This window comes from Empedobacter sp. UBA3239 (genome assembly GCF_002362875.1).
Classification (GTDB): domain Bacteria; phylum Bacteroidota; class Bacteroidia; order Flavobacteriales; family Weeksellaceae; genus Empedobacter; species Empedobacter falsenii_B.
On record NZ_DEVJ01000056.1, the window covers coordinates 1 to 41001 of the forward strand.

Genomic DNA, 41001 nt, shown 5'->3' on the forward strand with positions numbered 1-41001 from the left:
GCAACGGATAGCCCGACCGAAGGGAACGCTATAATAATACGCATTTGAATGAAGAATTTTTATATATTTAGGTTTTAAAGTAAACAGGATATGAAACCATTTAATGTGCGTGTATATGCGTTATTGGAACACAAGGGAAAGGTATTGGTGATTCACGAGCCGTTCCAGGGAGAGTTAATTTATAAGTTTCCTGGCGGTGGATTGGAGTTTGGTGAAGGAACAAAAGATTGTATAAGGAGAGAGATAAAAGAGGAATTGAATTTGAAAGTAGAAGTTCATGAACATTTTTATACACAAGATTTTTTTGTGTTGAATGCTTTTGATCCGACAGAACAGGTTTTATTGATTTATTATAAAGCGACAATTACAGAGAAAGCATTGGATAAATTGAAAGTTTTGGATGCAGATATCAACGAATTGTTATGGTTATCCAAAGAAGAATTGAATGTAGAGAAATTTACGTTAGACGCAGATAAAGTGGTAATTGATTTGTATAAAAAAGAAAACTTCGAATCTTAAGACTCGAAGTTTATTATTTTTTGATCATCAAAATACTGTATAACGGCGTATTTCATTAACAAGGTTTGTTCATTTGTTTTGAGAGGTGGTAAATCTTCCAACAACTCAAAATGTGGCCAACCATCTGGATCTAATCCATCGAAACGATAAAAACCAAAAGGTTCTAACACGCGACAAACTGCAATGTGTAATAAATTGAGTTTATCATCTTTTTTGAATCGTTTTTTTCCTTGTCCTAATTCTTGAACACCGATCAAAAAAAGAATCGTATCTAAATCTGGTCTTTCACCGTCTGTGAAATTTTGTTGAAAGAATTCTTCAATCAGTTTCCACTTGTTGGTGTTTGATGATGATTCTTCTGTAATTTTTGATATATCCATTTAGAATTTACGTCCTTTGTGACGCATATGTGGGTTTTGTAATTGCGAATTACTTACGTTGAAACGTTTCATTTGATCATTCATCATTTTGATTTGATCTGTAAACATTCCTTTCGAATCGTTTTTCTTCGCTTCTTTAATGTAACCTTCCGCTTCTTTCTTTTTACCTTTTGACATTGCAGCTCCAGCCAAAGATAAATTAGCCATTGCTCTGTCATGATCAAACGATAAACCGTAGTTTAAGGCTTCTTTCATATATTTTTCTGAAACCCCTACATTGTCCTGCGCTTCAGTAATTCCCATCATGTAGTGGTAATATCCCATTTGTTTAGGAATTAATTCTGATGATGGATTTTTGATCTTTTGTAACCATTTTTTCGCTTTTGCCATATCCTCTTTACGTAAAAACCAGAAAGCTAACAAGATGTTTTCGTTTCTGAAATAGAATAAAATTGGAAATACAGTGACTAATAACGAAACAAATCCCCAACCGTATTCGCGAATGGTAAACAAAAAGATTGCTAAAACGATTAATACAGCGGCGATTACTAATTTAATGTATTTGTTCATCGATTATAAATATGATTTGATATTATCTGCAATTTCGATCATTTTCTCGGCAGATAATTGAAGTTTTGGATTTGAGAAATTGATATCTTGCATTGTATTTAGAGGAACCAAATGCACATGTACATGTGGTACCTCTAAACCAACAACAGCTACGCCAACGCGTAAACAAGGTATTGCTTTTTCTATAGCTTGTGCAATTTCGTAAGAAAAGTCCATTAAACCTAAATAGGTTTCTTTGTCTAAATCGAAGATTTTATCGACTTCTTTTTTCGGGATAACCAATACATGACCTTCTACCAAAGGAAAAGCGTCCAAAATAGCGATGTACTTATCGTTTTCGGCAATTTTGTATGATGGTATTTCTCCGTTTATAATTTTAGTGAAAATGCTTGCCATATGTTTTTAATTTTTGAAATCTTAGTCCAAAGATATTTCTAAAATTTCAAAATTTAAAGTCATTCCGTTAGGTAATGTAATTTCTGCAACTTCTCCAAGTGATTTTCCTAACAATCCTTTTGCGATTGGAGTATTCACAGAGATACGCATTTTAGCTAAATCAGCTTCAGATTCAGGTACCAAAGTGTACACTAATTCTTGTCCGTTCGCTGTATTTTTTATTTTAACTTTTGATAATATTGATACTTTAGAATGGTCTAATTTAGATTCATCAATTACGCGTGCATATGCTACAACTTCTTTCAATTTAGCAATTTGCATCTCTAACATTCCTTGAGCCTCTTTTGCAGCATCATATTCTGCATTTTCAGATAAATCTCCTTTATCACGCGCATCAGCAATTTGTTGCGAAATTTTTGGACGCTCAAAAGTTTCTAACTGATGAAGCTCTTCACGCAACTTTTCTAATCCCTCTTTCGTTACATATTGTATATTTGCCATAACAACAATGTTTAATTTTTTATTAAATAGATCTTATAAAATAAATAATCCTACACATATGTAATACTATGCGCAGGACTATTTAGTTATTGTACTACAAAGATAATAAAAAAAATACAGCAAATTAAAAATGAAACAATTTATTAAAACGATTCTAAATAAGGTTATTTTGGTTTGTGTTTTTGCTGGCTTATTTCAAGGCTGCAATTCAGATGATGGTACAGTAAGTTGTGTGCCAAATACAATTGTGAATGTATCAATCAATATCAATTTACCATTATATTCTAATCTTAATAATCCAGGAGGATGGGTATATGTTGAAGGAGCAACAGCAGGTTCTAGAGGTTTGATTGTGGTACGTACAGCTTCTAGTTTCAAAGCTTACGATCGCAATGCGCCGCATATTTGTCCTGGTGCAGAAACCACTCTGTATGTAAAGAATGACATCAGTATTGTGTGTGATGCAGATAATTCTGAATGGATTTTATTGACAGGACAACCTACAAAAGTAGCGAATAGAGCGCCAAGAACATACCAAGTGTATGTAAATGCAAATGGAACCCTTACAATAACAAATTAAATTTTTTATCTAAAGTTTTTTTAATTCACTCAAAAAATAATAATCTTTGCAGGCATCGAAATTATACTTCTTTATTATGCATGCATAAGTTTTTCGAATTGTTTTTGAATTAAATTATTTTTAAAAAAAGATAATTTCGTTGTAAAGATTACTCAAATCCATTATTTTTGGTAAATCAAAATTTTATCAATTAAAAAATATTAATAATGAGCATTATTTCGCATATCCATGCAAGACAAATTTTAGATTCTCGTGGTAACCCAACTGTAGAAGTAGACGTGTATACAGAATCAGGTGTTTTAGGTCGTGCAGCTGTTCCATCAGGAGCATCTACAGGAGAGTATGAAGCAGTAGAATTACGTGATGGTGGAGACTTGTACTTAGGTAAAGGAGTTTTGAAAGCTATCGAGAATGTAAATGAAGTGATTGCTCCAGAATTAATTGGTTTTTCTGTTTTTGAACAAAATTTAATCGATCAAGTAATGATTGATTTAGACGGAACTGAAAACAAAGCTAAATTGGGTGCTAATGCAATTTTGGGTGTTTCTTTGGCGGTTGCAAAAGCTGCAGCAGAAGAATTAGGTTTATCATTGTTTAGATACATCGGTGGAGTTAATGCAAACACATTACCAGTTCCAATGATGAATATCGTAAATGGAGGTTCTCACTCTGATGCGCCTATTGCGTTCCAAGAATTCATGATTATGCCAGTTCAGGCAGCATCTTTTTCTGACGCTTTACGCAAAGGAACAGAAGTTTTTCATGCATTAAAGAAAATTTTACACGACCGTGGTTTATCTACAGCAGTAGGTGACGAAGGTGGATTTGCACCAACTTTTGATGGTACAGAAGATGCTTTAGATACTGTAATTTCTGCAATAGAAAAAGCAGGTTACAAAGCAGGTGAAGAAATTATGATTGCACTAGATTGTGCATCATCAGAATTCTATCACGATGGAAAATATGACTATACAAAATTCGAAGGAGAGAAAGGAGCTATCCGTACTTCTGCAGAGCAAGCAGCTTATTTAGCAGAATTGACAGAGAAATATCCAATTATTTCGATTGAAGATGGTATGGATGAAAACGATTGGGAAGGTTGGAAAATCTTAACAGATAAAATCGGTAAACGTGTTCAGATTGTTGGAGATGATTTACTGGTAACGAATGTAACTAAATTAGAAAAAGCAATTGATGCTGAAACAGCAAATTCTATCTTAGTAAAATTCAATCAAATTGGTACGTTAACAGAAACGATCAAAGCAGTACAAATGGCACAAAATGCACGTTATACAGCAGTTATGTCTCATCGTTCTGGAGAAACAGAAGATGCTACAATTGCAGATTTAGCTGTTGCTTTGAACACAGGACAAATCAAAACTGGTTCTGCTTCTCGCTCTGATCGTATGGCGAAATACAACCAACTATTACGTATTGAAGAGATTCTTGGAGAAACTGCAATTTTTCCAGGGCTTAAGGCTTTTAAAGTTAAGCGATAAAATAATTTGAGACTGACATTTATCAGTCTCAAATTAATAAAAAAAGTGTAAATTACGCAATAAATAATATAAACTATAAAATGTCAGATAAGGTAATATTAAATTACAACGGAAATGAGTTGGAGCTACCTGTTACAACTGGTACAATGGATGAAAAATCTATTGATATTTCCAAGTTAAGAAGTGCTACTGGATTAATCACAATGGATCCAGGTTACAAAAATACAGGGGCATGCGAATCTAAAATTACTTTTTTAGATGGTGAAGAAGGTAAGTTGATGTACCGTGGATATCCTATTGAACAATTAGCAGAGAAATCTTCTTTCGTAGAAGTAATGTATTTGTTAATCAAAGGAGAATTACCTACACAAGCTGAATTAGATAAATTTATCGCTGATATTAATGAGTATAACTATGTGTCAGAAGATTTAATCAAAATCTTAGATGCATTCCCAAGTTCTGCTCACCCAATGGGAGTATTAACATCTTTAACAGCTGCTTTATCAGCATTCAACCCAAAAGTTGTTGATGTTACTTCTCCAGATGATATGTACAAAGCGGCAGTTACTTTATTAGGTAAATTCCCAGTATTAGCGTCTTGGACACAAAGAAAAATTAAAGGATTACCAGTTAACTACTCTAACGACAAATTATCTTATGTAGAAAACTTTTATCAATTATTATTCAAAAAACCAGGTCAAGAATTAGACTTAGATCCAGTTATTATTGATGCAATTGACAAATTATTAATCTTACACGCAGATCACGAGCAAAACTGTTCTACATCAAGTGTACGTTTAGTAGGTTCTTCTCATGCAGGTTTATTTGCTTCTATCTCTGGAGGTATTTCTGCATTATGGGGACCGTTACACGGAGGTGCTAACCAAGCAGTATTAGAAATGTTAGAAGCAATCAAAAATGATGGTGGAGATGTTGAAAAATACTTAGCTAAAGCAAAAGATAAAAACGATCCATTCCGTTTAATGGGATTTGGACACCGTGTTTATAAAAACTTTGACCCTCGTGCGAAAATCATCAAAGTATCTGCGGATAACGTTTTAGAGAAATTAGGAATCAATGATCCTATTTTAGATATTGCGAAAAAATTAGAGCAAGCTGCTTTAGAAGACGAGTATTTCAAATCAAGAAACTTATATCCAAACGTAGATTTCTATTCAGGAATTATCTACAAAGCGTTAGATATCCCAACTGAAATGTTTACAGTTATGTTTGCTGTTGGACGTCTACCAGGATGGATTGCACAGTGGATGGAAATGCGCGAAACAAATCAACCAATTGGTCGCCCTCGTCAATTATACACAGGAGCACCATTACGTGATTACGTTGAAATTGAAAACAGATAAGAATTTTCTTATTTATCATATAATCCGAAAATCAAACTTTGATTTTCGGATTTTTTTTAACAATTAATTTTTAGAGATTGTTTGTTTAAAATATGTTAAAACCTTATTTTTAAGTAAATTAAATTTTGTAACCATGAAATTTGAGAAAATACATAATAAAGGTCAAGCGCAAATCTTTGAAAACAAATACCTCGAAATGTTGACAAAAGGTCATCCCGCAGTTATTTGGGGAATGTACATTCCTCTACTTTCCTATTGTATTTATTATGGTATTTATAGCTACGACTTATCTACAATAACAGTTATTTCAATTTTTTTTGGTGCGATGCTATTTTGGACCTTGTTCGAATATTTTGCGCATCGTTATCTTTTTCATTGGACAGCCGAACAACCAAGTCTAAAACGAATTGTTTACATTTTTCACGGAAATCATCATCATTATCCACGCGATAAACAACGTTTGTTTATGCCTCCAGTTCCAAGTATTCTTTTGGCATCAATCATTTTCTTGATTCAATATTTAATTTTAGGGAAATATGCCTTTGCTTTCTTTCCTGGTTTTATGATTGGCTATTTATTGTATGCATCTATGCATTATTTGATTCATGCTATTGCACCACCTTTCAAGTTTATGAAACCACTTTGGCGTAATCATCATTTGCATCATTATAAAGACGAAGAATTAGGTTTTGGCGTTTCCAATACGTTTTGGGATCGTATTTTCGGAACAATGTTCGACCTAAAGAATGAAAAAGAAGACAAAGAAAAAGTAAAAGAATTGATGTTTGAGAAGAAAAGTTAATTTTTCGTATCTTCCGTCAAATTAATCACACATATAAAAATGAAAAAATATACTTTACTTGCAATTGGATTACTTGCTTTCAATCAAGCAAACGCGCAATATTCAAAAGAAAATCAAAAGAAATATGTCGAAGAATTAGCTTCTGATGCTATGAAAGGTCGAAAATTTGGAACAACAGAAAATCGTTTGGCTGCTGAATTGATTGCAAAAAAGTTCAAAGAAAATAATCTAAAACCATGTGTTGGTGATTCGTATTTAATCGAATTTGAATACAATGGGAAAACAGGACAAAATGTTTGCGGAATCAAAGAAGGTAAATCGACTGATATTTATGCTGTAGGTGCACATTTTGATCATGTTGGAACAAGTGATAAAAGCGAAGATAAAATTTTCAATGGAGCTGATGACAATGCAAGTGGAACATCGGCTGTAATGGCGTTGTCTGATTATTTTAAAAATAAGAAAGTGAAGCAAACCATGATGTTTATGGCTTTTGATGCTGAAGAAATTGGATTAATTGGTTCTAAAATGTTGGTTGAAAATCCGGATTTCCAAAAATATTTACAGCAAATGAAAGTGATGTTGAATTTAGAAATGATTGGAACGGTATCTGCTTTTGGCGAAGGTAAAGTGTATATGACAGGAAGTGATCGTTCGGATTTGATGGAGATTATGAATAAAAATTCTTGCAAAACGTTTAACGTAGAGCACGATCCTTATTTACAACAGCAATTGTTTTTCCGTTCAGATAATGTAAACTTTGTCAATCATAAGGTGGTTTCTCACTCACTTTCATCGGTCAATATGGAAAATCAAAATCATTATCATCAAGTTAATGATGAAATTTCGGTGATTAATTTTAAAAATCTTTCAACAATCACAAAAGGAATTGGACGTAGCTTAAATAAAATGATGAAGAAAAATATTCAACCAAAATATAACAACTAATGGATAAAGCAATTAATATTGTTAGTATTGCAGTTATTGTAATTTTATTGTTAGCGTTTTTATCAGAAAAATTTTTCCCAATAAGAGGTCTTGAATTGTTTTATGAGAAAAAATTTTATCTCGCAATTATCTATTTAATTTTAAGAGTTTCCAGAATTTATATTCTTAGAAAATCAAAATAAATTTTTAAATCCGTTCCAATTTCAGAACGGATTTTTTAGTACCTTTTATTTACTTAAAATAAATGTATGGAAGGTTATTTAGAAATTGTTTTGCGCTGTATTTCGGTGTATTTTTTTATGTTAATTGCACTTAGAATTTTTGGTAAACAGCAATTATCCCAATTAAATACGGCCGATGTAATCTTAATTTTATTAATTAGTAACGCTGTACAAAATGCAATGGTTGGTTCAGATTCGAGTTTGCAAGGTGGATTGATAGCAGCTTTTGTATTGTTTCTTTTAAATTTTATTGTCAAAAGAATAATGTTGAAAAATAAATTTTTAGGAAACTTAATTGAACAAAAATCTGAAATTTTAATCCGTAATGGAAAAGCTGATTTTATGATGTTGAGCAAATTGGGAATTAATTCGGAAGAATTGAACGAAGCAATGCGCGAACATGGTGTAGAACATATTAAAGATGTGAAATTGGCGATGATGGAGATTGATGGAAATATCTCAATAGTGACAACGGATAAAAATCAATTTAAGGAAACGCATTATAAACGCAAGCATAATCACAAAAATTTGCAAGGAACTAATTAACAGAATATGGAAAATAATTTAGTAAACGGGATTATCAAACAATTCCAGTATTATAAACATTTGGGTGAAAAAACATTTTCGCAATTAACGGATGAAGAATTGTTTTGGCAATACAATGAAAACTCAAATAGCATTGCGATTATCGTGAATCATCTTTCAGGAAATATGTTGTCGCGTTGGACTGATTTTTTGACAACAGATGGAGAAAAAGAGTGGCGAAATCGTGATGAAGAATTTGAAGATACAATCAAAACAAAAGCTTTTAGAGAAATGGGAGAAAGGGTGGAAATGTTTGTTTGATGCTTTAGCACAAATAAAAACCGATGAAGATTTACAGCAAATTATTTATATCCGAAATGAAGAACATACAGTAATAGAAGCCATTAATCGTCAATTGACGCATTATCCGTATCATGTTGGTCAAACTATTTTTATAGGAAAATTAATAAAAGACATAGACTGGAATTCACTTTCGATTCCAAAAAATAAATCAGCAGATTATAATCAAACAAAATTTTCTTCTGATAAAAAAACTCAACATTTTACTGATGAGTTTTTGAAAGATAAAAATTAAGTTATTTTATTAAAAAATTATTGTACTGTCATCATCTAATTTTTTATTTGAAATAGTAAAGTAATCCATTTGTTTAAAATCTAAATCTTGGATATTAATTGTATTATTTAACGTTATTTTTTTGTTAGTTAATCTATATAAATCATAAGCAAGAGGGAACTCTGCCCATTCTTTTGTGTATTGATAACCGTCAATTATTTTATTCGTTTTTTTATCAATTTTTAATATTTATAAATCATGGAAGATTTTTATTTCTCCTGTGTACGAAAGACCATCGTATGTTTTAATGAAATTGTAAACAGCATACTCACCTTTTGTAGGAGTAAAAATATCTTCTATAGTAGTAAATTTTTCATCATAGTTTTTACAATCTAAAAATTGAATAAAACATTCAAATAAATCGTAATTAATATTAGAATAATCAGATTTAGTTATTAAAACATAATTGTTTTTTGTTTGAGAAAATCCTATTGATGATAGAATGATAAGTATAAAACCTAAAATATATTTTGATTTATTCATTTAAAATATTTAATAATAAAAGCTCATTCGGAGCTTTTATTTTATGCTTGACTTTCGTCTTTTTGTAATAATAATTTATAAATTAATCCACCTACAATTGCGCCAGCGATTGGTGTAACCCAAAATAACCATAATTGTGTTAAAGGTTCGCCGCCTATAAAAATAGCTTGTGATGTAGAACGGGCAGGGTTTACGGATGTGTTAGTGATTGGAATAGAAATTAAGTGAATTAATGTTAAGGCTAATCCAATTGCAATTCCAGCAAATTTTCCGTTTGCAAATTTATCTGTAGCACCTAAAATAACAATTAAGAAGAAGGCTGTTAAGACATATTCAATTAGAAAAGCAGATAACATGCTATAACCATGTGGAGAAAAGGCTCCATATCCATTGGAAGCGAATGCACCAGCTTTGGTATTTTCAATTGCAAAATCTGAGTTTCCAGATGCGATTAAGTATAATACACCAGCTGCAGCAATTGCTCCGAGTACTTGTGAAATAATATAAGGAATAAGTTGTTTTCCATCAAATCGTCCTCCAGCAAATAATCCGAAAGAGACAGCAGGGTTGAAATGTCCTCCAGAAATATGACCAACTGCATAAGCCATTGTTAACACAGTAAGACCAAATGCTAATGCAACACCAGCGTAACCAATTCCTAATTCGGGAATACCAGCTGCAAAGATTGCACTACCACAACCTCCGAAAACTAACCAAAAAGTACCGAAAAACTCGGCAGCATAATTTTTCATAAATGTTTTAATATTAAAAGTTTAGTTAGAATGAATTTTAAAAAAAATTAAGAAATACAAACATTTTAAACATTTAAATTATTTCAATAAAAAAATCGCTCCGATTTCTCAGAGCGATTTGTATTTATAATATATTCTTTCTAGAATAATTAATCCATATAGGCTTCGATAGGAGCACATGTACAAATTAAGTTACGATCTCCGTAAGCATCATCAATACGAGAAACAGATGCAAAGAATTTACGCTCGCGAACCCATTCTGCTGGATATGCAGCTTTAGAACGAGAGTAAGGATATTCCCACTCGTCTGCTGTAATCAAGTGAATTGGGTGAGGCGCGTTGTGTAATACATTGTTGTCAACTGGATAATCTCCGTTTGCAACTTCGTCGATTTCTTGACGAATAGAAATTAATGCATCACAAAAACGATCTAATTCTGCTTTGTTTTCTGATTCTGTAGGCTCTACCATCAACGTTCCAGCAACTGGGAAAGATACTGTTGGTGCGTGGAATCCGTAATCAATCAAACGTTTTGCAATATCAGTAACTTCGATACCTGTTTTTTTGAATGGACGACAATCTAAGATAAATTCGTGTGCCACTACATTGTTTCCATTTGTATATAAAATGTCAAAATGTTTCTCTAAACGAGTTTTCATGTAATTAGCATTTAAAATTGCACCTTGTGTCGCTTTCAATAAACCTTCTGCTCCTAACATTAAAATGTAAGAGTAAGAAATTGGTAAAATGAACGCAGAACCATAAGGAGCTGCAGCAAATGTATTTGTCGCTTCTTTTCCTCCAGTTTCGATTAATGGAGAAGATCCTAAGAAAGGAGCTAAGTGTGCTTTAACACAAATTGGTCCTACACCAGGTCCTCCACCTCCGTGAGGAATAGCGAATGTTTTGTGTAAGTTTAAGTGACAAACGTCTGCACCAATATTTCCTGGAGAAGTTAATCCAACTTGTGCATTCATATTTGCACCGTCCATATAAACTTGACCTCCGTATGCGTGAATCATTTCAGTAACTTCTTCGATATTGCTATCAAAAGCGCCATAAGTTGATGGATAAGTAATCATCAATGCAGCTAAGTTATCTTTATGTTTTTCACATTTTTCTTTCAAGTCAACTAAATCTGTTTCACCAGATTCTAAGTTTTTCACAACAACAACTTGCATTCCAGCCATTGCAGCAGAAGCAGGGTTAGTTCCGTGAGCAGATTGTGGAATCAACACTACATTTCTGTGTCCTTCTCCTTTTGCCTCAAAGTAAGAACGAATAACCATTAAACCTGCATATTCTCCTTGTGCACCAGAATTTGGTTGTAAAGAAGTTGCATCAAAACCTGTAATTACAGCTAAATAATCTTCTAAGTTTTTGATTAATGTTTGGTAACCTTCTACTTGATCTTTTGGAGTGAAAGGGTGAACATTCCCCATTCTTTCCCAAGACATATGCAATAATTCTGTTGCAGCATTCAATTTCATTGTACAAGAACCTAATGCAATCATCGATTGGTTAAGCGCTAAATCTTTACGTTCTAAACGTTTGATGTAACGCATTAATTCTGTTTCTGTATGATATAAATTGAAGTTTTCGTGTGTTAAGAAATCAGAAGTTCTGATTAAATCTTGAGGTAAATAAGAATCATCTACTTCAAATTCGAAACCGTCTTCTGTGTTTTTAATTGTTGCAAAAACACTTAAAATTTCAAAAATATCTTCTTCAGAAGTCATTTCATCAATTGTGATTGAAATTTTTCCGTTTTCGAATCCATTTACATTAATTTCTTCTTCTGCAAAAATCTTCACAATTTCGTCAGAGTTTTCAACCTCAATTTGAATTGTATCGAAGAAATTTGTATTCACTAATTTAAATCCTAAATGCTCTAAACCTCCGTGTAAAACAGCTGCTTTAGTATGGATTTGATCAGCGATATATTGTAAACCATCTTTACCGTGATAAACCGCGTAGAAAGAAGCCATAACTGCTAACAATACTTGTGCAGTACAAATGTTAGAAGTTGCTTTTTCACGTTTGATATGTTGTTCACGCGTTTGTAAAGCCATACGCAATGCATAATTTCCTAAACGATCTTGAGAAACTCCAATAATACGTCCTGGAATTACACGCTTATATTCTTCTGTACAAGATAAGAAAGCTGCGTGTGGTCCACCGTATCCCATTGGAACACCAAAACGTTGAGAAGTACCAATTGCGATATCAGCTCCCCATTCACCTGGAGGTGTTAATAATGTTAAAGCTAATAAATCTGTTGCAACAGCAACTTTTACGTTAACAGCATTTGCTTTTTCTACAAATGATTTATAATTATTGATTTGTCCTCCTTTTCCGATGTATTGTACAATCGCTCCGAAGAATTCTTCTGTTAATTCAGTTGTTTCAAAGTTTCCAACAACTAATTCAATTCCTAAACCGTGTGCTTTCGTTTCTAAAACTGCTACAGATTGAGGGAATAAGTTGTCTGCTACAAAAAATTTGTTGACATTGTTTTTCTTTTGATCACGAGAACGAGATTCAAATAACATGTGCATTGCTTCACCACATGCAGTACCTTCGTCTAATAAAGAGGCATTTGCGATAGGTAAACCTGTTAAATCAGAAATAACAGTTTGGAAATTTAATAAAGCTTCTAAACGTCCTTGCGCAATTTCCGCTTGGTATGGTGTATAAGCTGTGTACCAACCAGCATTTTCTAATATATTACGTTGAATTGGTGCTGGTAAAATTGTACCATAATATCCATATCCAAGATAATTTTTTACTTTTTTATTTTTTGAAGCGATTTCAGCTAAATGATTAATAGCTTCAAATTCTGATAAAGCTTCTGGTAGATCCAAAGCATTTTTCAATCGAATGTTCTGAGGAACTGTTGCCTCAATTAAAGAATCAATAGAATCTTTCCCAATAACAGAAAGCATTTCAGCTGCTTGCTGCGCATTGTTTCCAATATGTCTAATGGAAAAATCGTTTGTGTTCATTGTGTTTGCGCTATGTTTATTTTCGCGTAAAAATACGTTTTTTTATCTTAAAATAAAAGTGAACAACAATCTTAAAAATTAATTGAATGAATTGATTAGAATTTTATTTTTTTAGAAATAAATGTGAATAAAAACTTTCTTTTTTTTCAAAAAATAGTAATATTGGCAATAGAATTGAGATAAATAATTCGGTAGAATTTCTTAAATTTATTCTACGTTTAAAAAAATCTATGAAAACAAACGATTTTATGGAACTTAATGAAAATACTTCTGAAGTCAAAAAAGAGAAAAAATTTCCATTCTTAAAGAAATTGGAAATAATGATGGAAGAGGCGAAATTAGAGGATGCGAAAAAATCTAAAATGAAACGTGTTCATAAAAAAGGTAATTCGCAAATCGCTAAAAAAATGGGGGAAGAAGCCGTAGAAATGGTGATTGCTTCGGAACAAGATAACGACGAAAACTTTTTGGAAGAATCGGCAGATGTTTTCTTTTATTACCTTATGGCTTTACATGCGCGTGGCTTTGAATTAAAAGATGTTTTGGAGATTTTAAAGAAAAGGCACAAAAAATAATTAACACCTTATATTGATATGCAAAAGGGCGGAACGTCGATGAAATTAATAATTGCCGCAGCAATTGTTATTTTTTCTGTTATAAAATATTTTTCTTCTTCGGAAGTCAATGAAATTACAGGCGAAAAGCAATATATTTCATTAACCAAAGATGACGAAATTGCGATGGGAATTAATTCGGCTCCGCAAATGGCTCAAGAGTTTGGTGGACTATCTCGCAATGCCCAATACCAAGAACTTGTAAAACGAGTAGGCGCGAAAGTGGTCAATACTAGTGATGCGCATAAAACGAATTATCCATTTCAGTTTTATGTGTTAGCAGATAATCGAACTGTAAATGCTTTTGCATTGCCTGGTGGCCCAATTTTTATTACCGAAGCTTTGTTGACGCGTTTGCAAAACGAAGATCAATTGGCTGGAGTTTTGGGACACGAAGTTGGTCACGTTATTGCGCGTCATAGTGCAGAACAAATGTCGAAACAAGAACTTTCGCAAGGAATTGCAGGAGCGGCAGGTGTTGCAGCTGGAGACGCAAATTCGGCTTATTATGCGCAAGTTGTGGCAAATATGGTGAACATGAAATATGGTCGTGATGATGAATTGGAGTCTGATGATTTGGGCGTTCGATTTATGATTCAAGCAGGATATAATCCAGAAGCATTGATTGGTGTAATGGATATTTTGGAAGAAGCTTCGGGAGGAAGCCAAGTTCCAGAGTTTCAGAGTACGCATCCATCACCATCTAATCGTCGCGAAAAAATAAAAGCTGCAATTGAGAAATACAGAAGTCAGTAGAAATATATATGGTTTTAACTTATAGAGAAGCATCATTATCTGATGTTGAAAATCTTCGTACTCTTGGGATAGATTCTTATCAACAATTCGAACATGTTTTAAACCCTTTGAATTGGAATAAGATGTACTCTTTTTTAAGTGCATAACAATCGTATAGAGATTTACTTTCCAAATCTACTTGTTTTGTTTGCGAATTCGATAATCAGATTATTGGTATGGCTTTTTTAGTTTCGAAAGGAAATCCTACCGAAATATTCGAAAAAGATTGGACTTAATTGAGAATGGTTGGAGTCCATCCTAATTTTTTAGGAAAAGGAATAGGTAGAGAATTAATAAAAATTTGTATTTTATTTGCAAAAGAATCAGATGAAAAAATTATCGCACTTCATACATCAGAATTTATGAATTCAGCTCGACATCTTTATGAAGATTTAGGGTTTGTAATGAACAAAGAACAAAACCAATTTTTGATAAAAAATACTGGATTTATTTGTTAAAGCTTTAAAATTTAATCTAAAAACTTCGCCTTCAATTCTGGACTAGGTAGCCAGCAACTTTCTTGTTTTCCAAACCAACGATAACGATTCTTCGCAATAAAACTATAAACCACATCGCGCAAAGGCTTTGGAACAATCATAAAAATAGTCAACAACGAAGTTATTCCGTCCAAATATTTCGAAATTTTAAGTGCGGCAGATGATTTGGTATAAAATTTATCATCTTCAATAAAAACGATAGAATCAAATTTTGTCGCATCCAGATTATTTTCTTTCAAGAAATTTTGTCCAAAATCAGATTGTAAAGAAGCAAAACGAAATTGATTTTTTTTGTCATGTTCTATCACAAACTGAACAGATTGATTGCATAAATTGCAAATTCCATCAAACAAAATAATTTTCCTCGTTTTCATACAATAAATATACGCCAAAAGTAGCTAAACTCTAAAGGTTATTTTTAAATTAGCCAAAATTAACAATCAATCATGTTTAGCGAATATTTATTCCGAAAAGTTGATAATTCTCCACTTGTAATTTTCCGAATAATCTTTGGTTTATTAATTGTTGCAGAATGTTGGGGAGCCATTTTTACAGGTTGGGTACAAACAAATTTTGTTGAACCGCACATTACATTTTCGTTCATCGGATTCGAGTGGACAAATGTCTTCTTGGGACAAAATATGATTTATTTGTACGTGCTCATGGGAATTTTAGGCTGGTTTATCGTGTTTGGATTTGCTTACCGATTTTCGATTATAGTATTTTCTATTTTATGGTCGTTGACGTATTTCATGCAAAAAACAAGCTACAACAACCATTATTATCTGTTTATGCTAGTTTCGTGGATGATGACAATAATTCCTGCGCATCATTTCTTTTCGATTGATAGTTTGATTTTCCCGAAAATAAAACGTCTAACTATGCGCAATTGGGTGCCAACTTTATTCATTATTCAGTTATTGATTGTATACACTTTTGCTGCTTTCGCGAAGATTTATCCAGATTGGTTTAACGGTGTTTTTTTACAAATGAAATTTCACGAATATGGCGATTTATTAACAACAAAATATAATTTGATTGGATTAGGAAAAGTTGTAAGTAGTTTAGAGTTTGCACAGGTTTTTGCTTGGGGCGGATTCTTTTTCGATTTATTGATTATTCCTGCAATGTTGATGAATAGAACGCGCGGGATTGCTTTCAAATGTGCTGTAGCCTTTCATATTTTCAATTCAGCAGTTTTCGGGATTGGGATATTTCCTTTCTTTGCTTTGGCAATGTTAATATTCTTTTATGATCCAGTAAAAATTCAGGAAGTTATTTTTCCTAAAAAATCATTTATGATGGATCGTTCAGATGATGATAATTTATTGACAACTCGTCGTGTCATGTTCTCTTATTTGATGTTTTTCTACGTAGTTTGGCAAATATATTTACCTGTTCGCCATTACTTTATTCCCGGAAATGTTTTTTGGACAGAGGAAGGTCATCGCATGGCTTGGCGAATGATGTTGCGTAACAAAGCGGGTGAAGTTGTGGTATATGTTTCGAAACCAGATCCACAGAAAAAAGGTAAATTCTTGAAACAAGAGAAAGTAGATTTGACTAAATATCTAACCTTTAAACAAATGTCAAAAATGGCGGTTAGTCCAGATATGATGTGGCAATTTGCACGCTATGTAAAATATGATTATGCGAAAAATGGTGTGAATGATGTCAAAGTTTTTGTGGATGCAAAAGTTTCTGTCAATGGCAGCGATTATTATCAATTTACAAATGCAAATTACAATTTAGCTTACACAACTTGGAGTTATTTTGGACATCAAAAATGGATTCAGCCAACACCAAAAGAGTTGAATTTATCTTATTTTGAATAAATTTATGTAACTTTATAAGACAACAATCAAAGAAATACAATTATGAAATATACATTATTCGCAATAGCTTTTTCGGCTTTATTATTTTCTTGTGGTAATAAGGAAGATAATGGAGTAAGTGCTTACAAAGGTTTGGATAAGCAAAAGCAAGAACAAAAAGATTTGGATAGTATTGGAAAGGAAGCACAACAAACGTTTGATGATTTCAAATTGGCGTTATCGATGAAAGATACTACAACGACTAATTTTATTGTCAAACAAATGTATGATATTCCGAATGCGACACAAAAAGAACATATTTGGATTCGTGATGTATATTCGGATAACGATCAATTAAAAGGAATTGTAGACAACGTTCCGCAATACACAAAATTGGTGAAACACAATGATACAGTTGTGATTGATCCGACCAAATTATCGGATTGGATGTATTATAAAGGTGATAAAATGATTGGAGGATTTACAATAAAATATATGCGTAGTAAGATGACTGATGCGCAGAAAAAAGAGTTTGATAAACAATATAAAGTAAAATTTGAAGATTAGTTTCTGCTCAGAAAATAATAAAATCAAAAAGGCAATCTTTTGTTAGATTGCCTTTTTATTTTGAAATTATTTTCCTTAATCAATCAAAGACAATTGAATTTTACGTTTTTCTGTATCAATTCCAATTACGGTTACTTCAATTTGTTGACTTAAATGCACTTTTGAATTTACATCTGAAATAAATTCATTCGAAATTTTAGAAATATGAATTAAACCATTTTCTTTAATTCCTATATCTACAAAACAGCCAAAATTGGTAATATTATTAATAATTCCAGGAACTTTCATGCCCAATTGCAAATCTTCGAATTTCTTTAATCGTTGATCAAAACTAAAAACTTTGGCTGTAGAACGCGGATCTAAACCAGGTTTTTCGAGTTCCTTTTTAATATCTTCTAAAGTTGGTAAACCTACTTTTTCGGTAATATATTTGGTCAAATCAAGTTGATTAATCAATTCTTTATTCTGAATTAAATCTTTCAAATCAACTTTCAAATCTTTCGCCATTTTCTCTACAAGAGCATACGATTCTGGGTGAACAGCAGAATTATCTAACGGATTTTTTGCATTTGGAATTCGTAAAAAAGCAGAAGCTTGTAAGAATGCTTTTTCACCCAAACGAGGAACTTTTAGTAACTCTTTTCTCGAATTAAACGCACCATTTTCGCTTCGATATTCTACAATATTTTCAGCCATTTTTTCACCAATTCCTGCAACATAATTTAGTAAATGTTTGCTTGCTGTGTTCAGATTTACACCAACTTTGTTTACACAGAAAGAAACAACATCATCCAACTCATTTTTCAATAAAGTTTGATCGACATCATGTTGATACTGACCAACTCCAATCGATTTTGGCTCTATTTTTACTAATTCTGCCAAAGGATCTTGTAAACGGCGGCCTATAGAAACAGCGCCACGAACGGTAACATCTTTATCTGGAAATTCGTCGCGCGCAATTTTAGAAGCCGAATAAACCGAAGCACCAGCTTCATTTACAACAAAAACTTTTAGTGGACGATCAAATGCAATATTCTGAACCAAATATTCTGTCTCGCGAGAAGCTGTTCCATTTCCTATTGAAATTGCATCTACATTATAAGCATTGACAAGCGATTTTAATTTTTTGATAGCTTGAGTTTTTTCATTTTGTGGCGCATGAGGATAGATATTTTCGTTGTGTAACAAATCGCCTTGCTCATCTAAAACAACCACTTTGCATCCCGATTTGTAACCAGGATCTATTGCCAAAATTCTTTTTTCTCCCAAAGGTGGTGCTAATAGCAGTTGATTTAGATTTTTGGAAAAAACATTGATTGACGTTTCATCTGCTTTTTCTTTTGCCTCTTTCAATACTTCATTTGAAATTGAAGGAGCTAAAAGTCGTTTGTAGGCATGTTTTATAGCTTCTTCAATAACCCAAGAAACTTCTGGTTGAATAGATTTTATCAACGTATATTCCAAAAATTTGAAGGCTTCTTTTTTATCAATTGATACATTTACTTTTAAAAAACCTTCGTTCTCACCTCTTAAAATAGCCAATAAACGATGTGAAGCAATTTTTTTTAAAGGCTCTTCGTATTCAAAATAATTTGAATATTTAGTTGAATCTTCATCGTCTATTTTAGATTTGACCAATTTACTTTCAATAAAAGCAGATTTTCTGAAAATATCTCGTAATCGATGACGTACATACTCATTTTCATTGATCCATTCCGCAATAATATCTTGAACCCCCGAAAAAGCTTCTTCGATACTTGTCACATCTTCATTCAGATATTTTTTTGCTAAATCATCCAAATCAGGAATATTATTTTGTTTCATGATGATTTTCGCCAAAGGCTCTAAACCTTTTTCTTTCGCAATTGTCGCACGTGTTTTTTTCTTCTTTTTATAAGGAAGATATAAATCCTCTAATTGGACCAAATCAAAACTTTTCTGAATACGTTGTTGTAATTCATTATTCAATTGATTTTGTTCTTCTAATGTTTTTAAAATAAATTCTTTTCGAGAAACAATTTCATTGTATTGATTTTGAAGTTTTTTTATAGAAGAAATTTGAACCTCATCAAGATTTCCTGTGACCTCTTTTCTATATCTTGCAATAAAGGGTATGGTGTTGTCTTCATTCAAACAATTTACTGTATTGTTGATTGATTTTTCTGGAATAGAATTAAGATGTTGATGAATGTATTGAATCAAATTCATATTAAAAGTTTGGTTTTGCAAATTACTATTTTTCACAAACATAAAAAATAGCATATTTTATTTATACAGGTCGTATTAAATAGAATATTGGTTTTTTATTAATCTAATATTTAGAGTTTTTTATATCAGTCTTATTTCAAATAAAAAAATATAATTAAAATTTTCTAAAAAAATTTGTTTTTTATTAAATTATTTCTAAATTTGAAATCAGGTAGTAGAGAGTAAGATTGATTTTTTTTAATGTTAAATTTATACTTACTAGTGTAAGTTTTTTTAAAAATCAATTGGGTTTAAGCTGAGGAGCTTAAACCCGTTTTTTTTTATACAACTTTCTTATCTTTGAGCAAATATATCTACAAAATGGCTCGTATAAAATTAGATTTTTCAGACAAATTTTTATTTTCAACAATAATACCAGTACGCATAACTGATCTCAATTATGGAAATCATTTGGCAAACGATAAAGTATTGTCCATTATACATGAATCGCGAATTCAGTTTTTTCAACATTATGGCTATTCGGAATTAGATTTTGGAGGTGTAAGTGTGATTATGGGTGATGTTGCGATTGAGTATAAAAATCAAGCTTTTTATGGTGATGAATTGTTGATTGAGATTGGTGTGCAAGATTTTTCGCGTGTTAGTTTTGATGTAATCTATAAAATTTCTACAAAAGATAAATTAATTGCAAAAGCGAAAACAGGAATTGTGACCTTCGATTATCAGCAAAATAAAGTGGTTGAGGTTCCTCAAAAGATAAAAGATCTTTTTGAAGTTGTATAATCTTATAAATTAATTACGCTAATCATTTAAGTCTTTGTAAATTTGCACCGAGTTATGAAGATTTTACCATATAAAAATTTATTTGTCGGAATTACCGACACATTGCAACAAATTTTCTTCGAAGGAAAATATGCAGATAAAGAAGTTGAGCGAACATTGAAATCGAATAAGCAATGGGGAGCGCGCGATCGTGCTTTTATTGCCGAAACGGTTTACGATTTAGTTCGTTGGAAACGTTTGGTTGAAGGGGCAATGAGCCGTCCGCTTTCTCCTGATACAATTTGGGAGTTTGTTGGAACTTGGTTTGCTTTAGATCCAGAGCAAACGTTACCAAAATGGGAAGAATTTCAAAAAATCTATCCAAAAGAAGTCTTGAAAAGACATCACAATTCGTCTAAAAATATTGCGGTTGCAGAATCGTATCCAGATTGGATGTTCGAGTTAGGAGAGAAGTCGTTGGGAAATCGTTGGTTAGATGAAGTGCATGCAATGAACTCGCAAGCACCAACAGTTTTACGTGTGAATTCCTTGAAAACAGACCGTAAAACATTACAAAAAGCGTTGAAGGAGCGTAGAATAAAAACGAAAGTTTTATCGAAATATCAAGATGCTTTAGAGCTTGAAGAGAAAACAAATATTTTCCGTACAGATGAATTTCAGAATGGTTGGTTTGAAGTTCAAGACGCAGGATCGCAATTGATTGCGCCTTATTTACGTGTTCAGCCAGGAATGCGTGTGGTAGATGCTTGTGCTGGTGCCGGAGGAAAAACATTGCATTTAGCTGCTTTGATGGAAAACAAAGGGCAAATTATTGCAATGGATTTGTACGATTGGAAATTGAAAGAATTGAAACGTCGTGCAAAACGTAACAATGTTCAGAATGTACAAACAAAGGTGATTGAAGCAAAAACAATCAAGCGTATGGAGAATTCTGCTGATCGCTTATTGATTGATGCACCTTGTTCTGGAATGGGAGTTTTGAAACGTAATCCTGATGCAAAATGGAAATTAAGACCAGAATTTATTGACGAAATATTAGCAACACAAGAAAAAATATTAGCTGATTATTCTAAAATCATTAAAGTTGGTGGAATGATGGTTTATGCAACTTGTTCTATTTTACCACAAGAAAATGAGCAGCAAGTAGAAAAATTCTTGAAGAATAATCCAAATTATAAAATGGTTTCAGATAAAATGCATTATCCATCTCAAACTAATTATGATGGATTTTACATGGCTTTGATTGAAAGAATTTCTTAAGCTGTTAATTATTATAAGATACAAAAGACTAAGTGAAAGCTTGGTCTTTTTTTGTTACAATAATTATTTTATCCTAAATCTAACTCGTCTATTCTCAAAATTTTTCCAATCAATACAATTTGTGGCAGGATTACATTCTTTGTATTTCAAATCCGAAAAGCCTTTAGCGGAAATTGAAAATCGATTTTTATTTAGACCTTTTTCTACCAAATAATTCAACACAGCGTTTGCTCTTCGTTGTGATAAATCTATATTGTAAGATTCTGTTCCAACCGCATCTGTATGACCTTCGATAACAAAATGATGTGATGGATTTCGTTTCATAATTGCAACAACTTCATCCAATTTTGGATAATCAATAGCTCTGATTTCAGCTTTATCAAAATCAAATTCGACGGTTTCCATTAAATAATTTGAATAATCTTGAACATAATTTCCAATCTTTTTATCACTCAAATTATTTTCAGGACAGCCATTTCCAAAACGATTTCCTTTTATATACGGACATTCATCTTCGATATCCATCACGCCATCGCCATCTGTATCATAATCATTGTTGTAATTTTCTATATTTCCTTTCTGGATCAATAAATTATAAGGTGTTGAAATATTGAATTCAGTTCCAATTTTCTCAATTTCTTTTCGATATCGTCCATCTTTTTTGCACATTTCACCGCAACGTTCCTCATCTTTTAAGAGATAATCAATTTTTTGTTTTGCCCAATAAAACTTAATTGCTTCGGTAAATTCACTTGGATTTGGTTGTTTGATTTCAAAATTTTGAGTGAAATTTTGGTTCGATTGATTACCAATAATTTCTATTTTTTTTGGATAACGACGATTGCAATCGCGCGAAACAAAATTGACCGAATTTTGAGCTAAATACGTATTGAAATTCTTCGGAAACGTTTCGTTGAGGTTGATTTGGGATGATTGAACTTTAAGGTGATAAATAGAAGAATTCAAAACAGCTTGCTGAAATTGAGCTGTTTTTTGATTCAATTCTTTTGGTTCATTGACTGTAATCGGAAGCGTTCCTGTTGCTAAACTTATGAAATTCATCGCATGATAATCCAATTCTTTTCCAATTCCTAATGTTATAAATTGAGTATCTTTTGCATAATTTCGGAGTGAATTATAAACCGTTTCATTCAAATTTATCGCTCCATCAGAAATAATTGCGATGATTCTTTTATAGTTTTTATCAAAAGGATTTTTCTGAATTTGCTCTATTGCTTCATCCAATAATTTTTCGCCAGTTCCATTCAAATAATTAACTTTTTCTAAAGCTAAAGTGATGTTTTCTTTCGTTGGAAATTGAGAAGAATTAAAAATTAATTCATTTTTCGTAGAATAAACCAACATATTAAATTTATCTGTTTCGTTTAGATTTGGAAGAAGTTGATTCATCAATTTTTTGGTGGTTTCAATTGGTTGATTCATCATAGAACCAGAAGCATCCAAAACGAACAAAAATTCTCGCGGAGCATTGTATTTAGAAGGATTATTTGCAGGTTCAATTGTTCCTAAAATATAATCGCAACCATTTTCAGTAAACGTTTCAATTCCTGTTTGTAGTTCATTTTTTGTATAAGCATATTGAAGAGTTGGAATCTTTTTATCGAAATTTTTTGAAACATAATTTCGATCATTTTCCTTTGAAAATTTTAAATCAGAAACAATTTTTGAAATCGGAAAATTTCCCGAAAGATGAATATCTGAATTTATGTTTTTCGGGTAACCATTCAATTGATTGTTCCAACGATGAATTTGGGTAAAAGATTCTGTTCGTTTAACGATAAATTCTAAAAATGAAACTTGATAATTCAAACTATTTTCTTCAACAATTTTCGAAACTTTTAGCTGAATTTTTAGTGTAGCATGTGCAGGAATTTTTCCTAAATCTAATTGTAAAACTTGATTGTTTTGTTGATTTTTAAAAATAGTTGAAGCATCAATATTTTTTAACTCTTTTCGAATATCTACAATAGATTTGGATTGAATTTCGAAAACTTTATCATTTACAAAAGCTTTTAATTCGTACACATTTTGAGAAGCTTGATAAGGATAAATAAATTTAGCTAAAATATCTTCCGAAGAATTGTTCTGAAATGTAAAATTATGACTCAAATTACCCAATAAATGATGAAAATTATAGTCATTTTCGAGAGAAATTGCTTCTATTTTTTCAAAATCTTCTTCATTTTGAAGTTCCAAATACGGATAAATTTGCTGCGCACAACAAAATGTATTCAGTAGAATAAAAAAAATGGAAAAAAATAGATTTTTTGTGTTCAACGAATAGATTTTAAAAATTCAATGTAAAGATAATGAAAGAATTGATGTATTTTCTATCATCAGTTATAGTAAAGTTTAATGTATATTTAATAAATCGTCAAATCAGAAATAATTATTCAATCATATCTAAAAAAGATTGGTTTAATAATTGCATCGTTCAGATTTAACAAAAAAGTTAAGTAAATTTGCACTTTATTTTACATAAAAGATGAATTTTAATTTCACAGAAGTTGAAAGAGTAGAAAGTATTTCTGCAAAAGATTTTCAGAAATATTACGTTAAACCTCAAAAACCAGTTGTAGTAGAGCGAATTACAGAGGATTGGCCTGCGTACGAAAAGTGGAATTTTGAGTATATAAAACAAGTTGCAGGTGACAAGGTTGTCCCTTTATATAATAATGATCCGGTTGATTATACGAAGAAAGTAAATGAACCAGTTGCAAAGATGAAAATGTCTGAATATGTAGATTTGTTGCAAAGTGAACCGACAGATTTGCGTATATTTTTGTACAATTTGATGAGTCAAGTTCCGAAATTGCAACAAGATTATAAAATGCCAGATTTGGGTTTGAATCTTTTCAAATCGATGCCAATGTTATTTTTTGGAGGTGAAGGATCAAATGTTTTTATGCATTATGATATCGATTTAGCGAACATTTTGCATTTTCATTTTGCAGGAAAAAAACGTTGTATTATTGTTCCGCCAAAGGATTCGAAATACATGTACAAAATTCCGCATTCGGTAATTTGTCGAGAAGATATTGATTTTGATAATCCTGATTTTGATAAATGGCCAGCGCTGAAAAATATAAATCCGATGGTAGCAGACTTAAAACACGGAGAAATGCTTTATATGCCAGAAGGTTGGTGGCATTATATGAAATATTTGACGCCAGGTTTCTCGATGAGTTTGCGTTCGTTGGCACATAAACCAAAAAATTTGTCCGAAGCGATTTATAACATATTTTTGATGCGTACATACGATAATGTGATGCGAAAAATAAAAGGTAAAACTTGGATTGAAGAAAAAAATGAGCGCGCAATTTCACAAACAAATAAATTAATTGCGAAATAAAAATACAGTTTTTAGAAAATTTTTCTAAATGAAGGAATATCTTTCGAAAGATGTTCCTTTTTTTATTCTACTGTCCTAAAAACTTATAAATCAATAAATATTTGATTTTCATGTTTTAAAATTTCGATAGATATTTGCAGAATATTTTTCTGAATTTTTAGTAATATGATCATAAATAAAGGAAATTTTTGGGCTTTATTGCCTTTAATCATTTTCATACTTGTCTATTTTTCGGCATCTATTTATCTAAACGATTTTTACTCCGTTCCAGCATTGGTTGTTTTCATGTTGGCGCTCGTAATTGCATTTGTTCAATTCCCTAAGGTTTCATTTCATACGAAAGCCGAGGCTTTTTGTAAGAATGCGGGTGAAGAAACAATTATGTTGATGATTTTAATTTTTCTTCTCGCTGGAGCGTTTGGAAGTTTAGGATCTACAATTGGTGCTGTAGAATCAACAGTGAATTTATTTTTGAATTATCTTCCTTCTTCCTTTATTGTAGCAGGTTTCTTTTTGTTGTCTTGTTTTATTGCGACTGCTTTGGGAACATCGGTTGGAACAATTGTAACTGTTGCTCCGATTGCAGTGCAAATGGATAAAATGATCCCAGGTTCTATGCCAATTTTGTTAGGTGCAGTGGTTGGTGGAGCGATGTTTGGCGATAATTTATCATTTATTTCTGATACAACAATTGCTGCAACACGTACGCAAGAAGTGAGCATGAAATCTAAATTTAAAACTAATTTTCGAATAGTAGTTCCAGCAGCTATTGTTTCGACGATTATATATTTTTCACTTTCTCAACATTTTGACACAACCAATTTCCAAGGAAAACAGTTAGATTTTGACTTGATTTTAATCATACCTTATCTATTAGTTTTTGGACTAGCAATCTCTGGAATTAATGTGATTTGGGCTTTAATTGTAGGAATTCTTTCGTTTTTTGGAATTGGTTTGTTCTATTCTGGTGTTCCTTTACTAGACTTAGTATCTTCTATTAATGAAGGTTTTAAAGGAATGTTTGAGTTGAGTATTATTTGTTTAATTATTGGTGGAATTGTTGGAATTATTCGTTTAAATGGTGGATTAGATTTTATCATTTATCATTTAACCAAAAATATCAAAACAAAACGTCAAGCCGAGATGAGTATTGCGTCGCTTACAGCTTTGGCGAATGCTTGTTTGGCAAATAACACTATTACAATTTTAATTTGTGGTAAAATAGCAAAAGATATTTCTGATCATCACGATTTAGAAGGTAGACGTGTTGCAAGTATTTTGGATACTGTTTCGTGTTTTGTACAAGGAATCTTACCTTATGGTGCGCAAGTTTTGGCAGCTGTTGCTGCTGCAAATGCAATTTCAAGTGCAACAAAAGTTTCTTCTGTAGATGTTTTATCTAATTTATATTACCCGTTTTTAACTGGAATTTGTACCCTTATATTTATTTTATTTTTTCAGTCAAACTCATTCAAAAAATAGATTGATGTTGGATAGTCATTCGTCGAATATTATTTTATAACTTTGTAGACTGAAATTTTTTAAGATGAAAAGAGTTGTCGTAGGACTTTCTGGAGGAGTAGATTCAAGTGTTACAGCCTATTTGCTAAAAGAGCAAGGCTATGATGTGATCGGATTATTTATGCGTAATTGGAACGATGCATCGGTAACGTTGGAAGATGAATGCCCATGGATAGAAGATAGTGCAGACGCTTTGTTGGTAGCTAAAAAATTAGATATTCCTTTTCAGGTAATTGATATGTCTGATTCGTACAAAGAACGTATTGTAGATTATATGTTCAATGAATACGAGCAAGGAAGAACACCAAATCCTGATGTGTTATGTAACCGAGAAATTAAGTTCGATTTGTTTTTGAAAACAGCTTTAGAACTTGGAGCAGATTACGTTGCAACAGGACATTATGCACGAAAAACTTCTACAATTGATGAAAATGGAAAAGAGATTTTTCAATTGTTAAAAGGTAATGATAACAATAAAGATCAATCGTATTTCTTGTGTCAATTGTCGCAAGATCAATTAAGCAAAGCATTATTCCCAATTGGAGATATAGAAAAACCAGAAGTAAGAAGAATTGCGCAAGAGCAAGGCTTGGTTACAGCGAATAAGAAAGATTCGCAAGGTTTATGTTTTATTGGAAAAGTTAGTTTACCCGAATTTTTGCAACAACAATTAAAACCAAAAGAAGGTGTAATTGTAGAAATAGCCAAAGATTGGAACGGATATAAAAGAGAAATTCCAACTTTTGCAAATAAATATGAAGCATTAGATTTCGAAGCAAAAGGTTTCTCATATAAACAAGAAGACGGAGAAATTGTAGGTAAACATCAAGGTGCACATTATTTCACTCGCGGTCAACGAAAAGGATTGGGAGTTGGAGGAAAAGTAGAACCTTTGTTTATTATTGATACAGATGTAGAGACAAATGTTGTTTACACAGGTCAAGGTGCTGATCATCCTGGTTTGTTGAAGAAAGCATTGTTTATAAAAGAGGAAGAAGTACATTGGGTTCGCGAAGATTTAACTTTAAAAACAGACGAAACAATGGAAGTGATGGCGCGTATTCGTTACCGTCAACCTTTGCAAAAAGCAATTTTACACAAAGCTGAAAACGGAATGTATGTCGAGTTCGAAAATCCTCAATCTGCAATTACAGAAGGTCAATTCTGTGCGTGGTATGTTGATGACGAACTTTTAGGTTCTGGTGTTATTAATAATTAAAAATATAAACATCATTATTATATTGAACGCTCAAGATTTTCTTGAGCGTTTTTATGTTAATATCATTTTATTAAAAAACTTTCCCGTCTGCTTTTGGTTGCTTTGGTAATCCATCTTGAAATCTCATAGAAGCATGTGTTCCATCACAAAAAGGCTTATTAGAAGATTGTCCACAACGGCAAATTGTTTGTCGATTTCGCACTTCGTAATATTCGCCATTCGCACTTTTTAGCGGAATTCCTCCCCATAATGCATAAGGACCACTCAAATCATTCGCAACATCTTCAATAATTCCAACAGAAGCTGAGGTGTTATCATCTTCAATTGGTTGATTATTTTCATCCCAAACAATCAACCGTCCAGAAGGACAATGATGTGCCATTTCAACACTCAAATCAACAGAGTTTTGTGTAGAATCTTCAACTTGGTTCCAAATACGTTTTCCATTGTCACAAAATCGAGCAAAAGCACATAATTTTTCGTCATCAGTGAGCGAAACAACAGGTCCTTCTATAACTTCTGCAGTTAATAATTCGGGATTGAAAGTTGCTTTTTCAGTTAAATCCACACCATTTTCTGTTGCTTTTTTATGCGAACCATCACAATAAGGTTTGTGCTGGGATAATCCACAACGACAAATATAAGTTGCATCTTTTGCTTCAAATTCTTCTCCTTCTTGGTAATTGATAGAAATTCCTTGCTGATTTGGAACGATAAATTGCTGAACAATTTTAGGTTTTCCGTGCAAGATATAAGGTCCATTTTCTGTGACTTCTACATAGATACCATCTGTATTTTGAGTTGTCCCGATTTGAATATTTAACTTATTTTGATTATCCATAATTGTAGATTTTAGATTGAAATTATCTACAATTTAAAAAGTATTTTAGTTAGAATGATTTTAAATTTTTATTGATAATTCGTTAAAATTTAATAGATAAACCTTGTTGTTTTTACATAAGATTTAGAATGTTTTGATTAATTTTAATTAAAATAATTAGCATGTCGACAATTCAACTCAAACATACAGAAACCAAACATCACGATGCTTTGTTATACAATTTGCCAGAAGACCAAATTCCTTTTACAGCCTTGCCTATCGAGACTTTTGAGCGTTTGAAATTACGCACAGATGGACATGCAAAACCAATTACAATTTTGTTAGATGAAGTGCCAATTGGTTTTTTTGTGTTAGATTATGGTGACGATAAATTGGAGATGACGAATAATACGAATTCGTTGTTGTTGCGTTCTTTATCGATAAATCCAGAATTTCAAGGAAAGGGTTACGGAAAAATTTCGATGAATTTGATGGATGATTTTGTAAAAGATAATTTTCCTACAATTGATGAATTGGTTTTAGCGGTTAATTTCAACAATAAATCAGCATATGATTTGTATCTAAAAGTCGGTTATATAGATGACGGTTCTCAACGTGAATGGTTCAATGGAATGCAACATTTGTTGAAGAAGAAAATTTAATTGTTAAACTCTTTCTTTCTCCCAAGCGACAACTTGCACACCTTCTGAATAATGCACTAAATCTGGTCTCGAATGGATATTTAAATCTTGAAGTTGGTAATCAATCGTTAAAAAATCTAATTCAAGTTGATTGATTTTCCACGGTAAATGTTGAATTTCATAACGAAACAATTGATTGTGATCTTCCAAATACAAACAATATCGTTCAGTCAAAAATAAATCCAATTCAGTTTTGTGTTTTACTTGCATTCCAACATGGAAATCCGTTAATAAAGAGAAATTTCGTTTGGGATGATTGGCTTGATAAGAATTTTCGGTTCTGTTGATATTTGATTTTTCGTATGGTAAACCTGATAATGATTTAGCTAAAATTGCAGAAAATAATTTTCCAGCTTCAATCGATAAAAAATAAACGCCAGGTTTTTCGTCTTTTGTCACATAGGTTCTCAAATTAATTTCGTCAAAATCAGAAATAGGAGAGAATGCAGGAAAAAAGCGAGGTCGAATTTTTTCCATTGTAAAGGCGACAAGCGAAACCCAAGCAGAATCATTTATTTCATCAATTTCTAAATCTTTTGGAACTAATTCTCTCAAAATTTCTTTGTCAATTCTGTAATGAAAAAATAAAGCTTTGTTCCATTCTTGATAATATTTCCACGATTTTGAAGGATATTGCCAAGCACGATGATTTGTTTCGGCTAAAATTTGTTTGATTGTATATTTCACTTAAAACCTTGTTAAACCTATGGTTGAAGATACAAAATCTATTGTGAAATAAAGAAAATTGTAGTTACTTCGCATACCAATTTTTATCATATGAAAAACTTGTTTTATATCTTCGTGATTAGTTTTTTAACGTCATGTGCAGCAATACATAATGTGCCAACTTCTCAGAATCCAAATAATTTTATTCAACCGAATACAACAAGTTCTTTTGTGGATCAAAACGGGAATTTTTACCCAGATAATTGGTTGAAATCGTATGGTAAACCTCCTAAAAATGCAAGTCGTAGAGATTATTCGTTGATGAAAATTGCGACTGAAAGCAACTTTCAAAATCAATTAACTTCTTATGAAAGTTTGCGTTTGAAAAATATCGAAAAAAGAGTTAAAAATAAGAAACGTGTCATCATTTTTGTGCATGGAATTGACAATGATTATATGTTTAGCTTGAAAAATTACAACAAAGCCAAAACTTATATGAATATTAATTCTTCGAATGATGAGGTAATTAATTTTTATTGGGATGGATTGGTGAACGAAAGTCTTTTTGGAGCAGCAAAAGTTTGGGTAAGTGCAACGACAAATAGCCAAATGGCGGGCGTTTTTGGACTTCGTAGAATTTTGAATGTCATTCATAACAAAGATGTTTATTTGATTTCGCATAGTCGTGGCGCATCGGTTGTTTTGAGTTCACTTGTGAATCCTTCGTTACGCGAAAGTGAAATAAAACGTGCTGAAAATGCGCATCATGTGGATTTTACGAATGCAGAAACTTTGTTAGAAAATAACAATAAAATTTATAGTATTATGTTGGCGCCTGCAATTGGAAAAATTGATTTTACGTTGGATAATAATCAATTAAAAACGTTTACACCTCAATTAAAACGTATGCATATCACGATAAATGACACGGATTATGTATTAGGGAAAGGAAAGATTGGATTTTTATCTCGAAGTTTGATTGCGACAGATTTTGGTTACAAAAAAGATTTGTTTGATGAACTTTCTAAAAATTATACATTTTTAGAAGAAACTGATTTTTCCGGACAAGATTCGCACGAATTTAGAGAATATATCACTAATCCGAAGTTTATTACAATTCTGAAAGAATTCAAGTTAGCGAAATAAAGCGAAATGCGAACTTCGAATCTCGAAATGCGAGATTCGAAAATCATTTCTTAAACTCAATCACTTCTAAATTTTCAATTTTTCCTTTATTCAACTCAAATCGTAACATCGTACGAACTTTCTGAAAACCGTGTTTACCAACTGCGCCAGGATTCATATGAATTAAACCCAATTGTTTATCAGGCATCACTTTTAGTATATGTGAATGTCCACAAATAAATAATTTCGGAGGATTTTCTGTGATTTCTTTTCGTATTGCAGGATTATATTTTCCTGGATAACCGCCAATATGCGTAATCCAAATATCAACACCTTCCAACGTAAATCTGTTGTTGAGCGGGAATTCTGCGCGAGCTTTATTATCATCAATATTTCCATAAACAGCACGCAAAGGTTTTATTTCAGCCAATTTATCGGTTACAGAAATATCGCCAATATCTCCAGCATGCCAAATTTCGTCTGCTTGTTGTGCATATTCCAAAATTCTATCGTCGATATAAGAATGCGTGTCCGAAAGTAAAAGAATTTTCTTCAAAAGGTTGTATTTTTGTTGCTCAAATTTACAACAATTGCGATATTTTTTAGAATTAGCATACAACGGAAAAAATTATTTTGGTTATCAAATTCAACCCAATCAAATTTCGGTTCAAGAAGTTATTGAAGATAGATTGTCTAAAATCTTAAGAAAAGAAATTTCGATTGTCGGTGCAGGGCGTACAGACTCTGGTGTTCATGCGAAAAAGATGTTTATTCATTTTGATTATGAAGATGAATTATCGGTTGATTTAATCAAAAAATTAAATTCTTTTTTACCAAAAGACATCGCTGCTTATCGTTTATTTTTGATGGATGATGAAGCGCATGCGCGTTTTGATGCGACTTCGCGTTCGTACAATTATTTTATTTCGCCTTTCAAAGATCCTTTTGCGTTTGATAGTGCTTGGATTTTTAACCGAGAATTGGATATTGAAAAAATGAATGAAGCAGCAAAATTGTTAATTAAGCAAGGAGATTTCGGAAGTTTTGCTAAATTACATACCGATGTGAAAACAAATATTTGCGATGTAAGGGAGGCATTTTGGCGCAAAAATGAAAACGGACAATTGGTTTTTCAAATCACTGCTGATCGTTTTTTGCGAAATATGGTGCGCGCAATTGTTGGAACATTGGTTGAGGTTGGATTAGGAAGAATTTCTATCCACGATTTTGAAGAAATTATTGAACAAAAACAACGTTCTTCGGCAGGAGCTTCGGCGCCAGCGCAGGGTTTGTATTTGGTAGATGTTCAATATCCAAAAGAATTATTTAAAAATGAGTTCAAATAATGAGAATACATCGTTTGATTTTAATGGATTAAAACGTGTTTTGCAAATCGGAGCGCAAAGCAAAGTGATGTTTTGGTCGGTGGTTTTTGTAGCGGTTTTTAGTGCGTGTTTTTCTGTTTATCGTCCGTATTTAACGGGAAATATCATCGACGATTATATTCAGACAAAAGATTTACCAGGGCTTCAAATGCAAATCGTGAAACTATCTTTGGTGTTAGTTTTCGAAGGAATTTTGTCTTTTTTTATGGTTTATTTAGCGAATGTTGTTGCACAACGAGTTATCCGTTTATTACGCGTTCGTTTGTATAATCATTTGATCAAATTCAAGCTTGGTTACTTCGATAAAACGCCAAATGGAGTTTTGGTAACACGTTCAGTTTCTGATATTGAAACGATTGCTGAGGTTTTCAATGACGGAATTTTAGTGATGTTAGGCGATGTATTGAAAATCGTTTTCATCGTTTTTGTGATGTATTGGATGAACTGGGTTTTGGCAACGGTTGTGATTGTGATTCTTCCGTTGATGATGATTATTACACGATTGTTCCAAAAAGCATTGAAAAATGTTTACCAAGAAGAACGTACAATTGTGGCGAAATTAAATACGTTTGTGCAAGAACGATTAACAGGAATGAATATTATTCAGGTTTTTAATCGTCAGCAAGCAGAATACAATAAATTCGTTTCGATTAATAATGATTTAAAGAAAAATTATCTAAAAACAGTTTTCTATTTTTCATTAATGTTTCCTGTTGTCGATATTATTTCGGCTTTAGCAACGGGAAGTTTGATTTGGTTTGGAGGGCTTAGAACTGCTGTTTATGGAGATGTTTCTGTCGGAGATTTGATTGCTTTTACACAATATGTTACGTTGTTAACTGCGCCAATGCGTGCAATTGCAGAGCGTTTCAATACGATTCAGCGTGGGTTGGTAGGAGCGGATCGTGTGTTCAAAATTATTGATGATGATCAAACTTTGCCAGATAATGGAACAATAAAATTGGATCATGTAAAAGGTAAAATCGATTTTGAAAATGTGAAGTTTTCTTATGTTCCGAATAATTTGGTTTTGAAAGGAATTTCTTTTTCGACAAAACCAGGTGAAAAAATTGCAATTGTAGGTGCCACAGGTGCAGGAAAATCTACTATAATTAATTTATTGAGTCGTTTTTATGACATCGATTCTGGAACAATTAAAATAGACGATGTAAATATCCATGATATGGAATTGAAAAATTTACGTCAACACGTTGCGGTTGTTTTGCAGGATGTTTTCTTATTTAATACAACAATTTATGACAATATTGTTCTAGGAAATAAAGATATTTCGTTGGAAGAAGTTCAGAATGCGGCTAGAATAATAGGAATCGATCATTTTATTATGTCGTTACCAAAAGGTTATTATAGTGAAGTAAGCGAGCGGGGAGCTACCCTTTCTGTTGGGCAACGACAGTTGATATCCTTTCTGAGAGCATATATTTATAATCCACAAATTTTGGTATTAGACGAAGCAACATCATCGATTGATACCGAGTCGGAAGAATTGATTCAGAAAGCAACAGATAAGCTAACGCAAGGCAGAACTTCTATCATCATTGCGCATCGTTTAGCAACAATTCAGAACGCAGATAAAATTATTGTGATGGATAATGGAATGATTGTTGAGCAAGGTACACATAGCGAATTGTTGGATCAAAAAGGTTATTACGCCAATTTATATGAAGTCCAATTCTCGAAAGAAAATTAAAAATTTAACAGAAATAAATCGTTAGATTTGATTAACTTGAACAATCAATAATATTAACTTTAAAAATCTAATTAAAAATGAAAAAATTATTTTTAGCTGCTGCAGTATTAGGTGTAGTTTCTTTATCTTCTTGTAAATCTGAAAAAGAAAAAGTAGATGCAAAAGTAGAAAACACACAAGAAAATGTAGCAAATACAGTAGAAGAGCAAGTAGAAGCTGGTAAAGAGACAATGGATAAAGTTGCTGATGTAGCAAAAGATTTACCAACTTTCTCTGATCCAAAAATTACTGAATTTGTTGGAAAATACAACAAATGGGCTGCTGATATGAAATTAGCTGCAACTGCTGGTGATGCAAATAAATTAGCTGAATTAACAAAACAATCAGTAGATTTTCAAAAAGAATTACAAGGTTTTACTCAAACATTGAAACCAGAAGATGCTAAAAAATTACAAGATTGGACAGCTGAAATTCAGAAACAATTAAACAAATAATTAAATTTATATTTAATGATAAGCTCGAATTTATTCGAGCTTTTTTTATGGATTAAATTATGATTTAAGATATAGATTGATAATATAATAATGTATATCTTTATCACAAAAATTTATAGATATCAATTTTTATATATGACATTAGTACAATTACAATATGTGCTGGCAGTGGCTGAGCATAAGAACTTTACAATTGCTGCTGATAAATCCTTTGTAACTCAACCAACATTGAGTATGCAGATTCAGAAATTGGAAAAAGAATTGAATATTGACATTTTCGATAGAACATCGCATCCAATCAAAATCACTCAAATTGGAGAGAAAATTGTTGCGCAAGCAAAAACAATTTTAATGGAAGCTAACCGAATGAAACACTTGGTAAACGAAGAAAAAGGTTTGTTAGAAGGTGATTTCATTATTGGTGTTATTCCTACTGTTTTACCTTCTTTGGTACCATTATTTTATAAAACATTTCAGAAAAATAATCCGAAATCGAATCTTATTATCAAAGAATTGCAAACGGATAAAATTATAAAAGGAATAAAAGATGGTTCGTTGGATTTTGGTATTGTGGTTTCACCACTTTTCGAAGATCAAATTATCGAAAAACCTCTTTATTATGAACCATTGGTGGCTTATGTACCAAACGGGCATCGCTTATCTGACAAAGATAAAATCAATGAAGATGATCTAAACACTTCTGATTTATTAATCTTGCAAGAAGGACATTGTTTCAGAAATAATGTGTTGGCTTTATGTGATACTTCTAATCTGAAAAATCGTCCGATTAAGTTAGATTCAGGAAGTTTTGAAGCCTTAGTTAAATTAGCAAATGATGGATATGGAATGACCTTGTTGCCCGCTTTGGTTGCAGATGATTTGCCACAAGAGTATAAGAAATTTGTTAAAAACTTTGAGTCGCCAGTTCCAACACGTGAAGTTTCGTTAATTTTTCATCAATCTCAATTAAGAGATTCTTTCGAGAAAGAATTAATCAATACAATTCAAAGTATTTTGAGAGGAAAAATATTCTTAGAAAAAGATCAAAAGTTAGATTCGAATATGGTTTCTTTACCAAAAAAATAATAAAAAACGACTCAAAATTAAATTTTGAGTCGTTTTTTTATGTCTTTAAATTTCCTTTAAGGAACTATTGTTGTAAATAAATACGTAGCAAAAAGTGTTAATAAAACAATTCCTTGCTGAATATTTGTTCGACCAGAATTTAATGATAAATAAACAGTGAATAAGGATAATACTAATAAGATAGATGATTTTGCATCTATTCCTAATGTTACTTCTAGTCCTGTAAAATAACATACGATTGCTACAGCAGGAATTGTTAATCCAATTGATGCTAAAGCAGAGCCTAAAGCCAAGTTAAGGCTTGTTTGTAAACGGTCTTGTTTTGCGGCTTTATATGCGGCTAAACCTTCTGGTAATAAGATAACTACGGCAATTATAATTCCCACCAATGATTTTGGAGCACCTAAATCCATCACAATTGTTTCGATGGTTGGCGATAATTTTTTTGATAATAAAACAACTGCACACAAAGCAACTAATAATAAAACTAAACTCGAGATTGTAGTCAATAAATTTGGTTTTTCGACATGTAATTCTGATGTCACATTATCTTTGCTAGTTTGCGGTAAGAAATAATCGCGATGACGAATGGTTTGGACAGAAATAAATCCGCCATATAAAATAAGAGAAATAATTGCGACAAAGATTAACTGGGAAGAAGAGAATTCACCTCCTTTTTCTGATGTCAAAAAATTTGGTAAAACCAAGGTCAATATAGATATTGCAACTAAAGTAATTAAAGCAGTTGAAACACCTTGTTTGATAAAGTTCTGTTCTCTATAACGAACTCCTCCAGCCAATAAACAGATTCCGATAATTCCGGTAAGAATAATCATTACTGCAGCAAAAACGGTATCTCTTGCCAAAACAGAAGGGAAGCCGGTAGGTTCGGACATCATTAATGAAACAATTAGCGAAACTTCTATAACTGTAATAGCTAAAGCCAATATAATGGTTCCGAAAGGTTCTCCAACTTTATGCGCTACAACTTCTGCGTGATGTACAGCTGATAAAACAGCTGAAATTAAAATGATTCCTAAGACTCCAGAAAACCACATCTGATCTTTAAATCCTTCGGCTATTGTTAATGAAAAAATGGCAAGAATGGGACAGATAATTGTCCAGTAGGGTAAAGCTAAATTGAATTTTTTTGAAATAAAATTATCTACATGCATTAATTATAAGGTTTTGGATTTTTACAAATTTAATAAATAATATTGATAATTATTATGTGTAATTATCATGAATAGTAATAATTATAACGTTTAATAATCATAAATAGTAATAGTTATTTCAATAATTGAGTAAAAATAAACTTTTTAACTAATGATTATCATACCTCTACTATCAATAAACGATTAAATTTGCAAAATGTTAAACGTATCTGACGAAAAGTTAAAAAAATGGTTTAGCACATCATGTGTGTGGGAAACGATAAGTTGTACGCTCTTATTTTTGGTTGCAATGCCAATAAAATATCAATTCGGTTATGTTTTGCCAATGCCATTTGCTGGTTGTTTTCACGGTTTTTGGTTTACAGCTTATTTGATTTTACTTTTTAGAGTCAGAAGAATATATAAATGGGACGATGAAGATTTTATTATTTATGTGATGTACGCATTTATTCCGTTTGCAACTTTGGCGGTACATAAAGTAATAAAAGAGGATAAAAATAATAGATAAATAAAAAAAACGGTTTCTTTTTGAAACCGTTTTTTTATACTCATATATTTTACGCCATTTAGCTACAGTGTTTCGACTGATTTTAAACTTATCAGCAATAGATGTATTTTTTTGTTGAAGTTTTTAAAAGTTCTAAAACAGAATTCAAATCATAAGATTTAATTTTTTGGTAGGAGTTTTTTATCCAATTATGAATAGTGTTTTTAGGGATATTGTATTCATTAGAAATTTCTTTTTTTCTTCAGTGTATAAATTCTAAAAAAAATCATATTTCAACAACTTCGACCATTTTAATAAATCGTCTGTTTGTATACTTTTGCTTAAATATTGGGCATTAATTTCCTTTTCAGAATAAGTTTTGAAGAAGCCCTTGATACGGGATATATCAATTCCAAGTTCGTCGACTCTTTTTTTGATTAAAGAGCCTATGTGAATATCTTTCATAGGTTAGTAGGTTTTGAGTAATCGTAAATATAGGAAATTGAAATCAGTTTTCCTATTAATTATCTCAAAAATAGAATGATTTTATGTACAAAAAGATCGTTTCGTTATATAGAATTTATTTTATAAATTTATGCGACTAAATTAAGTATAATGATTATTCAACCAAGAACAAGAGGTTTTATTTGCATTACGACTCATCCTGAGGGAACTGCAAAAAATGTTCACAATCAAATTGAGTACGTAAAATCAAAAAATATTTCAGCCGAAGGACCAAAAAAAGTATTGGTAATTGGAGCTTCGACAGGTTTTGGTCTGTCATCTCGTATTACAGCTGCTTTCGGATATAATGCTGCAACAATAGGTGTTTTCTTTGAAAAACCTGCTGCGCCAAGAAAACCGGGGACTGCGGGTTGGTACAACACAGCTGCTTTTGAAAAAGAAGCACACGAAGCTGGTTTGTATGCAAAAAGTATTAATGGAGATGCTTTTTCTGATGAGATTAAACAACAAACGATTGATTTAATCAAACAAGATTTAGGTCAAGTAGATTTAGTAGTTTACAGTTTAGCTTCGCCTCGTCGTACACACCCAAAAACAGGTGTTGCGTATTCATCAGTTCTTAAACCAATTGGTGAACCATTTACAAATAAAACAGTAGATTTTCATACAGCAGAAGTTACAGATATTACAATTGATCCGATTGAATCTCAAGAAGAAATTGATAATACAATTGCTGTAATGGGAGGTGAGGATTGGAAATTTTGGATGGAAGATTTGAAAGCTGCTGGTGTTTTAGCTGAAGGAGTAAAAACTGTTGCTTATTCATACATAGGGCCAGAATTGACGCATAGAATCTACAAAGATGGATCGATTGGTATGGCTAAAAACGATTTAGAAAAAACGGTTCCTGTTATCAACGAATTATTAGCAGATTTAAATGGTGTTTCTTACGTTTCTGTAAACAAAGCTTTGGTAACACAGTCTAGTTCTGCGATTCCAGTTGTGCCATTATATATTTCGTTATTGTACAAAGTAATGAAAGCAAAAGGAATTCATGAAGGTACAATCGAGCAAATGCAACGTTTGTTTGCAGAGCGCTTGTATACTGCAAATGGAGAAGTTCCTTTGGATGAAAATGGACGTATTCGTATTGATGATTTGGAAATGCGTGAAGATGTACAAAAAGAAGTGGATGATTTGTGGAAAATTGTAACTTCTGAGAATATTAAAGAAATTTCTGATATCAAAGGTTATCATGATGAGTTCTTACAATTGTTTGGATTTAGTTTTGATGAAATCGATTATGATGCTGATACAAACGAATTGATTTCAGTTCCAAGTATTGCAGAATAAGAAGATCATTTCAATAATAAATACAAAACCTCGAAAATTATTTTCGAGGTTTTTTTTGTGTCAATAAAATAACTCAAAAATAATTTTATTCGTATTTGTTTGATTTAGTTTTATTAAAAATATGATTTAATTTTTATGAATAATTTAAAGTTGCGTTTTAATATTAATTTCTAATTATATTATTCTTAAATTTTAAGTTTTCTTTTAGAGATATATCCAAAAAATATGAAATTTATTTTTCGAATCTTAAAATATATCCGAAACACTTTACATTTCATCAAGTTTTAAACATGTATTTTTATGTCAATTTGGAAAATTGGATGTCCTAACTAAACTTCCAGTGTGAGAAAAGGTATAAAACTTCTCTTAAAATGATGAAAGGACAAAAAAATCATTACGAGGCCTCATTTAAATTACGAGCTGTAGAACTGAGTTACGAAAGAAGTAACGTTTCCGAATTAGCTAGAGAACTTGGAATAAAAGCGTCATTATTATACAAGTGGCGCAAAGAATATGCTGAATTTGGTACAGGAAGTTTTCCAGGTAAAGGAAATCTTAAACTCACTGCAGAGCAGGAAAAAATTCACGATTTAGAGCGAAAACTGAAGGATGCTGAACTTGAACGAGACATCCTAAAAAAAGCAATCAGCATTTTTTATTCATTGGTTTCTATTTTAAAATTAAAGTATTCATGAATCTTCGATTTCCAAGAGCGGTCGTTGAAATATCAATTCATCAAAAATCATGAAATTATTTATCCGATTGAAAAAATGTGTAAAGTTTTAAAAATCAGTCAAAGCAGTTATTTTAGATGGAAAAAGTGTCCGTTTTCTGTTAGATTTCATAAAAAAGAAGAGCTGAAACAACGTATTTTAACGATTTATTTTGATTCAAAGCAACGTTACGGTAGTCCAAGAATTACAGCAGAATTAAATAATTTAGGATTTAAAATATCTCGAATTACAGTTTCAAAATACATGAGAGAACTTGGAATTAGAAGTAAATTGAGCAAGAAATTTAAAATCACAACAGATTCTAAACATAATTATTTGGTTGTAGAAAATATTCTTGATAGAGATTTCGAAAGCACTAAACCTGCCCAAAAATGGGTTTCTGACATCACTTACATCAGAACAATTGAAGGATTTTTGTATTTAACAATTGTTCTTGATTTGTACGATCGCAAGGTTATTGGTTGGAGTTTGTACGATGAAATGAGCACTGAAAAAACAAGTTTATCAGCCTGGAAAGTCGCTTTAGCAAACAGAAAGATAGAAAAAGGATTGATTTTTCATTCTGATCAAGGGGTGCAATATGCTACAAAGAAATTTACCAATATTTTAGCATCTTATGGAGTAATCAGAAGTATGTCTCGCAAAGGAAATTATTGGGATAATGCAGTAGCCGAGAGCTTTTTTAAATCTCTAAAAACAGAATTAATTTATGAAAATAAGCTGATTTTCAGAAAACAAATGGAAAGCGAAATATTTCAATACATTGAAATTTGGTACAACAGAAAAAGAAGAAACAGCTCATTGCATTACAAAACAATTGAATAATTTAATAACTTAATTAATGTTTACAAAAATGTAGCTTAACTAATACTCCTATTTTTGTTTGCATATCCAATCAAATACTTTTTAAATAATAAAAGTTAACCCGTTGTGCATTTTAAATGATTTGAATTTTAAGGTTGTTAATATTTC

At 31.8% G+C, this 41001-nt stretch carries 42 protein-coding genes and 1 pseudogene; 29 read left to right on the top strand and 14 right to left on the bottom strand.

Features of this window, described 5'->3' with window-relative positions; all coding sequences use genetic code 11:
• The first annotated feature begins 90 nt into the window (after nt 1–90).
• Nucleotides 91–519 carry an NUDIX hydrolase gene (locus tag B4G36_RS07810; RefSeq protein WP_125350640.1) on the top strand — a complete coding sequence of 143 codons (429 nt, stop codon included), beginning with the start codon at nt 91–93 and terminating at the stop codon, nt 517–519.
• On the opposite strand, the gene B4G36_RS07815 is transcribed toward B4G36_RS07810, so the two are convergent.
• Genes B4G36_RS07815 through greA form a run of 4 tightly spaced genes read right to left on the bottom strand, consistent with a single transcriptional unit; the run spans nt 516 to nt 2366 of the window.
• Nucleotides 516–899 (bottom strand): hypothetical protein, encoded by a 384-nt coding sequence (locus B4G36_RS07815; protein ID WP_219035367.1) that lies wholly within the window; start codon nt 897–899, stop codon nt 516–518. The two genes, B4G36_RS07810 and B4G36_RS07815, sit on opposite strands and share 4 nt — an antisense overlap.
• Nucleotides 900–1469: a tetratricopeptide repeat protein gene (locus tag B4G36_RS07820; RefSeq protein WP_219035368.1), complete on the bottom strand. Its 570-nt coding sequence runs from the start codon at nt 1467–1469 to the stop codon at nt 900–902.
• A gap of 3 nt (nt 1470–1472) precedes the next feature.
• The gene (locus tag B4G36_RS07825; protein WP_114999218.1) at nt 1473–1865 is read right to left on the bottom strand and encodes an HIT family protein; all 393 of its coding nucleotides are present in this window, start codon (nt 1863–1865) and stop codon (nt 1473–1475) included.
• Nucleotides 1866–1886: 21 nt separating this feature from the next.
• Complete coding sequence (greA, locus tag B4G36_RS07830) at nt 1887–2366, bottom strand: transcription elongation factor GreA (RefSeq protein ID WP_019976987.1); 480 nt, start codon at nt 2364–2366, stop codon at nt 1887–1889.
• Nucleotides 2367–2496: 130 nt separating this feature from the next.
• On the opposite strand from greA, the gene B4G36_RS07835 reads away from it, so the two are divergent.
• From B4G36_RS07835 to B4G36_RS07870, 8 genes and pseudogenes are all read left to right on the top strand, one after another.
• Nucleotides 2497–2946, top strand: coding sequence for a hypothetical protein (locus tag B4G36_RS07835; RefSeq protein ID WP_291063181.1), 450 nt, complete (start codon nt 2497–2499; stop codon nt 2944–2946).
• Between the two features lie 206 nt (nt 2947–3152).
• Nucleotides 3153–4445 (top strand): phosphopyruvate hydratase, encoded by a 1293-nt coding sequence (eno, locus tag B4G36_RS07840; RefSeq protein ID WP_291063183.1) that lies wholly within the window; start codon nt 3153–3155, stop codon nt 4443–4445.
• 80 nt (nt 4446–4525) lie between these two features.
• Entirely contained in the window at nt 4526–5809 is a 1284-nt protein-coding gene (locus tag B4G36_RS07845) for a citrate synthase (protein WP_286496396.1), read from the top strand.
• 133 nt (nt 5810–5942) lie between these two features.
• Entirely contained in the window at nt 5943–6611 is a 669-nt protein-coding gene (locus B4G36_RS07850; RefSeq protein ID WP_286496397.1) for a sterol desaturase family protein, read from the top strand.
• A 39-nt stretch (nt 6612–6650) separates the two neighbouring features.
• Complete coding sequence (locus tag B4G36_RS07855; protein ID WP_291063186.1) at nt 6651–7559, top strand: M28 family metallopeptidase; 909 nt, start codon at nt 6651–6653, stop codon at nt 7557–7559.
• Nucleotides 7559–7741 (top strand): hypothetical protein, encoded by a 183-nt coding sequence (locus B4G36_RS07860; RefSeq protein WP_125350646.1) that lies wholly within the window; start codon nt 7559–7561, stop codon nt 7739–7741. The genes B4G36_RS07855 and B4G36_RS07860 overlap by 1 nt, the downstream gene beginning before the upstream one ends.
• Nucleotides 7742–7807: 66 nt before the next feature.
• On the top strand, nt 7808–8326 hold the full coding sequence (locus B4G36_RS07865) for a DUF421 domain-containing protein (protein ID WP_291063188.1): 519 nt from the start codon (nt 7808–7810) through the stop codon (nt 8324–8326).
• A 6-nt stretch (nt 8327–8332) separates the two neighbouring features.
• A pseudogene (locus B4G36_RS07870) lies at nt 8333–8900 on the top strand (DUF1572 family protein).
• 228 nt (nt 8901–9128) lie between these two features.
• Here B4G36_RS07870 and B4G36_RS07875 read toward each other — a convergent pair.
• The 3 genes from B4G36_RS07875 to gcvP form a co-directional block, all read right to left on the bottom strand.
• Nucleotides 9129–9422 (bottom strand): hypothetical protein, encoded by a 294-nt coding sequence (locus tag B4G36_RS07875; protein WP_291063190.1) that lies wholly within the window; start codon nt 9420–9422, stop codon nt 9129–9131.
• A gap of 41 nt (nt 9423–9463) precedes the next feature.
• A complete protein-coding gene (aqpZ, locus tag B4G36_RS07880; protein WP_291063192.1) occupies nt 9464–10174 on the bottom strand; it encodes an aquaporin Z in 711 nt (236 codons plus the stop codon).
• Nucleotides 10175–10323: 149 nt separating this feature from the next.
• Nucleotides 10324–13179: an aminomethyl-transferring glycine dehydrogenase gene (gene gcvP / locus B4G36_RS07885; RefSeq protein ID WP_291063194.1), complete on the bottom strand. Its 2856-nt coding sequence runs from the start codon at nt 13177–13179 to the stop codon at nt 10324–10326.
• A 230-nt stretch (nt 13180–13409) separates the two neighbouring features.
• Here gcvP and hisE point away from each other — a divergent pair, with 230 nt between their 5' ends.
• The 3 genes from hisE (at nt 13410) to B4G36_RS07900 (ending at nt 15046) form a co-directional block, all read left to right on the top strand.
• Nucleotides 13410–13754: a phosphoribosyl-ATP diphosphatase gene (gene hisE, locus B4G36_RS07890; protein WP_125350653.1), complete on the top strand. Its 345-nt coding sequence runs from the start codon at nt 13410–13412 to the stop codon at nt 13752–13754.
• Nucleotides 13755–13772: 18 nt separating this feature from the next.
• The gene (locus tag B4G36_RS07895; protein ID WP_286495379.1) at nt 13773–14549 is read left to right on the top strand and encodes a M48 family metalloprotease; all 777 of its coding nucleotides are present in this window, start codon (nt 13773–13775) and stop codon (nt 14547–14549) included.
• A gap of 281 nt (nt 14550–14830) precedes the next feature.
• The gene (locus B4G36_RS07900) at nt 14831–15046 is read left to right on the top strand and encodes a GNAT family N-acetyltransferase (protein WP_260509645.1); all 216 of its coding nucleotides are present in this window, start codon (nt 14831–14833) and stop codon (nt 15044–15046) included.
• Nucleotides 15047–15057: 11 nt separating this feature from the next.
• On the opposite strand, the gene B4G36_RS07905 is transcribed toward B4G36_RS07900, so the two are convergent.
• Complete coding sequence (locus B4G36_RS07905; RefSeq protein WP_291063196.1) at nt 15058–15459, bottom strand: thiol-disulfide oxidoreductase DCC family protein; 402 nt, start codon at nt 15457–15459, stop codon at nt 15058–15060.
• Nucleotides 15460–15531: 72 nt separating this feature from the next.
• Here B4G36_RS07905 and B4G36_RS07910 point away from each other — a divergent pair, with 72 nt between their 5' ends.
• Both B4G36_RS07910 and B4G36_RS07915 read left to right on the top strand, forming a co-directional pair.
• Nucleotides 15532–16920, top strand: coding sequence for an HTTM domain-containing protein (locus B4G36_RS07910; protein ID WP_291063198.1), 1389 nt, complete (start codon nt 15532–15534; stop codon nt 16918–16920).
• 42 nt (nt 16921–16962) lie between these two features.
• A complete protein-coding gene (locus B4G36_RS07915) occupies nt 16963–17466 on the top strand; it encodes a DUF2314 domain-containing protein (protein WP_291059334.1) in 504 nt (167 codons plus the stop codon).
• A 75-nt stretch (nt 17467–17541) separates the two neighbouring features.
• On the opposite strand, the gene B4G36_RS07920 is transcribed toward B4G36_RS07915, so the two are convergent.
• The gene (locus tag B4G36_RS07920; protein ID WP_291063200.1) at nt 17542–19674 is read right to left on the bottom strand and encodes a Tex family protein; all 2133 of its coding nucleotides are present in this window, start codon (nt 19672–19674) and stop codon (nt 17542–17544) included.
• Between the two features lie 360 nt (nt 19675–20034).
• On the opposite strand from B4G36_RS07920, the gene B4G36_RS07925 reads away from it, so the two are divergent.
• Both B4G36_RS07925 and B4G36_RS07930 read left to right on the top strand, forming a co-directional pair.
• Nucleotides 20035–20457: an acyl-CoA thioesterase gene (locus B4G36_RS07925; protein ID WP_221856687.1), complete on the top strand. Its 423-nt coding sequence runs from the start codon at nt 20035–20037 to the stop codon at nt 20455–20457.
• A 54-nt stretch (nt 20458–20511) separates the two neighbouring features.
• On the top strand, nt 20512–21717 hold the full coding sequence (locus tag B4G36_RS07930; RefSeq protein ID WP_038333863.1) for an RsmB/NOP family class I SAM-dependent RNA methyltransferase: 1206 nt from the start codon (nt 20512–20514) through the stop codon (nt 21715–21717).
• A gap of 63 nt (nt 21718–21780) precedes the next feature.
• On the opposite strand, the gene B4G36_RS07935 is transcribed toward B4G36_RS07930, so the two are convergent.
• On the bottom strand, nt 21781–23934 hold the full coding sequence (locus tag B4G36_RS07935; protein WP_291063202.1) for an OmpA family protein: 2154 nt from the start codon (nt 23932–23934) through the stop codon (nt 21781–21783).
• A 289-nt stretch (nt 23935–24223) separates the two neighbouring features.
• Between B4G36_RS07935 and B4G36_RS07940 the strand changes: the two genes are divergently transcribed.
• The 3 genes from B4G36_RS07940 (at nt 24224) to mnmA (ending at nt 27830) form a co-directional block, all read left to right on the top strand.
• Nucleotides 24224–25090 (top strand): cupin-like domain-containing protein, encoded by an 867-nt coding sequence (locus B4G36_RS07940; protein WP_291063204.1) that lies wholly within the window; start codon nt 24224–24226, stop codon nt 25088–25090.
• Between the two features lie 165 nt (nt 25091–25255).
• Nucleotides 25256–26572 carry a Na+/H+ antiporter NhaC family protein gene (locus B4G36_RS07945; RefSeq protein ID WP_291063206.1) on the top strand — a complete coding sequence of 439 codons (1317 nt, stop codon included), beginning with the start codon at nt 25256–25258 and terminating at the stop codon, nt 26570–26572.
• 64 nt (nt 26573–26636) lie between these two features.
• On the top strand, nt 26637–27830 hold the full coding sequence (gene mnmA / locus B4G36_RS07950; protein WP_291063208.1) for a tRNA 2-thiouridine(34) synthase MnmA: 1194 nt from the start codon (nt 26637–26639) through the stop codon (nt 27828–27830).
• Nucleotides 27831–27900: 70 nt separating this feature from the next.
• Here the strand turns inward: mnmA and B4G36_RS07955 are convergent, their stop codons facing one another.
• Entirely contained in the window at nt 27901–28671 is a 771-nt protein-coding gene (locus B4G36_RS07955) for a CDGSH iron-sulfur domain-containing protein (protein WP_286495388.1), read from the bottom strand.
• A gap of 161 nt (nt 28672–28832) precedes the next feature.
• Between B4G36_RS07955 and B4G36_RS07960 the strand changes: the two genes are divergently transcribed.
• Nucleotides 28833–29312, top strand: coding sequence for a GNAT family N-acetyltransferase (locus B4G36_RS07960; protein WP_286495389.1), 480 nt, complete (start codon nt 28833–28835; stop codon nt 29310–29312).
• A 3-nt stretch (nt 29313–29315) separates the two neighbouring features.
• Here the strand turns inward: B4G36_RS07960 and B4G36_RS07965 are convergent, their stop codons facing one another.
• Entirely contained in the window at nt 29316–30038 is a 723-nt protein-coding gene (locus tag B4G36_RS07965; RefSeq protein WP_291063211.1) for a YqjF family protein, read from the bottom strand.
• 90 nt (nt 30039–30128) lie between these two features.
• Here B4G36_RS07965 and B4G36_RS07970 point away from each other — a divergent pair, with 90 nt between their 5' ends.
• The gene (locus B4G36_RS07970; protein WP_286495392.1) at nt 30129–31163 is read left to right on the top strand and encodes an alpha/beta hydrolase; all 1035 of its coding nucleotides are present in this window, start codon (nt 30129–30131) and stop codon (nt 31161–31163) included.
• 43 nt (nt 31164–31206) lie between these two features.
• Here the strand turns inward: B4G36_RS07970 and B4G36_RS07975 are convergent, their stop codons facing one another.
• Nucleotides 31207–31698 (bottom strand): metallophosphoesterase family protein, encoded by a 492-nt coding sequence (locus tag B4G36_RS07975; protein ID WP_286495395.1) that lies wholly within the window; start codon nt 31696–31698, stop codon nt 31207–31209.
• Nucleotides 31699–31732: 34 nt separating this feature from the next.
• Between B4G36_RS07975 and truA the strand changes: the two genes are divergently transcribed.
• From truA to B4G36_RS07995, 4 genes are all read left to right on the top strand, one after another.
• Nucleotides 31733–32488: a tRNA pseudouridine(38-40) synthase TruA gene (truA, locus tag B4G36_RS07980; RefSeq protein WP_219034551.1), complete on the top strand. Its 756-nt coding sequence runs from the start codon at nt 31733–31735 to the stop codon at nt 32486–32488.
• On the top strand, nt 32475–34235 hold the full coding sequence (locus B4G36_RS07985) for an ABC transporter ATP-binding protein (RefSeq protein ID WP_291063214.1): 1761 nt from the start codon (nt 32475–32477) through the stop codon (nt 34233–34235). Before truA ends, B4G36_RS07985 begins: the two co-directional genes overlap by 14 nt.
• 77 nt (nt 34236–34312) lie before the next feature.
• Nucleotides 34313–34729, top strand: coding sequence for a hypothetical protein (locus B4G36_RS07990; RefSeq protein ID WP_280062513.1), 417 nt, complete (start codon nt 34313–34315; stop codon nt 34727–34729).
• A 135-nt stretch (nt 34730–34864) separates the two neighbouring features.
• The gene (locus tag B4G36_RS07995; RefSeq protein WP_038333906.1) at nt 34865–35815 is read left to right on the top strand and encodes a LysR substrate-binding domain-containing protein; all 951 of its coding nucleotides are present in this window, start codon (nt 34865–34867) and stop codon (nt 35813–35815) included.
• A 56-nt stretch (nt 35816–35871) separates the two neighbouring features.
• On the opposite strand, the gene B4G36_RS08000 is transcribed toward B4G36_RS07995, so the two are convergent.
• A complete protein-coding gene (locus B4G36_RS08000) occupies nt 35872–36990 on the bottom strand; it encodes a calcium:proton antiporter (RefSeq protein WP_284584058.1) in 1119 nt (372 codons plus the stop codon).
• 196 nt (nt 36991–37186) lie between these two features.
• Between B4G36_RS08000 and B4G36_RS08005 the strand changes: the two genes are divergently transcribed.
• From B4G36_RS08005 to B4G36_RS08020, 4 genes are all read left to right on the top strand, one after another.
• On the top strand, nt 37187–37498 hold the full coding sequence (locus tag B4G36_RS08005) for a DUF3817 domain-containing protein (RefSeq protein WP_286479686.1): 312 nt from the start codon (nt 37187–37189) through the stop codon (nt 37496–37498).
• 594 nt (nt 37499–38092) lie between these two features.
• On the top strand, nt 38093–39295 hold the full coding sequence (gene fabV / locus B4G36_RS08010; protein ID WP_286495398.1) for an enoyl-ACP reductase FabV: 1203 nt from the start codon (nt 38093–38095) through the stop codon (nt 39293–39295).
• Nucleotides 39296–39669: 374 nt separating this feature from the next.
• Nucleotides 39670–39990, top strand: coding sequence for a transposase (locus tag B4G36_RS08015; RefSeq protein WP_291063219.1), 321 nt, complete (start codon nt 39670–39672; stop codon nt 39988–39990).
• Between the two features lie 24 nt (nt 39991–40014).
• Nucleotides 40015–40854 carry an IS3 family transposase gene (locus B4G36_RS08020; RefSeq protein ID WP_291063221.1) on the top strand — a complete coding sequence of 280 codons (840 nt, stop codon included), beginning with the start codon at nt 40015–40017 and terminating at the stop codon, nt 40852–40854.
• Nucleotides 40855–41001: the final 147 nt, after the last annotated feature.

Excerpts from the sequence above, each read along its gene's own strand:
- B4G36_RS07810 (WP_125350640.1), top strand. The coding sequence starts at position 91 with ATGAAACCATTTAATGTGCGTGTATATGCGTTATTGGAACACAAGGGA.
- B4G36_RS07815 (WP_219035367.1), bottom strand. The coding sequence starts at position 899 with ATGGATATATCAAAAATTACAGAAGAATCATCATCAAACACCAACAAG.
- B4G36_RS07820 (WP_219035368.1), bottom strand. The coding sequence starts at position 1,469 with ATGAACAAATACATTAAATTAGTAATCGCCGCTGTATTAATCGTTTTA.
- B4G36_RS07825 (WP_114999218.1), bottom strand. The coding sequence starts at position 1,865 with ATGGCAAGCATTTTCACTAAAATTATAAACGGAGAAATACCATCATAC.
- greA (WP_019976987.1), bottom strand. The coding sequence starts at position 2,366 with ATGGCAAATATACAATATGTAACGAAAGAGGGATTAGAAAAGTTGCGT.
- B4G36_RS07835 (WP_291063181.1), top strand. The coding sequence starts at position 2,497 with ATGAAACAATTTATTAAAACGATTCTAAATAAGGTTATTTTGGTTTGT.
- eno (WP_291063183.1), top strand. The coding sequence starts at position 3,153 with ATGAGCATTATTTCGCATATCCATGCAAGACAAATTTTAGATTCTCGT.
- B4G36_RS07845 (WP_286496396.1), top strand. The coding sequence starts at position 4,526 with ATGTCAGATAAGGTAATATTAAATTACAACGGAAATGAGTTGGAGCTA.
- B4G36_RS07850 (WP_286496397.1), top strand. The coding sequence starts at position 5,943 with ATGAAATTTGAGAAAATACATAATAAAGGTCAAGCGCAAATCTTTGAA.
- B4G36_RS07855 (WP_291063186.1), top strand. The coding sequence starts at position 6,651 with ATGAAAAAATATACTTTACTTGCAATTGGATTACTTGCTTTCAATCAA.
- B4G36_RS07860 (WP_125350646.1), top strand. The coding sequence starts at position 7,559 with ATGGATAAAGCAATTAATATTGTTAGTATTGCAGTTATTGTAATTTTA.
- B4G36_RS07865 (WP_291063188.1), top strand. The coding sequence starts at position 7,808 with ATGGAAGGTTATTTAGAAATTGTTTTGCGCTGTATTTCGGTGTATTTT.
- B4G36_RS07875 (WP_291063190.1), bottom strand. The coding sequence starts at position 9,422 with ATGAATAAATCAAAATATATTTTAGGTTTTATACTTATCATTCTATCA.
- aqpZ (WP_291063192.1), bottom strand. The coding sequence starts at position 10,174 with ATGAAAAATTATGCTGCCGAGTTTTTCGGTACTTTTTGGTTAGTTTTC.
- gcvP (WP_291063194.1), bottom strand. The coding sequence starts at position 13,179 with ATGAACACAAACGATTTTTCCATTAGACATATTGGAAACAATGCGCAG.
- hisE (WP_125350653.1), top strand. The coding sequence starts at position 13,410 with ATGAAAACAAACGATTTTATGGAACTTAATGAAAATACTTCTGAAGTC.
- B4G36_RS07895 (WP_286495379.1), top strand. The coding sequence starts at position 13,773 with ATGCAAAAGGGCGGAACGTCGATGAAATTAATAATTGCCGCAGCAATT.
- B4G36_RS07900 (WP_260509645.1), top strand. The coding sequence starts at position 14,831 with ATGGTTGGAGTCCATCCTAATTTTTTAGGAAAAGGAATAGGTAGAGAA.
- B4G36_RS07905 (WP_291063196.1), bottom strand. The coding sequence starts at position 15,459 with ATGAAAACGAGGAAAATTATTTTGTTTGATGGAATTTGCAATTTATGC.
- B4G36_RS07910 (WP_291063198.1), top strand. The coding sequence starts at position 15,532 with ATGTTTAGCGAATATTTATTCCGAAAAGTTGATAATTCTCCACTTGTA.
- B4G36_RS07915 (WP_291059334.1), top strand. The coding sequence starts at position 16,963 with ATGAAATATACATTATTCGCAATAGCTTTTTCGGCTTTATTATTTTCT.
- B4G36_RS07920 (WP_291063200.1), bottom strand. The coding sequence starts at position 19,674 with ATGAATTTGATTCAATACATTCATCAACATCTTAATTCTATTCCAGAA.
- B4G36_RS07925 (WP_221856687.1), top strand. The coding sequence starts at position 20,035 with ATGGCTCGTATAAAATTAGATTTTTCAGACAAATTTTTATTTTCAACA.
- B4G36_RS07930 (WP_038333863.1), top strand. The coding sequence starts at position 20,512 with ATGAAGATTTTACCATATAAAAATTTATTTGTCGGAATTACCGACACA.
- B4G36_RS07940 (WP_291063204.1), top strand. The coding sequence starts at position 24,224 with ATGAATTTTAATTTCACAGAAGTTGAAAGAGTAGAAAGTATTTCTGCA.
- B4G36_RS07945 (WP_291063206.1), top strand. The coding sequence starts at position 25,256 with ATGATCATAAATAAAGGAAATTTTTGGGCTTTATTGCCTTTAATCATT.
- mnmA (WP_291063208.1), top strand. The coding sequence starts at position 26,637 with ATGAAAAGAGTTGTCGTAGGACTTTCTGGAGGAGTAGATTCAAGTGTT.
- B4G36_RS07955 (WP_286495388.1), bottom strand. The coding sequence starts at position 28,671 with ATGGATAATCAAAATAAGTTAAATATTCAAATCGGGACAACTCAAAAT.
- B4G36_RS07960 (WP_286495389.1), top strand. The coding sequence starts at position 28,833 with ATGTCGACAATTCAACTCAAACATACAGAAACCAAACATCACGATGCT.
- B4G36_RS07970 (WP_286495392.1), top strand. The coding sequence starts at position 30,129 with ATGAAAAACTTGTTTTATATCTTCGTGATTAGTTTTTTAACGTCATGT.
- B4G36_RS07985 (WP_291063214.1), top strand. The coding sequence starts at position 32,475 with ATGAGTTCAAATAATGAGAATACATCGTTTGATTTTAATGGATTAAAA.
- B4G36_RS07990 (WP_280062513.1), top strand. The coding sequence starts at position 34,313 with ATGAAAAAATTATTTTTAGCTGCTGCAGTATTAGGTGTAGTTTCTTTA.
- B4G36_RS07995 (WP_038333906.1), top strand. The coding sequence starts at position 34,865 with ATGACATTAGTACAATTACAATATGTGCTGGCAGTGGCTGAGCATAAG.
- B4G36_RS08000 (WP_284584058.1), bottom strand. The coding sequence starts at position 36,990 with ATGCATGTAGATAATTTTATTTCAAAAAAATTCAATTTAGCTTTACCC.
- B4G36_RS08005 (WP_286479686.1), top strand. The coding sequence starts at position 37,187 with ATGTTAAACGTATCTGACGAAAAGTTAAAAAAATGGTTTAGCACATCA.
- fabV (WP_286495398.1), top strand. The coding sequence starts at position 38,093 with ATGATTATTCAACCAAGAACAAGAGGTTTTATTTGCATTACGACTCAT.
- B4G36_RS08015 (WP_291063219.1), top strand. The coding sequence starts at position 39,670 with ATGAAAGGACAAAAAAATCATTACGAGGCCTCATTTAAATTACGAGCT.